Below are 48,116 nucleotides of genomic sequence, written 5' to 3' on the forward strand. Positions count from 1 at the left end.
CGCCAGCACGATCAAGGGCTCTGTTGTTGTCGAGCCAGCCGATCCGGCCTGACCTGCTCGTCGAACACATCCTTGGCGACCGCCATCACAAGGGCGTCATCGTCGGCATCCAGCCTTACGATTTCCATCTTCGTCGGCTATTTCTTCCCAAGTCGGCTTACAAACTTTGACGTTTACGTAAATCCCAAATGATCTAACCGATTGAAAATACTGACACCAAAATAATCGTTTGAATTTTTTGCGTGCCGGGGCTATTGGGTGCGGCGAAAATTCGCGGTTCCCCGCAGCATTCCGGCCTCTTCTTCGACGCCGCCATCAAATCACCAGAGATTTGAGACGTCGTCACCGACAAAGGGAAAACATCCTCACATGGCACGCAACAAGATAGCGCTTATCGGCTCTGGCATGATCGGCGGCACGCTCGCTCACATGATCGGCCTCAAGGACCTCGGCGACGTGGTGCTGTTCGATATTGCCGAAGGTATCCCGCAGGGCAAGGGGCTCGATATCGCGCAGTCGTCGCCTGTCGATGGCTTCGACTCCAGGCTCACCGGCATCAACGACTATGCCGGCATCGAAGGGGCCGACGTCTGCATCGTCACCGCCGGCGTGCCGCGCAAGCCCGGCATGAGCCGCGACGACCTTTTGGGCATCAACCTCAAGGTCATGGAACAGGTCGGCGCCGGGCTGAAGAAGTACGCGCCGAAGGCCTTCGTCATCTGCATCACAAACCCGCTCGACGCCATGGTCTGGGCGCTGCAGAAGTTCTCAGGCCTGCCCAACAGCCATGTCGTCGGCATGGCCGGCGTGCTTGACAGCGCGCGCTTCCGCTATTTCCTGGCAGAGGAATTCAAGGTCTCGGTCGAGGACGTCACCGCCTTCGTGCTCGGCGGCCACGGCGATTCCATGGTGCCGATGATCCGCTATTCGACGGTATCGGGCATTCCGCTGCCCGACCTCATCAAGATGGGCTGGACCTCGAAGGAGAAGCTCGACCAGATCGTGCAGCGCACCCGCGACGGCGGCGCCGAGATCGTCGGCCTGCTCAAGACCGGTTCGGCCTATTACGCGCCGGCCGCTTCGGCGATCTCGATGGCCGAAGCCTATCTCAAGGACAAGAAGCGCGTGCTGCCCTGCGCGGCGTATCTCTCCGGCCAGTATGGCGTCAAGAACACCTATGTCGGCGTTCCCGTGGTGATCGGCGCCGGCGGCGTCGAGCGCATCATCGAGATCGAACTCAACAAGAGCGAGCAGAAGATGTTCGACTCCTCTGTGGCGACGGTGCAGGGCCTGACCGAGGCCTGCGTCAAGATCGCGCCGCAACTCGCCTCCAAATGAATCTCCAGTAAGTGAACCCCCAGTCGATCCGGAGACCACCCAGATGAACATCCATGAGTATCAGGGCAAGGCGCTGCTGAAGAGCTTTGGCGCGCCGGTGGCCGAAGGTGTGCCGGTGTTCAAGGCGAGCGAAGCGGAAGCCGCCGCCAAGGCGCTGCCGGGCCCGCTCTATGTGGTGAAGAGCCAGATCCATGCCGGCGGCCGCGGCAAGGGCAAATTCACCGAGCTCGGCCCGGACGCCAAGGGCGGCGTGCGGCTGGCGAAATCGGTGGCCGACGTCGTCGCCAACGCCAACGAGATGCTGGGCAACACGCTGGTGACCAAGCAGACCGGTCCGGCCGGCAAGCAGGTCAACCGCCTCTACATCGAGGACGGTGCCGACATCGAACGCGAGCTCTATCTGTCGATCCTGGTCGACCGTTCGGTCGGCCGCATCGCCTTCGTCGTCTCGACCGAAGGCGGCATGGACATCGAAGCGGTCGCCCATGACACGCCCGAAAAGATCATCACCGTCGCCATCGATCCGGAAAAAGGCGTCACAGCAGCCGACCTGAAGGCGCTCAACGGCGCGCTCAAGCTCGACGGCGATGCGGCCAAGGACGGCGATACGCTGTTCCCGATCCTCTACAAGGCCTTCGTCGAGAAGGACATGAGCCTGCTCGAGGTCAACCCGCTGATCGTCATGAAGAACGGCCGGCTGCGCGTGCTCGACGCGAAAGTGTCGTTCGACAACAACGCGCTGTTCCGCCACCCCGACGTGCTCGAACTGCGCGACACCACGGAAGAGGACGAGAAGGAAATCGAGGCGTCGAAATACGACCTCGCCTATGTCGCGCTCGACGGCAATATCGGCTGCATGGTCAATGGCGCCGGCCTTGCCATGGCGACGATGGACATCATCAAGCTCTATGGCGCCGAGCCGGCCAACTTCCTCGATGTCGGTGGCGGCGCATCCAAGGAAAAAGTCACGGCGGCGTTCAAGATCATCACCAGGGATCCGGCAGTCAAGGGTATCCTGATCAACATCTTCGGCGGCATCATGAAGTGCGACATCATTGCCGAGGGCGTCATTGCCGCGGTCAAGGAAGTCGGGCTGGAAGTGCCGCTGGTGGTGCGCCTGGAAGGCACCAATGCCGAGCTTGGCAAGAAGATCATCAACGACAGCGGCCTCAACGTGGTGTCGGCCGATGATCTCGACGACGCAGCCAAGAAGATCGTGGCGGCGGTGAAGGGCTGAGCGGATGCCTCCGCGCAAGATAAACCTCGTCGAGGCGGCGGATCGGACCATCACCAAGGTTTTCGATCCGCATATCGCCGGCGATGTCAACGACAGCCAGGCGAAGGTCGCCAAGTTCGGCGAGATGTTCGACTGGCATGCGCATGACAATGAGGACGAAGCCTTCCTCGTGCTGCGCGGGCGTATCGCCATCGATTTCCGTGACGGTCCCGTCGAGCTCGGCGAGGGCGATTTCATCGTCGTGCCGCGCGGCGTCGAACACCGGCCGCGCTCGCTGACTGCGGAACCCGTCGTGCTGATGTTCGAGCCGGCAACGACGCTCAACACCGGCAATGCCAAAAGCGACCTCACCGTCGCCGACCTGAAGCGGCTGTAACGAACTTGCGACTGCCACACAGTTACACATATACTGTGTGAAGTAGGCGCAGGAGAAAAGAGAAATGAAGAACATCACTCTGGCAGTCGAAGACGAGGTCTTGGAGCAGGTCAAGCTGACGGCCGCCGAACAGCGAACGACCGTCAACGCCATGGTGCGGGAGTTTTTCTCGGCAGTGGCCGCCAAGCGGTACGCCAAGGACGAGGCACGGCAGGCCCTTCTGCGGCTCGCCCGCGAGGCGGCAGGCGACATGGGTGGCAAGAAATGGAACCGGGAAGCTCTCTATGATCGCTGACTGCTTCCTCGACACGAACATCCTCGTCTATGCCGCCATCGGACACAAGGCCGAGCGCGCGAAGTATGAGCGCGCCGTGGAGTTGATCGCCAAGGAAGACTATTCGACCTCCGCACAGGTGCTGCAGGAGTTCTATGTCAACGTGACCAAGCGGGCTGAGGTCACACTGGCGCCGGCGAAGGCGGCCGAATGGGTCGCCGCGATCTCCATGAAGCCCTGCCAGGATCTGGATAGCGCCGTTGTAATGCAGGGCATCGCGAACGCGCAACGCTACCAGATTTCATATTGGGATGGCGCCATCATCGCCGCCGCCGAGCGCCTTGGCGTCAAGATACTCTACACCGAAGACCTCAACCACGGGCAGTCTTATGGCTCCGTGGTCGCCATGAACCCCTTCCGCAATCACTGATCAGGTCGCAAAAAATGTCCATTCTCGTCGACAAGAACACCAAGGTGCTGGTGCAGGGCCTGACCGGCAAGACCGGCACGTTCCACACCGAACAGGCGCTGGCTTATCACGGCACGAAAATGGTCGGCGGCATCCACCCGAAGAAGGGTGGCGAGACGTGGACCGGCGCGAAGGGCGAGAGCCTGCCGATCTTCGCCACCGTCGCCGAGGGCAAGGAAAAGACCGGCGCCAACGCCTCGGTCGTCTATGTGCCGCCGGCGGGTGCCGCCGAGGCCATCCTGGAAGCGATTGAGGCCGAGATCCCGCTGATCATCTGCATCACCGAAGGTATCCCGGTGATGGACATGATCAAGGTCAAGGCGCGGCTCGACCGCTCGACGTCGCGGCTGATCGGGCCGAACTGCCCGGGCGTGCTGACGCCCAACGAATGCAAGATCGGCATCATGCCCGGAAACATCTTCCGCAAGGGCTCGGTCGGCGTTGTTTCGCGGTCGGGAACGCTTACCTATGAGGCAGTGTTCCAGACCACCAATGTCGGCCTCGGCCAGACCACCGCCGTTGGCATTGGCGGCGACCCCGTCAAGGGCACCGAATTCATCGACGTGCTCGAAATGTTCCTCGCCGATGACGAGACCAAGTCGATCATCATGATCGGCGAGATCGGCGGTTCCGCCGAGGAAGACGCCGCGCAGTTCCTCAAGGACGAAGCCAAGCGTGGCCGAAGCAAGCCGATGGCCGGTTTCATCGCCGGGCGCACGGCGCCGGCCGGCCGCACCATGGGCCATGCGGGCGCGGTCATCTCCGGCGGCAAGGGCGGCGCGGAAGACAAGATCGCGGCGATGGAATCGGCTGGGATAAAAGTATCGCCCTCGCCGGCGCGGCTAGGCACGACGCTGGTCGAGGCGATCAAGGGTTAAGGCAGTAAGGGAGTAGGGCAGTATGGCAGTAGGGGAATAGGAAGAACGGGACGAGCGGCGGCAACCGCCTGCTTTCCCTACTGCCTTACTCCCCTACTGCCCTACTCCCCTCCAAAAACAGGAGACGGAGCCAGGCTCCGCGGACAAAAATGGCAAGACAAGATCAGGCCAACGACCAATTTTCGCTCACCTCATTCCTCTATGGCGGCAACGCCGATTACATCGACGCGCTCTACGCCGCCTATGAGGACGATCCCGCCTCGGTCAATCCCGAATGGCAGGAGTTCTTCGCCGGGCTGAAAGACGATGCCGGCGATGTGCGCAGGAATGCCAAGGGCGCCTCCTGGGCCAAGCCCTCCTGGCCGCTGCAGGCGAATGGCGAACTGGTCTCGGCGCTCGACGGCAACTGGGGCATCGTCGAGAAGACGATCGAAAAGAAGGTCAAGGACAAGGCGGTCACCAACGGCGTCGTCCTGTCCGATGCCGACGTGCACCAGGCGACGCGCGATTCGGTGCGCGCCATCATGATGATCCGCGCCTACCGCATGCGCGGCCATCTGCACGCCAATCTCGATCCGCTCGGCATCGCCAAGCCGCTCGAGGATTACAACGAGCTGTCGCCGGAGAACTATGGCTTCACCGAAGCCGACTATGACCGGCCGATCTTCCTCGACAATGTGCTCGGCCTTGAATTCGGCACCATCCGGCAGATGCTGGAAATCCTGACCCGAACCTATTGCTCGACGCTCGGCGTCGAGTTCATGCATATTTCGGACCCCGAGGAAAAGGCCTGGATCCAGGCCCGCATCGAGGGCGCCGACAAGGAGATCACCTTCACCGCCACCGGCAAGAAGGCGATCCTGCAGAAGCTGGTCGAGGCCGAAGGCTTCGAGCAGTTCATCGACGTCAAGTACAAGGGCACCAAGCGCTTCGGCCTCGATGGCAGTGAAGCGCTGATCCCGGCGCTGGAGCAGATCGTCAAGCGCGGCGGCCAGCTCGGCATGAAGGAGATCGTGCTCGGCATGGCGCATCGCGGCCGGCTGAACGTGCTCTCCCAGGTGATGGCCAAGCCGCACCGCGCCATCTTCCACGAGTTCAAGGGCGGCTCGGCCGCACCCGACGAGGTCGAGGGCTCGGGCGACGTCAAGTACCATCTCGGCGCCTCGTCGGACCGCGAGTTCGACGGCAACAAGGTGCATCTGTCCCTGACTGCCAACCCCTCGCATCTGGAAATCGTCGATCCGGTGGTGATGGGCAAGGCGCGCGCCAAGCAGGATTACCTGTTCGGCCGCAGCCGCGAGGAGATCGTACCGCTGGAAGAGCGCGCCAAAGTGCTGCCGCTCTTGCTGCATGGCGATGCCGCCTTCGCCGGTCAGGGCGTGATCGCCGAGATCCTCGGCCTGTCCGGCCTGCGCGGCCACCGCGTCGCCGGCACGCTGCACTTCATCATCAACAACCAGATCGGTTTCACCACCAACCCGCGCTTCTCGCGCTCGTCGCCCTATCCATCAGACGTGGCCAAGATGATCGAGGCGCCGATCTTCCACGTCAATGGCGACGACCCGGAAGCCGTGGTGCACGCCACCAAGGTGGCGATCGAATTCCGCATGAAGTTCTTCAAGCCTGTTGTGGTCGATATGTTCTGCTATCGCCGCTTCGGCCACAATGAGGGCGACGAGCCGGCCTTCACCCAGCCGATCATGTATCGCAACATCCGCACCCACAAGACGACGGTCCAGATCTATGGCGACCGGCTGATCGCCGAGGGTCACATCAGCCAGGCTGAACTCGACCAGCTCAAGGCCGACTGGCGGGCGCATCTGGAATCGGAATGGGAAGTCGGCCAGCACTACAAGCCCAACAAGGCCGATTGGCTGGACGGCGCCTGGTCGGGCCTGCGCACCGCCGACAACCAGGATGAACAGCGGCGCGGCAAGACCGCCGTGCCGGTCAAGACGCTGAAGGAAATCGGCAAGAAGCTGACCGAGGTGCCGAAGGATTTCGAAGCGCACAAGACGATCATCCGCTTCCTCGAGAACCGCCGCCAGGCGATCGAGTCGGGCGAAGGCATCGACTGGTCAACGGCCGAGGCGCTGGCCTTCGGCGCCATCCTGCTCGACGGCAATCCGATCCGCCTGTCGGGCCAGGATTCCGAACGCGGCACCTTCTCGCAGCGCCATTCGGTCCTTTACGACCAGCGCGACGAGACCCGTTACATCCCGCTCAACAATCTGTCGGCGGCTCAAGCTGGCTACGAAGTCATCAACTCGATGCTGTCGGAAGAGGCGGTGCTGGGCTTCGAATATGGCTACAGCCTGGCCGAGCCGAAGGCGCTGACCTTGTGGGAAGCGCAGTTCGGCGACTTCGCCAACGGTGCCCAGGTGGTGTTCGACCAGTTCATCTCCAGCGGAGAGCGCAAGTGGCTCAGAATGTCGGGCCTCGTCTGCCTGTTGCCGCATGGCTATGAAGGCCAGGGTCCGGAACACTCTTCGGCCCGGCTCGAACGCTTCCTGCAGCTTTGCGCCGAAGACAACATGCAAGTGGCCAACTGCACGACGCCGGCCAACTACTTCCACATATTGCGCCGGCAGCTGAAGCGCGACTTCCGCAAGCCGCTGATCCTGATGACGCCGAAATCGCTGCTGCGCCACAAGCGGGCGGTGTCGACGCTGCCGGAAATTTCGGGCGAAAGCTCGTTCCACCGGCTGCTTTGGGACGACGCGCAACTGCTTTCCGGGCAGGCGATCAAGCTCACCAAGGATTCGAAGATCCGCCGCGTCGTGCTGTGCTCGGGCAAGGTCTATTACGACCTCTATGAGGAGCGCGAGAAGCGCGGCATCAACGACATCTATCTGCTGCGCGTCGAACAGCTCTATCCGTTCCCGGCCAAGGCGCTGATTACGGAACTGTCGCGTTTCCGCAATGCCGAGATGGTCTGGTGCCAGGAGGAGCCCAAGAACATGGGCGCCTGGTCGTTCATCGACCCGTATCTGGAATGGGTGCTGGCGCATATCGACGCCAAGCATCAGCGGGTGCGCTACACCGGCCGTCCTGCCGCCGCCTCGCCGGCGACCGGACTGATGTCAAAGCATCTCGCCCAGCTCGCCGCCTTGCTCGAAGACGCGCTTGGTGAATAGAGAATATCTGGGCGAACAACAGAACCGAAAGAAAACGGACAGGCACAATGGCTACCGAAATCCGCGTTCCCACTCTCGGCGAATCCGTCACTGAAGCGACCGTCGGCAAATGGTTCAAGAAGGTTGGCGATACAATCGCCGCCGATGAACCGCTGGTCGAGCTCGAGACCGACAAGGTGACGGTGGAGGTGCCTGCCGCCGCCGCCGGCACTCTGGGTGAGATCACCGTCAAGGAAGGTGAGACGGTCGGTGTCGGCGCGCTGCTGGGTTCGATTTCGGCAGGCGGCGCGGCCGCCGCGCCGGCAACCAAGCCGCAGGCGGTGTCGCAGGCCTCGTCGCCGGATGCGGCATCGACCGGCAAGCAGGCCGCGGCCGAGACCGCCAAGATCGCCGGCGACGCCGGCCCGGTCGAGCCGCGCACCATGCCACCGGCACCGGCCGCGGCGAAACTGATCGCCGAAAGCAATCTCTCGGTCGACCAGATCTCCGGTTCGGGAAAGCGTGGCCAGGTGCTGAAAGGCGACGTGCTCGACGCCATCTCCAAAGGCGCGCCGTCACAGCCGGCAGAGACGCCGAAGGCGGCACCTGCACCGGTTGCCGTGCGCGCGCCATCCTCCGGCGACGACGCCTCGCGCGAGGAGCGCGTGCGCATGACCAAGCTGCGCCAGACCATCGCGCGCCGCCTCAAGGAAGCGCAGTCGACCGCCGCCATGCTGACCACCTTCAACGAGGTCGACATGTCAGCGGTGATGGCGCTGCGCACCAAATACAAGGACGTGTTCGAGAAGAAGCATGGCGTGAAGCTCGGCTTCATGGGCTTCTTCACCAAGGCCGTCACCCACGCGCTGAAGGAAATCCCTTCGGTCAATGCCGAGATCGACGGCACCGACATCATCTTCAAGAACTATGCCCATATCGGCGTCGCCGTCGGCACCGAAAAGGGCCTCGTCGTCCCGGTCGTGCGCAATGCCGACCAGATGTCGATCGCCGAGATCGAGAAGGACATCGGCCGGCTGGGCATCGCCGCCCGCGACGGCAAGCTGTCGGTCGCCGACATGCAAGGCGGCACGTTTACGATTTCCAACGGTGGCGTTTACGGGTCGCTGATGTCGACGCCTATCCTCAACGCGCCGCAGTCGGGCATTCTTGGCATGCACAAGATCCAGGAGCGGCCTGTCGTGGTCGGCGGCCAGATCGTGATCCGGCCGATGATGTATCTGGCGCTCAGCTACGATCACCGCATCGTCGACGGTAAGGAAGCAGTGACCTTCCTGGTCCGCGTCAAGGAAAGCCTGGAGGATCCGGAACGGCTGGTGCTTGATCTCTGAGGTCTGGTGCTGATCCGGCTGTTGGAATGCGTGCCGGAGGAAGGGATCTGCGCGGCAGAATGACGACCCGTTCCCTTAGCCTTTCCAAGGTGCTTTCGATCGCATCGATCGCGGCCGGCATGGTGCTGGCCACCGCCGGCGCCCATGCAGCCTGTCCGATCGAGCTCGCCGTCTATGGCGACGCCCAGAGCGGCAGCGAAATCGATCACGCCGACCGGCACCTCGGCGACCGTCACCAACAGCTTCCGCATGATCCTCGACAACAATGTGGTGCTCAACGGTATCGTTATGTGGAACGAAGGCGTGTCGCGGCCGAACGGCGCGCTGATGTACAAATGCCCCGAAGGCGACGTCACCGGCGAGGAGCTTGCTGCCTGCACGCCCTGGCATGGCGTCATCTACACGTCGGATGACAAGGGCAACATCGGACTGCTGCCGGCCGAAGGGGTCGAAGCGCCGAAGACGCTGATCCTGCCGGACCTCGGGCCGGCGTTGCGCCAATCCTCGGCCTATGGCGGCAGCGGGTTTTCGAAAGTGCCGTGGGATGTGTTTGTCTTGAAGGGATGCCAGGAATGAGCGAGGCGAAAAAGGTGCTGCTGGTCACCGGCGGTAGCCGCGGCATTGGCGCCGCGGTCTGCCGGCTAGGATCGAAGGCCGGCTACCGCGTGGCGGTCAACTATGCCTCGAACCAGGCTGCCGCTGACGCAGTGGTCGCCGAGATCAAGGCCGGCGGCGGCGAGGCCTTAGCCGTCAAGGGCGATGTCGGCAGCGAGGCCGATATCGTGGCCATGTTCGAGGCCGTCGACCGCGCTTATGGCCGGCTCGACGCCTTCGTCAACAATGCCGGCATCGTCGACGTCAAGGCGCGTGTCGACGAGATGGACGTCGCGCGGCTGGAGCGCATGATGCGCATCAATGTCGTCGGCTCGTTCCTGTGTGCCCGCGAAGCGGTGAAGCGCATGTCGACCCGTCATGGCGGGGCGGGCGGATCGATCGTCAACATCTCGTCGGCGGCAGCGACGTTGGGCTCGCCGGGCGAATTTGTCGACTATGCCGCCTCCAAGGGTGCCATCGACACGTTCACCGTCGGGCTCGCCCGTGAGGTCGCACTGGAAGGCATTCGCGTCAATGCGGTGCGGCCCGGCCTCATCGATACCGAGATCCATGCCTCCGCCGGGCAGCCGGACAGGATAGAGCGGTTCCGCGACCTGCTGCCGATGAAAAGAGCCGGCACGGCTGATGAAGTCGCGGGCGCGGTTCTCTATCTTCTATCCGACGCCGCGTCCTATACGACGGGCGCGATCCTGAATGTAAGCGGCGGCCGCTGAGCGCCAAGCAAAGGGAAACAAACATGGCTTATGACGTCGTTATCATCGGATCGGGACCGGGCGGCTATGTCTGCGCCATCAAGGCGGCGCAGCTCGGGCTCAAGGTTGCGGTGGTCGAGAAGAATGCCACCTTCGGCGGCACCTGCCTGAACATCGGCTGCATCCCGTCCAAGGCCCTGCTCCATGCCTCCGAGATGTTCGCCGAGGCCGGCCACTCCTTCGACACGCTCGGCGTCGAGATATCAGCGCCGAAATTGAACCTGAAGAAGATGATGGCGCACAAGGATGCGACGGTGACGTCGAACGTCAACGGCGTCGCCTTCCTGTTCAAGAAGAACAAGATCGACAGCTTTCGCGGCACCGGCAAGGTGGTCGCGGCCGGCAAGGTCTCGGTGACCGGCGAGGACGGCAAGGTCGAGGAGATCGAGACCAAGAACATCGTCATCGCCACCGGATCGGATGTCGCCGGCATTCCCGGCGTCAAGGTCGACATCGACGAGAAGGTGATCGTGTCGTCGACCGGCGCGCTGTCGCTGGAGAAGGTGCCCGGCCATCTGGTGGTGGTCGGCGGCGGTGTCATCGGGCTCGAGCTCGGCTCGGTGTGGGCGCGGCTCGGCGCCAAGGTCACCGTGGTCGAATTCCTCGACACCATCCTGGGCGGCATGGACGGCGAGGTCTCCAAGCAGTTCCAGCGGCTGCTATCCAAACAGGGTTTCGAGTTCAAGCTCGGCGCCAAGGTCACAGGCGTCGCCAAGGCCAAGAAGGGTGCCGCGGTCACCTTCGAGCCGGTCAAGGGCGGCGCCGCCGAGACGATCGAGGCTGATGCCGTGCTGATCGCCACCGGGCGCCGGGCCTATGCCGACAGTCTCGGGCTCGGGGAAGCCGGCGTCGAGGTCGACGAGCGCGGCCGCGTCAAGACCGATGGCCATCTCAAGACCAATGTCCCGGGCATCTATGCCATCGGCGATGTCATCGCCGGGCCGATGCTGGCGCACAAGGCCGAGGACGAGGGCGTGGCGGTAGCGGAAACCATTGCCGGCCAGGTCGGCCACGTGAACTATGACGTCATTCCGAGCGTCGTCTACACCAGCCCGGAAATCGCCTCGGTCGGCAAGACCGAGGAAGAGTTGAAGAAGGCCGGCATCGACTACAAGGTCGGAAAGTTCCCGTTCAGCGCCAATGGCCGGGCGCGCGCCATGCTGCACACCGACGGTTTTGTGAAGATCCTCGCCGACAAGCAAAGCGACCGCGTGCTCGGCGTGCATATCGTCGGCTTCGGCGCCGGCGAGATGATCCACGAGGCGGCGGTGCTGATGGAGTTCGGCGGCTCGTCAGAGGATCTCGCCCGCACCTGCCATGCGCATCCGACGATGTCGGAGGCGATCAAGGAGGCGGCGCTGGCCACGTTCTTCAAGCCCATCCACATCTAAAAGGCCAATGCTTCGTCATCCTCGGGTTAAGCCCGAGGATGACGAAGGCACGGTGACACCACTAACCAAAACGGCCCGCTTTCAGCGGGCCGTTCGTATTTGATATCGAACCGATCAGTTGGCCGGTGCGGCAGGAGCCGGCGCTGGAGCCGGTGCGGGCGCTGGGGCCGGGGCCGGTTCTGCAGGGGCCGGTGCAGGTGCAGGTGCAGGTGCAGGTTCGGCTGGCTTCATCGGTTCTGCCGGTGCGGGCGCGGGGGCCGGTGTGCTGGCCGCCGGCGGCTCGGCTGGTGCCGGGTGCTCACCACTTCTTCCGAAAACATAATACGCGACAACCGCCAGAATAACGACGACCAGCGCAATCAGCCAGCCACTACCGCCGCCACCGCTCTGTTTGATGGTGGTGTTGGTGGTGTTGGGATTGAACGGATCGTTTGGATTCGGTGCGTTCGCCATAAAAGTGTCCTCCGTGGATGAAAAATATCAATCAACACCATTCAACGCGCAATCATTGAACTGGTTTCACGCTAGGGTTGGAAAACGCCAAAAACAAGGACAATCCTGCCTTTCCGCAGCCTGAACGGCGTCGTTTCGCCCCGCAGCGCGCCAAGTTTGCGTCTGTTAAGCTCGAATCAGAGGATTTTGCCGTGACAAATCCGTTAGGGCAGGTTGTCCCGAATCACTGCGATGCTCTCGCCGGAGCCCAGTTCGCCGACCGCTATGTGCTGGTCACTGAAGGTCTTTCTTTAACCGCACTCGGCGCGGCGGAACGCGCCTTGGGGCGAACACCGCCCTGGATCGGCAGGCTCATGGCGCTGCGCAACCTGGCCGTCAGGCCGTTCCGGCTGAAGACGGGCCTGGAAGCTGCGGTGTTGCCGTCGGGCCGGATCGGGATATTTCCGCTCATCAGCCAGTTTCCCGGCAAGGTTGTGCTTGGCCTCGACGACCGACATCTCGATTTCCGGGTCCTGGTCGAAGTCAGGGATCTCGGCATGGGCCGGCAGGAAGTGGCCGCGACGACGATCGTCAAGACGCACAATTGGCTCGGTCGCGCCTATCTCGCGATCATCATGCCGTTTCACCGGATCGTCGTTCCGGCGATGCTGGCCCAGATCAGATAAGGTTACAGGCCTACAGGCGTGACGGTGTAACCGGCCTTGCGGAAATCCTCGACGAGGCCTTCGGGACCGGGAAGGTGGAGGGCGCCGACCGCCATGAAGACGTTGCCCCTGGCAAGGATCGGTTCGGCATGCTCGACCATCACCTTGTTGCGGCTGGTGATCATGGTTTCCTCGAACGCCGCATAGCCCGCGGGGTCGTCCGTGCCATCGGGCATGGCCACGCGAAACAGCGGCCAGAACATGCCGGTGTCGCCGCGCTGGTAGAGCACGATCATGGTTTCGTTGATGTCGTTGATCTTATCGCCGAGCTTCAGCGTGTCGACGAGACCCTTCATGTGAAACGCCAGCGGCAGCGAGGCCATGGCCCGCAGCTGGCTTTCAGCCGTCTCCAATCCTTCCACCGGCTTGCCGGAAGCCTTCGCACCTTGGGCCAGCCTGACATCGAGCACCGGGGCGCCGCCTGACTGGCGGGCCAGCTCGCAGGCCGGCAGTGCCATCATGGCCGAGAGCATCCACGGCTTCATCTTGGCAACCGTTGCCGGAGGAATGCCGCGTGCGTCGAGCGCGGCGTTCATGGCCGCCGCATCGTCGGGCGACAGCAGCGACGCCAGCGTCGTCGAATCAGTGAACATCATCAGGTCCGGCTCCTGGAGCATCGCGACCATCATCTTCTGCTTGTCGAGCACGTCGGTGGTTTCGATGACGATGGTGCCGGCGGCGTCATAGGCTTTCTGCGCGTCGGGAGGCAGCGTGGTGACACGCGGGTCGGTCATATGCATGGTGCCGAACAGGAAGGACGGCTTCTCGCCGGGCTTTTCCAGCTTCCACAACAGGCCCTTGCCGTTCGGTGTCGCTGCGGCTTCCGCTTCGATCTTGCGGTAGGTCGCCGGATCGTTCTTCTGCAAGGCCGACAGCATGTCGGCGCCGGTGCAGGTCGGGATTCCGGCATGCGCCTTGCCGGCCGCGAACAGCAGCACGGCGAGGAACGACAGGAAGAACAGAACATTGAGTGCGACGAGCAGCTTCAGCGACACGGAAGCTGCACGGTCGGCGATGGCGATGACGCGTTTCATGGTTCTGTCTTCATGTTTGACCATGATCTTTTCCGAAAACCGGGTCCCACTTTTCGGGATCATGGTCAGTTCTAGAACCGAAAAGCGGCAAAACGGTTAATTGGTACTGCGAAATTGAAGGGTTCATGCCCGTGGATGGGCTGATTCGTAGATTTCGAGCAGCCTCGCGGTGTCGACGCCGGTGTAGATCTGCGTCGTCGACAGGCTGGCGTGGCCGAGCAGTTCCTGGATAGTGCGCAAGTCACCGCCGCGGCCGAGCAGATGCGTGGCGAAGGAATGGCGCAGCGCATGCGGCGTCGCGGTATCGGGCAGGTTGAGCGCCGAGCGCAGTTTGGCCATGTCGCGCTGGACGATGGCCGGGTTGAGCGGGCCGCCACGGGCGCCGCGAAACAGCAGGCCCTTGGGGTCGAGATGGTAGGGGCAGAGCCGGCGATATTCGGCGATCGCCCTGAGCGCCACCGGCAGCACCGGCACCAGGCGCGTCTTGCCGCCCTTGCCGGTGACGCGCAGCACCGTGTCGTCCGCCGACGCCAGATCGGCGCCCGCCAGACCGAGCGCCTCGGAAATGCGCAGGCCGGAGCCGTAGAGCAGTGTCAGCACAGCGGCGTTGCGGGCCGCGATCCAGGGTTCTTCCGCCAATTGGCCTTCGATGGAAACGATATGCTTGGCGTCGCTCGCCGTCAGCGGCTTGGGCAGCGATTTGGGCTGGCGCGGTGCGCGCAGGGCTGCCGCACCCGCCGCATTGGCAAGGCCGCGCCGCTCGAGGAAACGCAGCAGCGAGCGGATGCCGGCGAGACCCCGGCCCAGGGTGCGGGCACCGGCGCCGGCATTGCGCCGCGCAGCGAGGAAGCCGCGCAGGTCGGCCGGGCGCAGATCGGCGATGTCCGAAATGCCGGGCGAGCCGCCGCAATGGCCGGTGAGGAAATGCAGGAACTGGCGCGTGTCGCGCTCATAGGCTTCCACCGTCTTAGGCGACAGCCGACGTTCTCGCGCCAGCATCTTCAGCCAGCTTTCACGCGCCGCCTGGAGATCGGGTTTAGCCGGGATGAGGAATTCCTGCATGGCGTCTGATCCAGTTCGCCGCCATTTTCTCGCAGGCAGGTTAGAAAGCGGTGAAGAGTCCGTCATTGAAAAGATGGCCGGCTGGGGCTAGGAGATCGTCGATTGGCGGCAAGTCACAAACCTTGGTGATTGGCTGAAATCTGCGCAGTCGCTTCGCGCCTGCTCCGCCCGTGGATGACGAAGGTAAAAGCGCCATGAGCAAGCCCCAGAACCCTGTCCAGATGGCCATGATCGGCGCCGCCCATGGCATCAAGGGCGAATTGCGGGTGAAGACCTTCACCGGTGAACCGCTGGCGCTGGCCGACTACGGCCCGCTCTACGCCCGTGACGGCCGCGCCTTCCAGATCATCGACATCAGGCCCGCCAACACCGTCGTCGTGGTCCGCTTCAAGGGCGTTGCCGACCGCAACGCGGCCGAGGCGCTGGCCGGCACGGAGCTGTTCGTCGACCGTTCGATGCTGCCGGACGACGGCGAGGAAGACGAGTTCTACCATGCCGACCTCGTCGGCCTCGAAGTCCGCGACGACACGGGTGCCGTGCTTGGCAAGGTGGTCGCGGTGCACAATTTCGGCGGCGGCGACATTCTCGACGTGACGCTGGGCGGGCGCAAGGGCGTGCTGATCCCGTTCACACAGGCTGCCGTGCCACAAGTGTCGATCGCGGAGGGTTTCGTCCGCGTCGACCCGGCGGCGGCCGGACTTGTCGAGGACGAGGATGGCGACGGCCCGCGAGAGGAAGACTTCGATCCGAAGGGCAGGCCGCGCGGACCGAGCGATGCCGGGGGCAACCGGTGAGTTTTTCCGCTTCGGTGCTGACGCTTTACCCCGAGATGTTTCCCGGCGCGCTCGGCCTGTCGTTGGCCGGCCGGGCGCTCGAGGCCGGCACGTGGTCGCTGGAGGCGATCCAGATCCGTGACTTCGCCACCGACCGTCATCGCACCGTCGACGACACGCCAGCCGGCGGCGGCGCCGGCATGGTGATGCGCGCCGACGTGCTGGCGAAAGCCATCGACCACACTTCGCCGGAAGGCGACCTGCGGCCTCGGCTGCTGATGAGCCCGCGCGGCAAGCCGCTGACCCAGGTCCGCGTGCGCGAACTGGCCGCAGGACCGGGCGCGGTCATCGTCTGCGGCCGTTTCGAGGGCGTCGACCAGCGGGTGATCGACGTGCGGGGATTGGAGGAAGTCTCGATCGGCGACTACATCCTCTCGGGCGGCGAGCCGGCAGCGCTCGTTCTGCTCGATGCGGTGGTGCGGTTGTTGCCGGGCGTGATGGGTAACGCGGTGTCGGGCGAGGAAGAAAGCTTTGAGAACGACCTGCTCGAACATCCGCACTATACGCGGCCGCAGGAGTTTGAAGGGCGCGAGATTCCCGAGGTGCTGATCTCGGGCAATCACAAGAAGATCGCCGCATGGCGGCGGGCGCAGTCGGAAGCGCTGACGAAAGAGCGGCGTCCTGATTTGTTGGGCGCCGCCGCTCAGCCTTTCCAAAAGTAATAGAAAGCCAGAAACAGGCCGACGGCGACGACGAAGCCGCGCACCGCGTTTTGCGGCACGCGCTTGGCGATCCAGACGCCGGCATAGCCGCCGAGCGCGCCGCCCGGGATCATGATGATCGCCTGCGGCCAGGCGACGACGCCGCCCGAGACGAAGACGACGATCGCGACAGCGGCGATGACCATGGCCAGCATGTTCTTCAACGCGTTCAGCCGGTGGTAGTCGCCGGCTTGTGTCAGGCCGAGCGTCGCCAGCATCATCACGCCCATGCCGGCGCCGAAGAAGCCGCCATAGATGGCGGTGAGAAACTGCGCCAGGGAGCCGGCGAGCGAGCCCACCGCCGCTTCATGGCCGGGCTTCGGCACCGGTTTCAGCCAGGGGCCGGCGGCGAACAGGGCCGTCGCGGCTAGCAGCAGCCACGGCACCAGAGCGCGAAACGAGGGATTGTCGAGCGCCAGTAGGATCAGCGCGCCGGCCAGCGCCCCGATCGCCGAGATCAGACAGAGCAGCAGCGCGCCGCGCCAGAAATGCCTGATGTCGGCCGAATAGGCGAGCGTCGAGGTGATGTAGCCCGGAAATTGCGTCACCGAGGAGGTGGCGTTGGCGACGATCGGCGGCAGGCCGACCAACGTCATGGCGCCGAAGGTGATGAAGGTGCCGCCACCGGCGACCGCATTGGCGGCGCCTGACAGAAAGCCCGCCAGAAAGAGCAGGATGGCATCGAAGACAGACATGAATTGCGGCCGCTCAAAACTGTGTTATTTCAGGCTTAGAAAGCCTGAACGACCGGCGCAACCCGGCACGGCAGGATTACGATGGTGCCATGCGAGCAGAAAATGCGCTGCCAAGGCGTGACAAAGCGGCGAAATAGCTGTATGTGCCCGCCCGTACCGGCCAGAAAGAATCTGCCGGACCCGTCAACAATGACGGTGTAGTCGCCCCTGCCTGATGTTTCAAAGACAAATGTCTTGGAGACAAAGGGCATAGCCAAGCGGTCAATGGAACTGCAAGGCGAGTGTCGGACGCTCTGACTGTCGGAAGAACAAGAAGTGGACTTTTGAGATGGATATTCTCCGTCAGCTCGAGGCCGAACAGGCCGCCAAGATCGAAGCCAAGCGCAAGCTTCCCGAATTCCAGCCCGGCGACACCGTGCGCGTCCAGGTCCGCGTGACCGAAGGCACCCGCACCCGCGTCCAGGCCTATGAGGGCGTCGTCATCGCCCGCGCAGGCGCCGGCTTCCAGGAGAACTTCACGGTTCGCAAGATTTCCTACGGTGAAGGCGTCGAGCGCGTGTTCCCGGTCTACTCGCCGATGGTTGAAGGCGTTGAAATCGTTCGCCGCGGCAAGGTGCGTCGCGCCAAGCTCTACTACCTGCGCGATCGTCGCGGCAAATCGGCCCGTATTTCGGAAAACACCGGCGTGCGCGCCCGCAAGCTGAACGACGAGGAGCGCGATGCTCTGAACGCCGAGAAGGCCCGCATCGAGGCCGAGAAGGTGGCAGCCGCCGAGGCTCTGGCCGTCGAGAAGGCCGCTCAGGACGCCGCCGAGAAGAAGGCCGCCGCCGAGGCAGCTGAAGCCGCAAAGGCAGCCGAAGCAGCCACCGCCGAATAAGTTTTTCGGCGAGCAAGTTTGAAAAGGCGGCTTCGGCCGCCTTTTTTCGTTTCCGGGGGCTGGCTGGCGGAAAAGTCGGCGGTTGACTCGATTTACATCGTGTACTAAACAATCGTGCACGATTTAAATGGAGAAATGAAATGCCTGCATTGTATTCTACCCAAGCCCGCGCCGTCGGCGGCCGCGCCGGCCATGTCCAGAGCGATGATGGCTTGCTCAGCCTCGATCTTGCCATGCCCAAGGAGCTTGGCGGCAAAGGTGGCGCCACCAATCCCGAACAGCTTTTCGCCGCCGGCTATGCCGCCTGCTTCGAAAGCGCCATGCGCTTCATCGCCGGCAAGCAGAAACTGCCGCTGCAGGATGCCTCGGTGACGGCAAATGTCAGCCTGCACAGCAATGCGCAGGGCGGATTTGTGCTCGGCGTTTCGCTGGCAGCGGAAACAAAAGGTCTTGATCAGGCGGCGGCGGAAGCGCTTGTATCGGCGGCGCACCAGGTTTGCCCCTATTCCAACGCCATCAAGGGCAACATCGAGGTGGCGCTTTCGGCTAAGGCGCTTCCGGCAAAGGCAGCATGAACACAAAACAGACGGACGATACCACGCAGGCCTCGGCGGATTTCGCCGGGGTGCCGAAACTCGACGACCAAATCTGCTTCGCCCTCTATTCGGCTAGCGGGCTGATGACACGGCTCTACCGGCCGTTGCTCGAACCGCTCGGCCTCACCTATCCGCAATATCTGGCGATGATGGCGCTGTGGGAGCGAGCGCCACGCACGGTGGGTGGGCTCGGCGAGGTGCTGGGTCTCGATTCGGCGACGCTGACACCCCTGCTCAAACGGCTGGAGGCGGGCGGCTTCATCACCCGCCGGCGCGACGCTGCCGACGAGCGCCGGGTGCTTCTGGAGCTGACAGCCAAGGGACAGTCGCTACGCGGGCCCGCCAAAGACGTTGCTGTCCAGATACTCTGCCAATTTCCCCGCCTCAGCGCGGTCGAACTGGATGGCCTGCACCGCATCCTGGCCAAGCTCATTGCTGGGCTGCGCGAGACGGACGCCAAGGCACCGGCGGCTGACTGACCGCCGGCCAAGGCACGGATCTCCCGGAATCTTCCGATCGAGAGCATTGGAATCCGATTTCGCCCCAGGCGACACGGCAGAGCGTCTTGCATGACGCTTGCGGAAAGCTAAAGTCGGCGCCGGATTTTCCTGCAAGCCCGGCCATGCCCGGGTCATCAATTCCCGGGGAGTGTGTCATGACCAAATCGAAACTGCTGCTGGCGGGCCTGCTTGCCCTCGTCCTGGCACCCGTTGCCGCCTTCGCGCAGGCGCTGCCCGACCTCGGCGGCAAGAAGGTGGTGGTTGTGACCGAAAACGCCTATCCGCCGCTGCAGTTCATCGATGCCAAGACCGGCAAACAGATCGGCTGGGAATATGACGCGATGAACGAGATCGCCAAGCGGCTCAATTTCACGGTCGAGTACCAGAACACTTCCTGGGACGCGATGATCCAGGCGGTTTCCGACAACCAGTACAACATTGGCATGACCGGCATCACCATCAAGGACGACCGCAAGGAGAAGGTCGATTTCTCCGACCCCTATATGCGCTCGGAACAGTTCATGCTGGTGCGCGGCGATGAGAGCCGCTTCACCGACGCCAAGACCTTCGGCGCCTTCAAGGACGGGCTGGTCGGCGCGCAGGCCGGCACCACGCCCTTCTACACCGCCGTCTACAGCGTGCTCGACGGCAATGAGCAGAACCCGCGCATCAAACTGTTCGAGACGTTCGGCGCGACCGTGCAGGCACTGAAATCAGGCGACGTCGATGTTGTTTTGACCGATGGCACCGCCGGCAAAGGCTATGTCGACGCCTCCGAGGGCAAATTGAAGCTGATCGGGGGGCCGCTCGGTACCGAGGATTTTGGGTTTATCTTTCCGAAGGGTTCGTACCTGGTGAAGCCGGTCAACGCGGCCATCGCGGCGCTGAAGGCCGACGGCACCCTCGATGCGCTCAACAAGAAATGGTTTCTTGATTACAAGATGGGGCAGTAGTTCGCTGAACCTCACGCAGACACGGCGCTTGAACACCCCCCTCTGCCCTGCCGGGCATCTCCCCCGCAAGGGGGGAGATCAGCTGTCCGCCCTGCCTTCGCGTACCTCCAGCATTGAAGAAAAGGCGCGGGCATTGAAGCTGCCAATCTCCCTCCTTGCGGGGGAGATGGCCGGCAGGCCAGAGGGGGGTGCCTTGGCGCAATCCTTCTGATGCAGGTCCCTTGCTCTTCCTCCAAAGCCGACTTCCCCTGGTGGCTCGTCGTTGCCGTAACCCTCGCGATCGCGGTGGCCGTCTTCGTCGCCACCAGCAACCTCTACACCCAGGTGTTCGCCACGGTCGCCAAGGGCATCGGCGTCACCATCTTCGTCACCGTGATTGCCTTCGTGCTGGCTTCGGCCATGGGTCTCGGCATCGCGCTGATGGGAATGTCCGGCTCGCGCTGGCTGCGCCAGATCGCGCGCTTTTATGTCGAGATCATCCGCGGCGTGCCGATCCTGGTGCTGTTGTTCTGGATCGCCTTTGCCGGTGCACCGGCCTTCGTCGCGGCTTGGAACGCGCTGACCGCGCCGCTGCAAAGTGCGGGCCTGTTCGGCGAGCTTTTGGTGCGCGACGTGTCGCTGCTCTGGCGCGCCATCATGGCGCTGACCATCGGCTATTCGGCTTTCATCTCGGAGGTTTTCCGGGCCGGCATCCAGTCGGTGGAGAAGGGCCAGATCGAGGCGGCGAAGGCGCTTGGGCTGACCCGCGCTCAGCGCTTCCGGCTGATCGTGTTCCCACAGGCAATCCGCACCATCCTGCCGCCGCTCGGCAATGATTTCGTCGCGCTGGTCAAGGATTCCTCGCTGGTCTCGGTGCTCGGCGTTGCCGACATCACGCAGATGGGCAAGGTCTACGCCGCCGGCTCCTTTCGCTTCTTCGAGACCTATTCGATAACGGCCTACATCTATCTCATCCTGACCGTCGGCCTGTCGCTGGCGCTCAGGGCGCTGGAGCGGCGGCTGCGCCGCCAGCACGAGGAATAGTTTTTCGGCCAAGGCAGCGCTACGATCCCCGAGCATTCCCGTTAAGGAGGTCCCCATGATCGTCGACAAAGCCAATGCAGCGCTGGATTCCGTCTACACGGCCGACACGCCGGAAGCGCTTGAGGAGGCCTATGCCGCGTGGGCTGCGACCTATGACAGCGAGACCGCCTCGCTCGGCTACCTCCTGCCTTTCCTGATCACCGCCTGGGTGGCGCGTCATGTGCCGGCGGGCGATGGCCCCTTGCTCGATGCCGGCTGCGGCACTGGCCTGTCGGGACCGTCGCTGAAGGCGCTCGGTTACCGCGACATTGCGGGGCTCGACCTCTCGCACGATATGCTGAAGATCGCCGGCAGCCGCAATGCCTACAGCGACCTGAAGCAGGCAATGCTGGGCGGTCCGCTACCGTGGCCGGACGGGTATTTCCGCGCCTTCTTCTCGACCGGCGTGTTCACCATCAGCCATGCGCCGGCATCCGGCCTGCACGAGTTGGTGCGCATCACCCGCAAGGGTGGCCATGCCATCTTCACCGTGCGTGACCAGGTGTTCGAAAGTGGCGGCTTTCAAGCCGTGTTCGATGAACTGGAGCAAGCTGGGAAATGGCGACCGGTCGAGGAAAGCCCGTGGTTCCGCTGCTATGCGATCGCCGAGCCCGAAGCGCTGGTGAAGACGTTTGTGTTTGAAGTGGTTTGAGCGGAGAGGTTTGGGTTCTGCGAAGACACGCCGCAATTGCCGAAAACCCAAAACATTGGTATGAGCCACGCCATGGAAGAGCTTTTTGGCGATCCGGCCTACAAGGGGTTCGTGCTGCAGGACAGGAAACGCCTGCCGTCGCGCTTTTTCGCGCGCGTGTCCGGGGCGCTGACCAGCCGACTATCCTAGGCCGACCTGTCCAGGTCGTTTTCACCGGGCCGGAGGTCCGGCACCTGCTCTTTCCCATTCTCATATCGACGGATTTACGCACATGAGCGCACCGCGCACCCTCTACGACAAGATTTTCGACGACCATGTCGTCGACCGCCAGGACGACGGCACCTGCCTGCTCTACATCGACCGCCACCTGGTCCATGAAGTGACCAGCCCGCAGGCCTTCGAAGGCCTGCGCATGACCGGTCGTAAAGTCCGGCATCCGGAAAAGACGCTGGCCGTGGTCGATCACAATGTCTCGACCTCACCCGAGCGCAAGTTCGGCATCAAGAACGAGGAAAGCCGTATCCAGGTCGAGGCGCTGGCCAAGAACGCCAGGGATTTCGGCGTCGAATATTATTCCGAGAACGATATTCGCCAGGGCATCGTCCACATCATCGGTCCGGAGCAGGGCTTTACTCTGCCCGGCATGACCATCGTCTGCGGCGACAGCCACACCTCGACGCATGGCGCTTTCGGCGCGCTGGCGCATGGCATCGGCACGTCCGAGGTCGAGCATGTTCTGGCGACACAGACGCTGATCCAGCGCAAGGCCAAGAACATGCTGGTGCGCGTTGACGGCCAGCTGCCGCAGGGCGTCACCGCCAAGGACATCATCCTGGCCATCATCGGCGAGATCGGCACCGCCGGCGGCACCGGCTATGTCATCGAATATGCCGGCGAGGCGATCCGTGCGCTGTCGATGGAAGGCCGCATGACGATCTGCAACATGTCGATCGAAGGCGGTGCGCGCGCCGGCCTTATCGCCGCCGACGAGACGACCTTCGCCTATGTCAAGGACAAGCCGCGCGCGCCGAAGGGCGCGTCCTGGGATGCGGCGCTCGAATACTGGAAGACGCTGCAGTCCGACGAAGGCGCGCATTTCGACAAGGTGATCGTGCTCGACGCGGCCAAGCTGCCGCCGATCGTCTCCTGGGGCTCCTCGCCCGAGGATGTGGTGTCGGTGCAAGGCATCGTGCCGAACCCGGACGACATCGCCGATGAAAACAAGCGCACCTCCAAGCAGCGCGCGCTCGACTATATGGGGCTGACGCCGGGCACCAAGATCACCGACATCACGCTCGATCGCGTCTTCATCGGTTCCTGCACCAATGGCCGCATCGAGGATCTGCGCGCCGTCGCCAAGGTGGTCGAAGGCAAGACGGTCAGCCCGCATGTCGATGCGATGATCGTGCCGGGTTCCGGCCTGGTCAAGGAACAGGCGGAAGCCGAAGGTCTCGACAAGATCTTCCTCGCCGCCGGTTTCGACTGGCGCGAGCCGGGCTGTTCGATGTGCCTGGCGATGAACGACGACCGGCTGAAGCCGCATGAACGCTGCGCCTCCACCTCGAACCGCAATTTCGAGGGCCGGCAGGGTTTCAAGGGCCGCACCCATCTGGTTTCGCCGGCCATGGCGGCGGCGGCGGCGATCGCCGGCCACTTCGTCGACATACGCGAGTGGAAGTAACCCGGATTTGAACAGAACCCGAGCCGCGTGGGCTCGGGTTCAAAGCTTCCCGTCACGGCGGACGAGTTCGTGGAACTCCTCGCGGCGTCCCGGCTGTTCGGCGGCGACCACAAGCGCAAGCCGTTGTTCCTCGAAGAGCTTGAACCATTCGTCCCATTCGACGAGTTCATAGCCTCCCGCATTGAGCGGCCGTTCAGGCTGGTCCTGATCCTGATAGGCGTGCTGGCCGAAGACCAGCCTCAACATGGGCTGCGTCCCCGCCTCCGGCGATATGTCGACGATTGCGGGAAAGCCGGCGCGCCCGGCAGCCCATGAGCGGATCGCATCGTGGTCGGTCAGTGTGATCGTGTCGGCCATGGGTCGCTCCAGATTGTGAACGGAGGAACGCTGACTGGGGACTGCGGTTCCCTGACATTATTTTGAGGCGGCGGTCCTGCTTGCCGCATGGCTTAACCGCTTGTTTGGGCTTGCCCTCTAAGCTCTTCCCTGACGTAAGCCAGGGGAAGTCACAGTCGGTTGGACACGGGTCTGCTCATTGCGCTGCTCAACCCGACGATCGCGCTGGCGCTCGGCGCGGCGTTCCTTGTGCTATGGTCCTATCAGCGCCACCGCCCCTATCTGGCCGTTCTGGCGATCAGCTACAGTCTCTCGGCGGCTGGCTTCCTGCTCCAGTATTTCACCTTGCCCATCGGGATGCCGCTGACCAAGCTTACGTCGAACATCTGCTTCACCATCGCTGCCTGCTGCCTGTCCGGCGCCGTCATCCACCGTTATGGCCGCAAGGTGCCCTCTGTGGGAATCGCCGTGTTGGCGGGCGGCGGCCTGGCGTCGTTATGCTGGTTCCTGTTCGTCGCGCCGGATCTCACCTGGCGCATCCTGGCGATGAATTTCGCATTCGGCGGCATCAGCCTTCTGGTTGCCGCCGAACTGCGCCCGGTACGCAACAACGGCCCGACCGAAAAAATCCTGTTCGTGCTGTCGCTGCTGTCGGGCGTCAATTTCTTCGTGCGCACCCTTGCCGTCGTCATCGCGCATGGGCCCTTCGCCAGCTATGACGGGTTCTATGGCTCGTCCTACTGGACGACGGCGCTGCTGTCGCACGCGCTGCTCTCGCTGCTCATCGCGCTGTGCCTGTTTTCCGCCGCGGCACTCGACGTGTTGAAGGCATTGAAGACCGAGACCTATACCGACCCCCTGTCGGGCCTGCTCAACCGGCGTGGCTTCGAGGAGCGAGGCATGCTGCTCTTGCAGCACTGCGCCTCGGCCCGGTTCCCGGTCGCGCTAGTGCTGGCCGACCTCGATCATTTCAAGGCGCTCAACGATGTGCATGGGCATGGGGCGGGCGATCGGGTGATCGCCGACTTCGCCGCCAAGCTTCGGTCGGCGGCCGGCGCGCGCGGTGTTGCCGGGCGTATCGGCGGCGAGGAATTCGCGGTGCTGCTGCCCCTCAGCGATCTTGCGGCGGCGCGGCTGTTCGCCGAAGCGGTGCGCACCGTCTATTCGGCCGGCCATGTCGACGGGCTTCCCCAGGGAACGAAGGTGACGGCAAGCTTCGGCGTGGCGGCCCGCAGCGGTGGCGAGGCGCTGGAGCCGCTGATGCGCCGTGCCGACGATGCGCTCTACAAAGCCAAGAAGAACGGCCGCGACAGTGTACGCCTGTCCTATGAGCGGCCGGAAACGGCGTTCCTGCCGGAGCCGCTCAAGACCGGCTGAATCTGTCCGGCCGGGACGGCGTTAACGTCTTCTTCGCCCGTCGATGATTAGCTGTCGGCGCGGGTGCGGGAGAACATGAGCGGCGCCAACTTCATCCTGTTGATCAATCTGTCGGTTGCCGGCCTGCTGGCGGCATCCTTCATGGCGGTCGCCTTCCACGATGTCGGCCGGGCGCCGGCGCGCTGGCTGGCATTTGGCTATCTGCTGGGCATGGCCTATTCGGCCATCGAATTCTCCATTCCCGCTTTTGCCGACGCGCGGCTCCCGGTCGTTGCCGCCTTCGCGGTCTTCCTTGGCGCCACGCTTGCGTTCAATGGCGGGCTTGCCCGCAAATACGGCGTGGCGCCGCCCTGGAAGCCGATGCTGTTTTTCCTGTTGGCAACCACCATAGCCGTGTATTTCGTGCAGGACCTGCCTCGCCAGTCGCTCATCCGCATCATGGCTTACCAGCTTCCCTATGCGGTCATGCAGTTCGTCGGGCTGGCCATCGTCTGGTCATCGAGGCAAAAGCTTGCCCGTCTCGATCGCATATTGATGGCCGTGCTGGCGGCGAGCGGCCTCCAGTTTGCCTCCAAGCCGTTCATCGCGCATGCGCTCGGCGGCTGGGGCGCCAATCCGCAGGCCTATCTGCAAAGCAACTACGCGCTGGTGTCGCAATCGCTCGGCACTGTCTTTGCGCTGGCGCTGGCGCTGCTGATGCTGGCCATCCTGGTTCGCGACGTGCTTGCCGAAGTGACGTCGAAGTCGGAGACGGACACGCTTTCGCGCCTGCTCAACCGCGGCGGCTTCACCCGCCATGCCGAGCTGGCGGTGCTTGGCGCGATGCGGCAAGGCGTGCCGGTCGCGCTGGTCATCGCCGACCTCGATCATTTCAAGAGCGTCAACGACAGTTTCGGCCATGCGTCAGGCGACCGGGTGATCGAGATTTTTGCAGGCTTCCTGCGCGAAGCCGCCGCCGCGCATCACGTTGCCGGCCGCATCGGCGGCGAGGAGTTCGCCATCATCCTGCCGGGAACCAACCTTGCCGCGGCGCGGCTGTTCGCCGAGGGCACGCGCAGCGCCTTTGGCGGGCTGCCCATCGACGGGCTGCCGGCTGACAACCGCTGCACCGCGAGCTTCGGCGTCGCCGAACTTCATCCGAACGAAGACTTTGCCGATCTGATGCGGCGCGCCGACCAGGCGCTCTATCAGGCGAAGAATGCCGGGCGCGATTGCGTGCGCGTCTCCGCCGGGCCTGCCGGCAATTGGTCGTCAGCCGGAATGGAAGCCAGAGCAATTTCAGGAAAAGTGTGAAACGGTTTTCCCGGGAAAAGCGCATGGCGCTTTCCCTTGGGAATTGCGTCCAGACAAAGAGTCTAGCGGCAGGGGCTGAGCTCGGGCATCTCGCCGTCGGAGAGACCGTACATATAGGAGCGGCCCTTCACCAGCACCGGCGGCCGGTAGCAATCGCTGTATCCGCTGATTTCGTCGGCTTCGTTCTCGTAGATCACCTTGGGCTGGCCGGCGCTGGTGTAGTCGGAAAGCTGCTTGGCCAGCCTGCCTTCGCCGACGATGATGCGCTTGTAGCCAGCGGCGCTGTCGACGACGAGGTTGCCGAAGGAATCGGCGTAGACGCGATCCTGATGCCGCGCGCCTGCAAGCGCTGGCGCTGCAAGGCCGACGGCCGACGCCGTCACGATGAGCGCCGCAAGGCGCGATCTGCCCGAATTCGAACGCATGGCGTCCTCCGTGTCTTGAGGGAAAGCCTCCTCGAATCAGAAATTAACGTTTTCTTAACCTTTGTTAAGAGGCCGGTGCGTTTGGCGGCAATGTCTCGGTAAACATGGTTAATATCCGTTAATATCCGACTGGATGGAAAACCCGTTGGCCATCATTCGGCCATGCTCGGCCGCACCATCGCGGCTGGTGTCCGTCTCGGCGTCGGGATGACCTTGATCTTGGCAAAGCATCGCGGCTGGTTTGCCGCGCGGGAGGACAGCATATGGCGCTACGCCGGCCGAATTGGGTGTCCGTTTTCCCGTTGCTCGGGATCGCCGCTGGCTGTGTGCCGCAGGACAGCGCGCCGAAGGCGGCCAATACCGTGGTCGTCTCACCTGCACCGGCTCAGCAGTCCGTCGCAGCCGCGGCGCCTCCGGCAGCTGCAACCAAGATCATCACCGACCTTACCGCGCCTCGGTCCGGCATAGGCGCGGCCACCTACAGATGCGGCAACAACGGTATGATTTCTATCCAAAATCTCGGTACATCGTTGCGTGTGGTCGGGTCCGACGGCGCGACCGAGGAGTTTGCGGCGTCGCCCGCCAACCAGAGCAGCCGCTACCAGGCGGTCACGCATGACGCAATCGTGATCGACGGACGCGAGGCGTTGGTGATGAAGAAGGGGTCGACGCCGCAGACCTGCAAACGCTGACGCCAATCTCAACACCGCTGGGCCCTTGGGTCAGACATGTTGCACTGCAGCGATATCGAGCCGGCTTCGGGCCTCCCGGCCTAATCGATTGAAGCCCAAGCCGGCCTTTTAGTCAGACTAAATTACGTTTTCGAAACGGTTTTCTGGCTTTGACGCGGTGCAAAAAGAGCATTAGAAACCGGCTGTCCGAAGTCGCAACCGGAAGCGGCAATGCCGCATTTCCACCTGAGGCTCCAGAGAGACGCCGAACTGGGGGAGCCATGAGCAAATCACCAGCCACCCGCGAATTTGTCAGACGTGAACGGCCGATTTCGCCGCACCTCACCGTGTACCGGCCGCCGATCACCATGACGATGTCGATCATTCACCGCATCACCGGTGGCGCGCTGTATTTCGGCACGCTGCTGGTCGCCCTGTGGCTGATGGCGGCGGCAAGCTCGCAGGCGACTTTCGATTGGGCCAATTGGGCCTTCGGCACCTGGCTCGGCCGGCTCATCCTGTTCGGCTACACCTGGGCGCTGATGCACCATATGCTGGGTGGCGTGCGCCATCTGGTCTGGGACACCGGCGCGGGTCTGGAGAAGCATACCGCCTCGAAGATCGCCTGGGCGACGCTGGCCGGCTCGATCCTGCTCACGCTGCTGATCTGGATCGCCGGCACCATAGCGCGGGGAGCCTGATCATGAGCGGCAAAAACACCGACATGCGCACGCCGCTGGCGAAGGTCCGCGGCCTCGGCTCCGCCCGCGAGGGCACCGGACATTTCTGGCGCCAGCGCCTGACCGCGATCGCCAACATCCCGCTGATCCTGTTCTTCGTCGGCTTCCTGATCGCGCTCAACGGCGCCGACTACGCACATGTGCGGGCAGCTCTTGCCAACCCGTTCGTGGCGCTAGTGATGGCCCTGGTGCTCATTTCCGGGCTTACCCATATGCGGCTCGGCATGCAGGCGATCATCGAGGATTACGTGCATGGCGAAGGCATGAAGCTGGCGCTGATCGCGCTCAATACATTTTTCACCATAGCGGTCGGCGTCGCCTCGATCTTCGCCCTGCTCAAGCTGGCATTCGGAGGCTGAGTTGGCCAAGGACGCGAAACAAGCCAACACGGCAGGCTATACCTTTGTCGACCACAAGTTCGACGTGGTGGTCGTTGGCGCCGGCGGCGCCGGCCTGCGCGCCACGCTCGGCATGGCCGAACAGGGCCTGCGCACCGCCTGCATCAGCAAGGTGTTCCCGACCCGCTCGCACACGGTGGCGGCGCAAGGCGGCATTGCCGCCTCGCTGTCCAACATGGGTCCCGATTCCTGGCAGTGGCACATGTACGACACCGTCAAGGGCTCGGACTGGCTGGGCGATGTCGACGCCATGGAATATCTGGTGCGCGAAGCGCCGGCCGCGGTCTACGAGCTCGAACATTACGGCGTGCCGTTTTCGCGCACCGAAGAGGGCAAGATCTACCAGCGGCCGTTCGGCGGCCACATGATGAACTATGGCGAAGGCCCGCCGGTGCAGCGCACCTGTGCCGCCGCCGACCGCACCGGCCATGCCATCCTGCACACGCTTTACGGCCAGTCGCTGAAGAACAACGCGCAGTTCTTCATCGAGTATTTCGCGCTCGACCTGATCATGGAGCCGGACGGCACCTGCACCGGCGTTCTTGCCTGGAACCTGGATGACGGCACCATCCACCGTTTCTCCGCCAAGATGGTGGTGCTGGCGACCGGCGGCTATGGCCGCACCTATTTCTCGGCCACCTCGGCACACACCTGCACCGGCGACGGCGGCGGCATGGCAGCGCGTGCCGGCTTTCCGCTGCAGGACATGGAGTTCGTGCAATTCCACCCGACCGGCATCTATGGCGCCGGCTGCCTGATCACCGAGGGTGCGCGCGGCGAGGGCGGCTATCTCGTCAATTCCGAAGGCGAGCGCTTCATGGAGCGCTATGCGCCGTCAGCCAAGGACCTTGCCTCGCGCGACGTCGTCTCGCGCTGCATGACGCTGGAGATCCGCGAGGGTCGCGGCGTCGGCAAGAACAAGGACCACATCTTCCTGCATCTCGACCATCTCGATCCCGCCGTCCTGCATGAGCGGCTGCCGGGCATTTCGGAATCGGCCAAGATCTTTGCCGGTGTCGACCTGACCAAGGAGCCGATCCCGGTGCTGCCCACGGTCCACTACAATATGGGCGGCGTGCCGACCAATTACTGGGGCGAGGTGCTCAATCCGACGGCGCTCAATCCAGATCAGGTGTCGCCCGGATTGATGGCTGTCGGCGAAGCCGGCTGCGCCTCCGTGCATGGCGCCAACCGGCTCGGCTCGAACTCGCTGATCGATCTTGTGGTGTTCGGCCGCGCGGCCGCGATCCGCGCCGGCCAGGTCATCGACCGCAAGTCGGCGATCCCTTCGCCCAACGAAGCCTCGGTCGAAAAGATCATGGACCGCTTCGACCGGCTCCGCCACGCCAACGGCTCGACGCCGACAGCGGTGCTGCGCGAGAAGATGCAGAAGGCGATGCAGGAAGACGCGGCGGTGTTCCGCACACAGGAATCGCTGGAGAGCGGCTGCAAGCGCATTTCGCAGCTCTGGGGCGAGTTGAAGGACATCAAAGTGTCCGACCGCTCGATGATCTGGAACTCCGATCTGGTCGAGACGCTGGAGCTGGAAAATCTGATGGCCAATGCCATCACCACGGTCTACAGCGCCGAGGCGCGCAAGGAGAGCCGTGGCGCGCACGCACGCGAGGACTTTTCGGCGCGCGACGACGCGGTCTGGCGCAAGCATACGCTGGCCAGGCTGAGCGAAGACGGCAAGGTGGCCCTCTCCTACCGGCCGGTGCACACCGAGCCGCAGCTGGCTGAAAAGGACGGCGGCATCAGCCTCGCCAAGATCGCGCCCAAGGCCAGAGTGTATTGAGGATCGAACATGGTTGAACTCACGCTCCCGAAGAATTCGCAGATCAAGTCGGGCAAGACCTGGCCCAAGCCCGAGGGCGCCACCAATCTGCGGGAGTACCGCATTTACCGCTGGTCGCCGGACGATGACGAGAACCCGCGCATCGACACCTATTTCGTCGACATGGACGATTGCGGGCCGATGGTGCTCGACGCGCTGCTGTGGATCAAGAACAAGATCGACCCGACACTGACCTTGCGGCGTTCCTGCCGCGAAGGCATTTGCGGCTCCTGCGCCATGAACATCGACGGTTCCAACACGCTGGCCTGCACCAAGGGCTGCGACGACATTTCCGGCGCGGTAAAAGTCTACCCGCTGCCGCATATGCAGGTGGTCAAGGACCTTGTGCCGGACCTCACCAATTTCTACGCCCAGCACGCGTCGATCCAGCCCTGGCTGAAGACGGTATCGCCGGAGCCGGCCAAGGAGTGGCTGCAGAGCCATGAGGACCGCGAGAAGCTCGACGGGCTCTACGAATGCATATTGTGCGCCTGCTGCTCGACCTCGTGCCCGAGCTATTGGTGGAACGGCGACCGCTATCTCGGTCCGGCAACGCTCTTGCAGGCCTATCGCTGGCTGATCGATAGCCGCGACGAGGCCACCGGCGAGCGGCTCGACAACCTCGAAGACCCGTTCCGGCTCTATCGCTGCCATACCATCATGAACTGCGCGCAGACCTGCCCCAAAGGCCTCAACCCGGCCAAGGCGATCGCCGAGATCAAGAAGATGATGGTGGAGAGAAGGGTTTAGGCTGGCGGTCGGTTGCTGGCGAAAGCAAATCCAATGAGCGATGACCTTCCCATCCTTTCCCCGGTAGAAGCCCGTGTGCTCGGCTGCCTGATCGAGAAGAAGGAGCTGACGCCGGATGTCTATCCGCTGACGCTGAATTCAGCACTGGCCGCCGCCAACCAGAAGACGGCGCGCGAGCCGGTGATGGCGCTGGAGCAGACCGAGGTGCATCGGGGGCTGAAGCTGCTCGAACAAAAGGGGCTGGTGCGGCAGATGTTCGGCTCGCGCGTCGAGCGCTACGAGCACCAGATGGCGCAGCGCTTCTCGCTGACCACGCCGCAGACCGCTTTGATCGGCCTGCTGTTGCTGCGCGGGCCGCAGACGGCCCATGAATTGTCAGCGCGCACCGAGCGCATGGCGCGGTTCCCATCGATCGAAGATCTGCGAGCCGAACTCGACATGCTGATCGGTCGTCGGCCGCCACTCATCCAGGAAATCCCGCGAGGACCGGGCCAGCGCGAGGACCGCTACGTGCATCTGCTGAGCGGCCCGGTGGACGTTGCAGCACTTTCAGCGCAGCGGAGTGCATCGGCCCTGCCTGCTTCCGACCTGGAGGCCCGGCTAAACGCACTGGAGCAGGAAGTCGCCGCACTTCGCGCCCGGCTGGACGCGCTGGGAGCATAGGTCCCGGCGCGCGCCTGGGCGTTCGCGCCGGGTCTTCACACTGGATGCAGCGTTTTCAGCCGAGCCTGGCATCAAGCGATACGTTTATGGCGCCGAGCGCCTTCGAGACCGGGCATCCGGCCTTGGCCTTCTCGGCCAGCTCCGTGAATTTCGCCGCATCGATGCCGGGCACCTTGCCGACCACGGTGAGTGCGCTCCCGGTGATCCCCGTGCCGGGAACCAGCGTCACCACGGCCTTGGTGTCGAGTTCGGCGGCGGGGGTGCCGTTCTCGGCCAGGAAATGCGAAAACTGCATGGCAAAGCAGCCGGCGTGCGCGGCGGCGATCAGTTCTTCCGGGTTGGTGCCGGATTTGCCGCTTTCGTCCTCGAAGCGTGCCTTGAACGAATAGGGCGTGCCTTTCAGGGTCCCGCTCTGGGTGTCGAGCGTGCCTGTGCCCCCTTTCAGATCGCCTTTCCAGATGGCGTTTGCGGTGCGGTCCATGAATTCCTCCTTGTTACAGCGGTGGCGCCGGCCAGGCGGCGTTCCTCCCAACTATAGCGCGGGCGCGAGGGAAGGCCACCGCGCTGTTTGTGCGCGCATGCAGCGCCGGCGGACCGCGCCGAATCTTTTTTGAAAGAATGTGCGTGGAAAAATGTCGACTTGCATCGGTCCCGACCGTCCTGCGGGCGACCACGGATTCTCGTGGCGGATGGAGGTTCGGATGAACAATCTGTTTTCTGCTCATTGGACAAGCACCGGCCGAAGGGCTGATCTAGGGGAACGCGACCCGCTGCATGTGCCGCCCTCCGGCTTCGGCCGGCTGCTTGCGGCAGTTGCCATTATCGGCATTGCGATCAGCCTTCTCGATCATGTTGCTGCCGGCAAGGACTCAACCGATATCGTGATCGCCTATGGTTCGTCACAGCAAGGGAGCTGGAAATGAGATATGTCTGTCTGGTCTATGGCGAGGAAAAAGACCTCCATGCCATGACGCCGGAGCGTCTGGCCAAGCTCGATGCCGATTCCATGACTCACGACCGGTCATTGGATCGGCGTGGGATGCTGATCGTCGCACAGGCGCTCCAATCGGTGAAGACGTCGAAGACGGTGCGGCGACGCCAGGGCAAGCCGCTGATCACCGACGGCCCGTTCGCCGAAACCAAGGAGCAGTTGCTCGGCTTCGTCTTGATCGAGGCCGACAATCTCGACCAGGCGCTGGAGATCGCCGGCGAGATCCCGCTGGCCGAAATAGGCACCATCGAGGTGCGGGCGATCTACGATGTGCCGGGGTCATAGCCCCCGCCATGTGCTACAGCCACGTGGAAACCAAGGCGTTCGACTGAACGATCGTCCTGGTTCATTTCGTGCGCAACTTTTGCGTGTTGAAGCAAGGCGAGAGTTCTCCTATCGTCGCCGGGGTTCTTGGGGATTTCGACATGCCTTTCCTGATTGCTATCCTTGGCGTGATGGGCGCGGCAGCGTTTTGGTGGTACCGGATGAAGGCCATGAACGACGCGGCTCGTGACGTTGCGGACGTTGTCGGGCGCGTACAGGGCAACATCCGCCGCAAGAAGCTGCGCAAGCAGGCGGCGCTGTCGCCGCTGACGGCGATCGATGATCCGGTCGTAGCGGCGGCTACGCTGATCACGTCAATCGTCTCCGAGGATGGGCCAATCCTGCCGCAGCGCGAGGCCGTCATCCGCGCGGTGATTTCCGAGATCGCCGACAAGAAGAAAACGGACGAAGCGGTGGTCTACGCCAAATGGGCGGCGTCACAGATCGACGACACCACAATCGTCATCGACAAGCTGGCGCCGTTCCTGCGCGAGCGTCTGGATGTCGCCGAGCGAAACGATCTGCTGCAGATGGTCAACCGCGCCGCCCAGGGCGGCGAGAAACGCCTCGAAATATCCGACCAGAGGATATTGCGGCTGCGGCAAAAGCTGGGTTTTGAGGTCAATTGATCGCATACCTTGGCGATTGGCGGAAACGCCCATCGCTTTCGTCATCCTGGGGCGGAGCAAGGAGCGAAGCGACGCGGCGCAGACCCCGGGATCCATGCCGCGACTCAAACGCGTCACCACGGTGCAGAATTCTGCTCCGCTGCATTCTTCAGCCAAGGTCGCGGCATGGATCCTTGGGTCTTCGCTCCGCTTCGCGTCGCTACGCCCAAGGATGACGACGTTGGGGATGCTGGCGGCGGCTCAAATCGCCTCGCCCTTCAACAGTCTTGGCGTGCCGGCGGACAGTCCCGACGCCTGGCGGATGAAGAATTCCTTCAGGCGCGGCATGCGTTCGACGAGGCCGAGGCCGATGTCGCGGACGGTGCGCAGCGGGCCGATATCGTTGGAAAACAGCCGGTTCAGCGCGTCGGTGGTGACACCCATCTGCACCGTGTCGAAGCGGCGCCACTGCTGGTAGCGCTCGAGCACGTCGAGCGCGCCGATATCCTGGCCGAGCCGGTCGGCCTCGACAATCACCTCGGCAAGGGCTGCGACATCCTTGAAGCCGAGATTGAGGCCCTGGCCGGCGATCGGGTGGATGCCGTGGGCGGCATCGCCGGCGAGCGCGATGCGGGGTGCGACGAAGGCACGCGCAATGGTCAAGCCGAGCGGCCAGGCGCGCGGCTTATCGGCAACGCGGATCTCGCCAAGCTTCAGGCCAAAACGCTGCTCGAGCTCGTGTTCGAAGAGGAGATCGTCACCGGCCACCAGCTTCTCGGCATCGGGCGTACGTTCGACCCAGACGATCGACGAACGGTTGGTGCCGTCCTCACCGGGCTTGAGCGGCAATGTGGCGAAGGGGCCAGCCGGCAGGAAATGCTCTTCAGCGCGACCATTGTGCGGGCGTTCATGCGCCACGGTGCAGACGATGCCGGACTGGCCATATTCCCACTTCACCGTCTTGATGCCGGCCATGTCGCGCAGCTTCGAGTTGACGCCGTCGGCGGCGACCAGCAGCCGGGCCTTCAGCGTCGCGCCGTCGGCAAGATGCACGGTGATACCACTGCCGTTGGGTTCGAAACCCTGCACGGCGACGCCTTCGATGATGTCGATGCCGAGCTTTTCGGCGCTGGCCCGCAAGGCGCCGTTCAGCACCTTGTTGGCGACCATATGCGCAAAAGGCTCGCCCGGCGCCACTTCGCCGTCGAAGGTCAGGAAGACCGGACGCACCGGATCGGCGGTGCGCGAATCGGTGATGATCATCTCGGTGATGGCTTGTGCCTGCGGCGCGATCTCGGCCCACACACCGAGCTGGTCAAGCATGCGGCAGGCGGCGGCGGCAATGGCCGAGGCGCGGCCATCCCTTTGCCAGGCGCCGGCAGGTGCGGCATCGACGAGAGCGATGGCGAGACCCGGTCGCGCCTGCTTCAGCGACACGGCGGCGGCCAGGCCGACATAGCCGGCGCCGGCGACCAGGACATCGAGCCCAGATATTGTTTTCACGTTTGCCCCGGTTTTCGTGTCCGCCTTGCGTTCCATCATCTTCGCTCCTGCGCGCCGCCGGGTCCTGCACCCTTGACTGCCTGTTCGTCCTGTCGGAAACCGCCATAACACTTCTGCGGTGAGGGCGCGAAATATGACGGCAGCCATGGACGAGCTTCTCGGCATTCTCGACCTCGAGAAGCTGGAACACAATCTGTATCGTGGTCGCAGCCCCTTGCTCGACTGGCAGCGCGTGTTCGGCGGCCAGACCATCGCCCAGGCGCTGGTGGCGGCGCAGCGGACAGTGGATCCCGATCGGTACGTGCATTCGCTGCACGGCTATTTCATGCGGCCCGGCGACACCAAGGTGCCGATCGTCTACGAGGTCGACCGTATTCGCGACGGCGGCTCCTTCACCACGCGGCGCGTGGTGGCGGTCCAGCACGGCCAGGCGATCTTTTCGCTCGAAGCCTCGTTCCAGCAGGACGAGGTCGGTCTCGAGCACCAGGTGCCGATGCCGCAGGACGTTCCGGGGCCGGACACATTGCTGTCGCAACGCGAATTGCTGGGCAAATTCGGCGAGGCGGTGCCCGATGGCATCAAACGCTACTGGGAGCGCGACCGGCCGATCGAGATGAAGCCGGTGATGCTGAAGCATTACACCAGCCGCGAAAAGCTGGAGCCGAAGCAGAATATCTGGATCCGCACCACCGGTCCGGTGCCGGCGGACCGCGCCATCCAGGCGGCGGTGCTCGCCTATCTTTCCGACATGACGCTGCTCGACACATCGACCTTCGCGCATGGCCGCGCCATTTTCGATCGCGATATCCAGGCGGCGAGCCTCGACCACGCCATGTGGTTCCATCGCAGCCATGCGCTCGACGACTGGATGCTCTATACGCAGGACAGCCCGTCGACACAGGGGTCGCGCGGCTTTACGCGCGGGTCGCTGTTTGCCCGCGACGGCACGCTGATTGCCTCGGTTGCGCAGGAAGGGCTGATCCGGCTCAAGCGATCGCCTGCAGAGTAGGCATTTTTCAAAATTTGCCCAATTTTTAAGCAGATGCATCGCCGCAGCTATCAACAGGTTGCGTCGGAACGCTCCTCAATCTCTTTGTTTACAATGGGTTAACACACTGCTTCCGCACTTGGCACGGAGCTTGAATCCTCGTGGGCACTCTCCGGCTTTTTAGGATCGGTGAAGGTGTGCAAACGCGGGGGACCGCAACAGCGAAGGGTGAAACCTTATGAAAATCGTGATGGCAATCATCAAGCCGTTCAAGCTCGACGAGGTACGCGAAGCGCTTACCGCCGTCGGCATCCAGGGCCTGACCGTCACCGAAGTCAAAGGCTACGGGCGTCAGAAAGGGCATACGGAGATCTATCGCGGGGCGGAATACGCGGTCAGCTTCCTGCCGAAGATCAAGATCGAAGTCGCGGTCAGTGCCGACATGGTCGACAAGGCCGTCGAAGCCATCACCGCAGCCGCCAAGACCGGCCAGATCGGCGACGGCAAGATCTTCGTTTTCGGCATCGATCAGGCGGTGCGCATCCGCACCGGCGAAACAGACACCGACGCGCTCTGAGCGGCGATCACGTATTCCAATGGAGAGTTCAATGAATATTCCTTCCACCTTGAAGTCAGCGGCGCGCTCCGCGCTGCTCGGCTCGTTCGCGCTCGGAGCATTGGGCACGGTCGCCGCATTCGCGCAGGAAGCGGCTCCCGCCGCGGCCGCAGCAGCGCCAGCTTTCACCGTCGACAAGGGCGACACCACGTGGATGATGGTTTCCACCGTTCTGGTGCTGTTGATGACGGTTCCCGGTCTTGCGCTTTTCTACGGCGGCCTGGTTCGCAGCAAGAACATGCTGTCGGTGCTGATGCAGGTCTTCACCATCACCAGCGTGGTCATGATCATCTGGGTTTTCTACGGCTACAGCCTCGCCTTCACCCCGGGCAACGCCTTCGTCGGCGGCCTTTCCAAGATGTTTCTCTCCGGCGTCGATGTGACGACCCTGTCGGAGACCTTCACCAAGGGTGTCGCCATTCCTGAACTGGTGTTCGTCGTCTTCCAGATGACCTTCGCCTGCATCACGCCGGCCCTGATCGTCGGCGCCTTCGCCGAACGCGTCAAATTCTCCGCTTTGATCCTTTTCGTCATCCTGTGGGTCACTTTCATCTACTTCCCGATCGCTCATATGGTCTGGTTCTGGGGCGGCCCGAGCGCTTATAGCGATCCGACGGGCCTCATCTTCAGCTTCGGCGCCATCGACTTCGCCGGCGGCACGGTCGTTCACATCAATGCGGGCATTGCCGGCCTCGTCGGCGCGCTCATGATCGGCAAGCGCAGCGGCTACAAGAAGGATCTCATGGCGCCGCACTCGATGACGCTGACCATGGTCGGTGCTTCGCTGCTGTGGGTCGGCTGGTTTGGCTTCAACGCCGGTTCGAACCTTGAAGCGAACGCCTATGCGGTGCTGGCCATGATCAATACCTTCGTCGCCACGGCGGCGGCGGCGGTCACCTGGATCGTGCTTGAATCGCTGCTGCGCGGCAAAGCCTCCATGCTTGGGGCTGTTTCGGGTGCGGTGACCGGCCTCGTCGCCGTCACGCCTGCTGCCGGCTTTGCCGGCCCGATGGGCGCCATCGTGCTCGGCATCGTCGCGACCTTCGTCTGCTACTTCTTCGTCTCGGTGGTGAAGAACGCGTTCGACTACGACGACAGCCTTGATGTCTTCGGCGTCCACTGCATCGGCGGCATCATCGGCGCGCTCGGCACAGGCATCCTGGTCAATCCTGCCCTCGGTGGCGCCGGCATTGTCGACTATTCGACGGCCGACTTTGCTGCCGGCTATGCCGGCACGGCCACACAACTCCTGGCGCAGGCCAAGGGTGTCCTGGTGACCCTGTTGTGGTCGGGTATCGGCAGCGCCATCCTCTACAAGATCGTCGACCTGATCATCGGCCTGCGTCCGACAGCCGACGCAGAGCGCGAAGGCCTCGACCTCACCTCGCATGGCGAAGCGGCCTATCACTCGTAAGCCCTGTGCGAGGCGGCCTCGGCCGCCCCGCATTCTCCCATCCCGTCGTGACGCTCCCGAAAGGAGTTCACGCATTGAGGCCCGGATCATGTCCGGGCCTCTTTTTTTGGCAAGCCGTTCCGGCAATGCCCGGCTTCACGCAATCACGTTCGGGTGATCAGGTTTTTTGAGGAAACAACGACCGCTCTGGTTCCGAACAGTGGAGGCGATCGTCGTTCTGACGCTCGTGCCAACAACAGGGAAGGAAACCATCTCATGAACCTCAAGAACATCTGCCTCGGAGCGCTTGCTCTTTCCATGATCGGCGGCGTGGCATTTGCCGGTGCTCTGGATGAGCCCGACAACATGGCGCCGTTCTTCACGGATTCCGGCATGAAAACCATGAAGCCGATGGCGGATTTCAAGACAGCTTTCATGGCCATGCCGATGGAAAAGCAGGAAGCGATGAAGAAGGAATGCCAGGATGCGGCGATGAGCAAGCCGTATGCGGAATTCTGCGCCAATGTGCAGGCGCTCGGCGGCGCCAACTGATTTGCCGCGATCGGGCCGAGGCCCGATCCTTGTTCCAGACGACAATGGCGGGGCGGCAGCCCGCCATTGTGTCGTTCGATGGAAGCTCCCTCGTCCGTCATTGCTTCATACGGCTCAACCGGCGGTAATGAGGTTTGAGCGTCTCAACCTCTTATAGTTAATGCGCCCTTAACCTTCCCACCGATAGTCTGAGACCCGAATCTGCCGGAGTGCGCCACGCACCCGGCGAGACCATGACAGACGGGGAAGAGCATGCGTTCAGGGGCTTCAGCACCGCTCGCGCTGACCGATACGGGGCACGGCATCCAGGCGTTCGCGCGGCGTCAGGTCGGGCGGCTGGTCGGCGTCGGCCTGTTCGCGCTGGCCGCCTTTGGCGTTGCCAGCCTTGCCACCTGGAATGTCGCCGATCCGAGTTTCTCCCACGCGACGAACAACACCGTCACCAACGCCATGGGCTATGCGGGTGCCGTGTTCTCCGACCTCGCCATGCAGTTCTTCGGCCTCGCCGCCGTCGCCGCCCTGGTTCCGACGGTCATCTGGGGCTTCCTGCTGTTTTCCGCGCGCGGTGTCGACAGGCTGCCCAAGCGCGGGCTGTCCTGGTTCGGCTTCGCGCTGCTGGCCGCAGCGATGGTCGGCTGCGTTGTGCCGCCCAAGACCTGGCCGCTGCCCACGGGCCTCGGCGGTGTGTTTGGCGACATGGTGCTGAAGATCCCCGGCGTCGTCATCGGCGGCTATCCGACCGGGTTGATCGCCAGCATCATCGCCATCCTGCTGTCCGCTCCCGCGCTGTGGCTCTTTGCCCATGGCTCGGCGCTGATCGGACGCAAGAACGGCTTCGCCGTCATGGAGGACGAGCCCGCCGCCGATCCGCGCGAGGACGACCTTTTGTTCGACAATGACGAGGACGAAGGCGACGAGGGTATCCTGGCGCTCGGCGCAATCACCCATTGGTGGCTGTCGCTGCGCGCGTGGATGCACCGCCGTGCCTTGCGCCGCAGGCAGGAGCGGGACGAGTACGAGCCGGAGATGGAGCAGCGCTCCACAGCCTGGCGGCGCGCCGCCGAACGGGTCGAATCGGCGGAGTTTGCCGAGCAGCGGATGAGCCAGGATGGCCGCGCCCGCGTCGAACCCGAATTCTTCGCCGCCATGGTCAATGACCGCAGCGCCTCGCTCGACCCCGACGATGCCGATATCTTCGACGACCGCTTCGACAATGCGGGCGAGGATGCCGATTTCGACGATGAACCTGTCGTGCAACGCCGCGGCGCGTCGACCGCCAAGGTACAGCCGTTCCGCTCCGACGCAGCCACCCGCGTCGAGGCACCGGCGGCGCGCCCCGTGCCCGGCGCCCGTGTGCAGCGCGAGGCGCAGACATCGCTGATCGGCTCGGAAAAGTTCGAAATGCCGTCGCTGCACTTCCTCTCCGAACCGAAGAACGTGGTGCGCGACGCCAGCCTGTCCAAGGACGCGCTGGAACAGAACGCCCGCCTGCTCGAAGGCGTGCTGGAGGATTTCGGCGTCAAGGGCGAGATCATCGCCGTCCGTCCGGGCCCGGTGGTCACCCTCTATGAGCTCGAACCGGCGCCCGGCATCAAATCGTCACGCGTCATCGGCCTGTCCGACGACATCGCCCGCTCGATGAGCGCCATTGCCTGCCGCGTCGCCGTGGTGCCAGGCCGCAACGCCATCGGCATCGAACTGCCGAACGCCAAGCGCGAAACCGTCTATCTCAGAGAGATTCTGGCCAGCCGCGATTTCGAGACGACGAAGGCCAAGCTGGCGCTGGCGCTGGGCAAGACCATCAATGGCGAGGCGGTCATCGTCGACATCGCCAAGATGCCGCACGTGCTTGTCGCCGGCACCACCGGCTCGGGCAAGTCGGTCGCCATCAACACCATGATCCTGTCGCTGCTCTACCGGCTGACGCCGCAGGATTGCCGGCTGATCATGATCGATCCGAAAATGCTGGAACTCTCTGTCTATGACGGCATCCCGCATCTGCTCACGCCCGTCGTCACCGATCCGAAGAAGGCGGTGGTGGCGCTGAAATGGACCGTGCGAGAGATGGAGGACCGCTACCGCAAGATGTCCAAGGTCGGCGTGCGCAACATCGACGGCTTCAACGCCCGCGTCAGCCAGGCTGACAAGAAGGGCGAGAAGATCTCGCGCACCGTGCAGACCGGCTTCGACCGCCAGACCGGCGAGGCGATCTACGAGACCGAGAACCTCGATCTCGAGCCGATGCCGTATATCGTCGTCATCATCGATGAGATGGCCGACCTGATGATGGTCGCCGGCAAGGACATCGAAGGTGCCGTGCAGCGCCTGGCGCAGATGGCGCGCGCCGCCGGCATCCATGTCATCATGGCGACGCAGCGGCCGTCGGTCGACGTCATCACCGGCACCATCAAGGCCAATTTCCCGACCCGCATCTCCTTCCAGGTGACGTCCAAGATCGACAGCCGCACCATTCTGGGTGAGCAGGGCGCCGAGCAGCTGCTCGGCATGGGCGACATGCTCTACATGGCCGGCGGCGGTCGTATCCAGCGCGTGCACGGCCCGTTCGTCGCCGATGAAGAGGTCGAGAAGATCGTCGCGCACCTGAAGCTGCAGGGCGTGCCGGAATATCTCGACGCCATCACCGAGGATGACGGCGAGGACGACGACGAGCCGTCGGGCAAGGGTGGGTCCGGTGGCGGCAACAGCAATTTCGAGGATTCCGACGATCCTTACGATCAGGCGGTCTCCGTGGTGCTGCGCGACGGCAAGGCCTCGACCAGCTATATCCAGCGCCGGCTGGGCATCGGCTACAACCGCGCCGCCTCGATCATCGAGAAGATGGAGAAGGAAGGTATCGTCGGCCCGGCCAACCATGCCGGCAAGCGAGAGATCCTGGTGCCGACCGAAGACGACAAGTTCTGACTGGAAAGCCTGACCCTTGTGACATCCCGGTCCGGCAACCTTGAACCTTTCAAGGCGTTGAAGCGACCAAGGGACGCCCGACCCGCCAAATTTCAGCCTAACTGGGGGTCCAAGCACAGAACAACTCAGGAATCAGATGAGAGTGACCGACATGAAAAACGATCTTTCAGCGCTCAGCACATTTGCTCCCTCCCGGCGTCAGTTGCTGGGCCTCGGCCTGGCGTTTGCGGGGGCGGCAGCCTTCAACGCGGTGCCCGGCTTCCAGGTGCTGGCTTCGGCGCAGGCGGCTGTGCCGGCCGCTGCGCAGAAGATCGCCGACCACTTTTCCTCGGTCAAATCGATGAGCGGCGAATTCGTACAGTTCGGCCCCAAGGGCGAGCAGACCGGCGGCAAGTTCTTCCTTGAACGGCCAGGCAAGATCCGCTTCAACTATGACGGCTCTTCGAATTTCCGGGTGATTTCAGACGGCCAGTCGGTGGTCATCCTGAACAAGAGGCTCAACACGTCCGATCTCTATCCGTTGTCGAAGACGCCTCTGAAGCTGCTGCTCGACACCAGGATCGACCTCTCCGGCGACCGCGTCAAAAGCGTCAAGCAGGAGGATGACCTCACCACCATCCAGCTCGCCGACAAATCCGTATTCGGCAATTCGAAGATCACCATGATGTTCGATCCGAAAACCTTCGATTTGCGGCAGTGGACGATCACCGACGCGCAGGGCAAGGATACGACGGTGATGATCTTCAACACCAAGGAAGGCGTCAGCTTCGCGCCGGATACTTTCGCCATCGACTACACGGCGAACCGCGAGCTCAACACCAACAAGGCGCGCTAACCCAGTTGTTATAGCTGTGGAAAGCACCGGGGCCGCGCCTCGTCGGGCGTGGCCCGGCTTGTCTTTGCGGCCCGCGGCTGGCAATTTCCCGGGCTGACTCCGTCAAAAGGCGTCTTCCCCGCCGGAACCCATCGGTTCTGGTCGGCCGCACGCTGTCCTGGATTGCCAATGCCCTTCTCCATCGCCACCTGGAACATCAACTCCGTTCGCCTGCGCATGCCGATCGTCGAGCGCCTGCTCGTGGAGCAGGCCCCCGACGTGCTGTGCCTGCAGGAAACCAAGGTTCCCGACGACCTGTTTCCCGAAAAGGCTTTCCGCAAGCTCGGCTACGAACACATCGCCTTCCATGGCCAGAAGGGCTACCACGGCGTAGCAACCGTGGCGCGGCGGCCGATCGAATTGGTCGAAAAGCGACGCTTTTGCGAAATCGAGGATAGCCGGCACCTCTCGGTGAGGGTGCGGGCCGGCGGCAAGGCGATCCTGCTGCACAATTTCTACGTCCCGGCGGGCGGCGACGAACCGGATCCCGTCATCAACAGGAAGTTCAAGCACAAGCTCGATTTCGTTGCCGAGATGAATGCCATCCGGGCAGAACATGACGAGGTGTCCGGCTCGGTGCTGGTCGGCGACCTCAACATCGCCCCGCTCGAGCATGACGTCTGGTCGCACAAGCAATTGCTCAACGTGGTCAGCCACACGCCGATCGAGACGGAAAATTTCGAGGCGATGCGCCGCGCCGGCGACTGGGTCGACCTGATGCGGCTCAACGTGCCGCATGAGCAGAAGCTCTACACCTGGTGGAGCTATCGCGCGCAGGATTGGGAGCTGTCCAACCGCGGCCGCCGTCTCGACCACGTCTGGTCGTCGCCGAACCTGGTGCCCAGCTTTTCCGGCTACGAAATCCTGCGTCCGGCGCGCGGCTGGGAGCGCCCGTCGGACCATGTGCCTGTGATCGCGCGGTTCGATCTGGACTAGCCTGCTTGAAGATGCGGGGCCTGCGGCAGTCAGTCGGTAGAGGTGGAGTCGGCTGGATCCACCCACGGACGGCCCAATCGTGTCACCATCGCCGCGTACCCAACGGCACCTGCCGCCCAAAGGAAGATGCCAAGCTCTTTGACGACGTCTTCGGCGATGGCGGCCGCAGAACCCGGGGTAGGAAACAGCTCTCCGAGCTGGTCGATGGATGCTGACATCGCGAGCAGGAAGCCTGCGGCCACAAAGACGATCGTGCCGTCGAATGTCTTTCGTCGCAGCCGAAAGAACCAGAACAACCCGGCGGCGGCGTAGACAATCATCGGAACGATCTCCGGTATCCCTACAATGGGCAGCACGTCCTCATGGATCAACAACAGGTCGTCGAGGCCCAAGAACAGGGTAAGGCCGCCGAGAAACGTGCAATCCCATCGATGCGTGAGCAGGCCAGCAAACAGGGTCGCAGCGCCGGTGCCGATCCATAGCGAAGCACCCAGGGACGAAATCCACCCCGTATAGAAGCCGACTTCGGCGGCTGCAGATGGATCTCGATAAAAGATCCAAGCGTCCAGGCCACGAATTTGCGCGATGAACAGCACGGCTAAGAGCATCGCAACATTAATCGCCGTCGCCGCCAGTACGACCAAGCGCCAGGCTATTATCCATTCGCCGCCATGCTTTGTGTTCAGCGCGTTGTTCTCTGGCATTGCTATTCTCATTGAGGACTGAGAGGAACTCCACTGGAACCAAAGTACGACAGCCGCCAGATCTGCCGCCGAGAACTCCGCCTGCATTGTGCCGGTGGCTTCGCCCCACCGAAACCATTGTACCATGGCGTCGATGTTCAGGTGAGGCTGGCCTGCAAATGGCCGACCTGAATCTCAACGCGCTTCGAAGCGCGACCAAATGAATTCAAGTTCAAACGGCGCGCTCAAGTCTTCATGCATGTCGTTGTCGCGAATTGCTGGGCTGACAGGCCAGCGAGATCCGGCAGATGGGGATGGTCGCGGCGGCGCGTCGCCAGCATCCGTTGCGCCGCTTCGATGATTGTCGACGCAGGCACATTGGCGACCAGGCCGGTCGGGCTTGCAAGACGGGATTCGATCACGTCCACGCAGTTCGAAAGCGGCCTCCAACGGGCCATGTTGGCGCCGCCACTGAGGATAACCATCGGCGTCATCACGGTTGCCATGAGATGTGCGGTACCGCCTTCGGCGCCGATGTAAAGATCGGCAAACTCGCCGAGCGCCAGCAAGATGTCGCCGATATCGACACCCTCGATCGCGGCGGAATCAACAAGCCGCAGCTTCGGTACGCGCTGAGCCAGTTCAGCCATATCGGGACCATCGCCGGGGGTTTTCACATAGAGAAGGTCCGCCCCGTCGGCGATCAGGCCGTCGGCGATCGCGGCAACCTGATCCGCCGACATGCGCTTGCTGGCGCTGCCGTGCGCCGCGATAATGATCAACGGAGCATGCTTGCCATGCGCAAGGCCCCTGGCCGCCGCTCGTGCGGCCGGGCCAGGCTCCAGCCGATGATCGAAAGGCAGCCGCTTGCCGGCAAGGCGTTCGATGAGACGGTGGTAGCGCCAGGCATTGTGCCCGGGTCGTGCTTCAGGCCTTTGGCCCAGGCGCCAGGAAAGGGCGAAAGCCGGAAAGTTTGCCTCATAGGCGATGCCGCGGCCGAGCAGTGATGCCGAGGCTTGAAGCAGCCAACGCGCCGAGATGCGGAAATCGACCACGGCCAACCGCCCCTTGCCGTTGCAGTGACCGGCGATCAGGCACGCCAGGGACGTCCGCACATTGATCGCATCGACCAAATGGCCGGCATGGCGATTGAGGCTATGTTCAAGGGACGACGATCGGGTGGTTCCGTAGACGATGAAACTATCAGGGAATGCCGTTCTGGCGGCGCGCAAAGCCGGAATCCGGATTAATCCGTCGCCGAACGCGTCATTGCGGGAATACAAGATAATCGTCTCGTACCGCCCTGACGGCATGGCTCGCTCCCCCCAGGAGCCTGGTGGTGGTGGCGCCTGCTGTGCCGGCCGCCTTCGAGGTGCTTTAGGATTTCACCTCATGCCTGTCAACGGACCCTTGCCTCTGGATCCGGGCGTCCGGATGAACGAGCCATTGGCGATTCCCGCTCCGGCCGCAGTGCGCCACGATCAGTTCATCGCGGCCAATGTCGTTGAAAACGCTGCCGCGCTTCCGCCTTTGGCCGCGAAACAACAGCTTCGCAGGCGGGCAGCCTTTAGCCGGAGAAGCGCGGCGCCAGTTCCTCGATGCGGCGGATCATCGCCTGAAATTCCTCCGAGATGCGCTGGTGGAGCTTGACCGCGATCTCGGGATATTCCTCCAGGATGCGGCGGAACATCTTGCGGCTGAGCCGCATCACTTCCGAATCGATCTCGGCCGAGGCGCTGGTCAACCGATTGGTGTCGGCGATCAATGCCAGTTCGCTCAGGATCGTGCCGGGGCCTGCCGTGCCAATCGGGATGCGTTCACCACCCTGCTCCCGGTAGAGCACGATGCGCCCGCTGACGACGATATAGGCGGAATCGGCCTCGTCGTCCTCGCGATAAAGCTTGTGGTTGGCAATCAGCCTGGTGTTCTCGGCGCCAAAGGCGAGCAGGCGCAATTGTTCCTGCGTGAAGCCCTCGAAGAGCCTCACGGCGGACAGGACGCGGATGTCGTCATCCAGCGCCATCTAGCTATGTCCCCGAACCGACAGTCCGACTCCTCCTCTGCGAGTTCGATCCAAACCACCCTCCAACTGGATCGTACCCGAAAGCGGCCCCGCCCGACCGCTCATTGGATAATGAAATGTTTAAGGAACCAGCTTGTAGCCGCCGCTTTCTGTCACAAGAATTTCCGCATTGGAAGGATCGCGCTCGATCTTCTGGCGCAGCCGGTAGACATGGGTTTCCAGCGTGTGCGTGGTGACACCGGAATTGTAGCCCCATACTTCCTCGAGCAGCACGTCGCGCGTCACCACCTTCTGGTCGGCGCGATAAAGATATTTGATGATCGAGGCTTCCTTCTCCGTCAGCCGCACCTTGCCGCCGCGCGGGTCAAGCAGCAGTTTCTGGCTGGGCTTGAAAGTATAGGGCCCGACCGAGAAGGTGGCGTCCTCGCTCTGCTCATGCTGGCGCAGCTGCGCCCGAATGCGTGCCAGCAGCACGGCAAAGCGGAACGGCTTCGTCACATAGTCGTTGGCGCCGGCCTCGAGCCCAAGAATCGTATCCGAATCGGTGTCGTGGCCGGTCAGCATGATGATGGGCGCCTTGTAGCCGCCCTTGCGCAGGATCTTCACCGCTTCGCGGCCATCCATGTCGGGCAGCCCGACGTCCATGATGAGCAGATCAATGAGGCCGCCGCGCGCTGCGGCGACACCTTTTGCCGCAGTCGATTCCTGCAGCACGTCGAATTCCTCATAAAGGGATAATTGCTCGACCAGTGTGCCGCGCAGGTCATCATCATCGTCGACGATCAGTATGGTGCGTGAAGTCATGGATCAATCCGTTGTTTTGAAAAGAAAATTCAGTTGACCGCTGCCTGTTTATGCGGAAGCTGACCGGCGCAACAGCCGTTCACAGTGATTTGTTCCGTGGCACGATCATACAAGAAAAAACACGATCGCAATGCAGCCGGCGCAATTTTGCGAAAAGGGCTGCGTGTGCTGACCGTGCGGGCCAGGCCTGGGCATTCAAGCCAGGGCCTGCTGCAGGCCGGGAAAACGGTGTTTGCCTGTGCGTTGGGGCGCGGTGGCATCTCGGCCGGCAAGCGCGAAGGCGATGGCGCCACGCCGCTGGCCGCGATGCGGATACTGTCGGGGTATTTCCGGGGAGATCAGTTCTCCAGCGGCCGCAGGACCCGTCTGGCGATGACGCCGATCGGGCCCGATCTGGGCTGGTGCGAAGTGCCTGACGACCGCAACTACAACAGGCCCGTCAAGATACCCTATGGCGCCAGCCACGAACGCATGCGGCGCGACGACCGGCTCTACGACGCCTGTCTTGTGCTCGACTGGAACCTGTCGCCGCGCCGGCGCGGGCGCGGCAGCGCCATCTTCTTCCATCTGGCGCGCCCCGGCTTCACGCCGACGCAAGGCTGTGTGGCTGTCACGGCTCGTACGATGGCGCGACTGCTGCCACTGCTGTCGGATCGGACGGTGGTGAGGGTGGTAAGATAGTAGGGGAGTAGGGGAGTAGGGGAGTAGGGGAGTAGGGGAGTAGGGGAGTAGGGGAGTAGGGGAGTAGGGGAGTAGGTCAGTTAGGGAGATTTGGAGTTGGTGAGAAATTACATTAGACAGGTAGGCGTAT

50 protein-coding genes and 1 pseudogene are annotated in these 48,116 nt (G+C 63.2%); 40 read left to right on the top strand and 11 right to left on the bottom strand.

Annotated elements, in window-relative coordinates:
* Window positions 1-369 precede the first annotated feature (369 nt).
* The 12 genes and pseudogenes from mdh to NKJ04_RS23520 all read left to right on the top strand — a co-directional run bounded on the left by mdh (window position 370) and on the right by NKJ04_RS23520 (window position 12,913).
* On the top strand, window positions 370-1,338 hold the full coding sequence (gene mdh / locus NKJ04_RS23465; protein WP_013528846.1) for a malate dehydrogenase: 969 nt from the start codon (window positions 370-372) through the stop codon (window positions 1,336-1,338).
* Window positions 1,339-1,381: 43 nt separating this feature from the next.
* A complete protein-coding gene (gene sucC / locus NKJ04_RS23470; protein ID WP_023811286.1) occupies window positions 1,382-2,575 on the top strand; it encodes an ADP-forming succinate--CoA ligase subunit beta in 1,194 nt (397 codons plus the stop codon).
* Window positions 2,576-2,579: 4 nt separating this feature from the next.
* Window positions 2,580-2,951 (top strand): cupin domain-containing protein, encoded by a 372-nt coding sequence (locus NKJ04_RS23475; protein WP_023811285.1) that lies wholly within the window; start codon window positions 2,580-2,582, stop codon window positions 2,949-2,951.
* Window positions 2,952-3,015: 64 nt separating this feature from the next.
* Window positions 3,016-3,246, top strand: coding sequence for a hypothetical protein (locus tag NKJ04_RS23480; protein WP_023811284.1), 231 nt, complete (start codon window positions 3,016-3,018; stop codon window positions 3,244-3,246).
* The gene (locus NKJ04_RS23485; protein ID WP_023811283.1) at window positions 3,236-3,655 is read left to right on the top strand and encodes a PIN domain-containing protein; all 420 of its coding nucleotides are present in this window, start codon (window positions 3,236-3,238) and stop codon (window positions 3,653-3,655) included. Before NKJ04_RS23480 ends, NKJ04_RS23485 begins: the two co-directional genes overlap by 11 nt.
* Window positions 3,656-3,669: 14 nt before the next feature.
* A complete protein-coding gene (gene sucD, locus NKJ04_RS23490) occupies window positions 3,670-4,572 on the top strand; it encodes a succinate--CoA ligase subunit alpha (protein ID WP_023811282.1) in 903 nt (300 codons plus the stop codon).
* 149 nt (window positions 4,573-4,721) lie between these two features.
* The gene (locus NKJ04_RS23495; protein WP_023811281.1) at window positions 4,722-7,709 is read left to right on the top strand and encodes a 2-oxoglutarate dehydrogenase E1 component; all 2,988 of its coding nucleotides are present in this window, start codon (window positions 4,722-4,724) and stop codon (window positions 7,707-7,709) included.
* 47 nt (window positions 7,710-7,756) lie between these two features.
* Window positions 7,757-9,037, top strand: a complete 1,281-nt coding sequence (odhB, locus tag NKJ04_RS23500) for a 2-oxoglutarate dehydrogenase complex dihydrolipoyllysine-residue succinyltransferase (RefSeq protein WP_023811280.1) — start codon at window positions 7,757-7,759, stop codon at window positions 9,035-9,037.
* A 119-nt stretch (window positions 9,038-9,156) separates the two neighbouring features.
* Window positions 9,157-9,613, top strand: a pseudogene (locus NKJ04_RS23505) (hypothetical protein).
* Window positions 9,610-10,365 carry an SDR family oxidoreductase gene (locus NKJ04_RS23510; protein WP_023811278.1) on the top strand — a complete coding sequence of 252 codons (756 nt, stop codon included), beginning with the start codon at window positions 9,610-9,612 and terminating at the stop codon, window positions 10,363-10,365. Before NKJ04_RS23505 ends, NKJ04_RS23510 begins: the two are co-directional and overlap by 4 nt.
* Before the next feature lie 23 nt (window positions 10,366-10,388).
* Window positions 10,389-11,795 (top strand): dihydrolipoyl dehydrogenase, encoded by a 1,407-nt coding sequence (gene lpdA, locus NKJ04_RS23515; RefSeq protein WP_023811277.1) that lies wholly within the window; start codon window positions 10,389-10,391, stop codon window positions 11,793-11,795.
* Window positions 11,796-12,439: 644 nt separating this feature from the next.
* Complete coding sequence (locus NKJ04_RS23520) at window positions 12,440-12,913, top strand: DUF2867 domain-containing protein (RefSeq protein WP_050592690.1); 474 nt, start codon at window positions 12,440-12,442, stop codon at window positions 12,911-12,913.
* Between the two features lie 2 nt (window positions 12,914-12,915).
* Here the strand turns inward: NKJ04_RS23520 and NKJ04_RS23525 are convergent, their stop codons facing one another.
* Together NKJ04_RS23525 and NKJ04_RS23530 are read right to left on the bottom strand one after the other, a co-directional pair.
* The gene (locus tag NKJ04_RS23525; protein ID WP_023811275.1) at window positions 12,916-13,986 is read right to left on the bottom strand and encodes a TraB/GumN family protein; all 1,071 of its coding nucleotides are present in this window, start codon (window positions 13,984-13,986) and stop codon (window positions 12,916-12,918) included.
* Window positions 13,987-14,109: 123 nt separating this feature from the next.
* The gene (locus tag NKJ04_RS23530; RefSeq protein WP_352677512.1) at window positions 14,110-15,048 is read right to left on the bottom strand and encodes a tyrosine recombinase XerC; all 939 of its coding nucleotides are present in this window, start codon (window positions 15,046-15,048) and stop codon (window positions 14,110-14,112) included.
* 194 nt (window positions 15,049-15,242) lie between these two features.
* On the opposite strand from NKJ04_RS23530, the gene rimM reads away from it, so the two are divergent.
* Window positions 15,243-15,842, top strand: a complete 600-nt coding sequence (gene rimM / locus NKJ04_RS23535) for a ribosome maturation factor RimM (protein ID WP_352677513.1) — start codon at window positions 15,243-15,245, stop codon at window positions 15,840-15,842.
* Complete coding sequence (gene trmD / locus NKJ04_RS23540; RefSeq protein ID WP_352677514.1) at window positions 15,839-16,543, top strand: tRNA (guanosine(37)-N1)-methyltransferase TrmD; 705 nt, start codon at window positions 15,839-15,841, stop codon at window positions 16,541-16,543. The genes rimM and trmD overlap by 4 nt, the downstream gene beginning before the upstream one ends.
* Here trmD and NKJ04_RS23545 read toward each other — a convergent pair.
* Complete coding sequence (locus NKJ04_RS23545; protein WP_352555119.1) at window positions 16,525-17,277, bottom strand: sulfite exporter TauE/SafE family protein; 753 nt, start codon at window positions 17,275-17,277, stop codon at window positions 16,525-16,527. The two genes, trmD and NKJ04_RS23545, sit on opposite strands and share 19 nt — an antisense overlap.
* Before the next feature lie 328 nt (window positions 17,278-17,605).
* Here NKJ04_RS23545 and rplS point away from each other — a divergent pair, with 328 nt between their 5' ends.
* The 7 genes from rplS (at window position 17,606) to leuC (ending at window position 23,598) form a co-directional block, all read left to right on the top strand.
* Complete coding sequence (rplS, locus tag NKJ04_RS23550; protein ID WP_023811269.1) at window positions 17,606-18,154, top strand: 50S ribosomal protein L19; 549 nt, start codon at window positions 17,606-17,608, stop codon at window positions 18,152-18,154.
* 140 nt (window positions 18,155-18,294) lie between these two features.
* Entirely contained in the window at window positions 18,295-18,729 is a 435-nt protein-coding gene (locus tag NKJ04_RS23555; protein WP_023811268.1) for an organic hydroperoxide resistance protein, read from the top strand.
* The gene (locus tag NKJ04_RS23560) at window positions 18,726-19,229 is read left to right on the top strand and encodes a MarR family winged helix-turn-helix transcriptional regulator (RefSeq protein ID WP_023811267.1); all 504 of its coding nucleotides are present in this window, start codon (window positions 18,726-18,728) and stop codon (window positions 19,227-19,229) included. Before NKJ04_RS23555 ends, NKJ04_RS23560 begins: the two co-directional genes overlap by 4 nt.
* Window positions 19,230-19,405: 176 nt before the next feature.
* Complete coding sequence (locus NKJ04_RS23565; RefSeq protein ID WP_023811266.1) at window positions 19,406-20,203, top strand: transporter substrate-binding domain-containing protein; 798 nt, start codon at window positions 19,406-19,408, stop codon at window positions 20,201-20,203.
* 210 nt (window positions 20,204-20,413) lie between these two features.
* Entirely contained in the window at window positions 20,414-21,226 is an 813-nt protein-coding gene (locus NKJ04_RS23570; RefSeq protein ID WP_023811265.1) for an amino acid ABC transporter permease, read from the top strand.
* 55 nt (window positions 21,227-21,281) lie between these two features.
* The gene (locus NKJ04_RS23575; protein ID WP_023811264.1) at window positions 21,282-21,917 is read left to right on the top strand and encodes a class I SAM-dependent DNA methyltransferase; all 636 of its coding nucleotides are present in this window, start codon (window positions 21,282-21,284) and stop codon (window positions 21,915-21,917) included.
* A gap of 271 nt (window positions 21,918-22,188) precedes the next feature.
* Window positions 22,189-23,598, top strand: coding sequence for a 3-isopropylmalate dehydratase large subunit (gene leuC, locus NKJ04_RS23580; RefSeq protein ID WP_023811262.1), 1,410 nt, complete (start codon window positions 22,189-22,191; stop codon window positions 23,596-23,598).
* A 39-nt stretch (window positions 23,599-23,637) separates the two neighbouring features.
* Here the strand turns inward: leuC and NKJ04_RS23585 are convergent, their stop codons facing one another.
* Complete coding sequence (locus tag NKJ04_RS23585; RefSeq protein WP_352677515.1) at window positions 23,638-23,955, bottom strand: hypothetical protein; 318 nt, start codon at window positions 23,953-23,955, stop codon at window positions 23,638-23,640.
* 159 nt (window positions 23,956-24,114) lie between these two features.
* Here NKJ04_RS23585 and NKJ04_RS23590 point away from each other — a divergent pair, with 159 nt between their 5' ends.
* Together NKJ04_RS23590 and NKJ04_RS23595 are read left to right on the top strand one after the other, a co-directional pair.
* A complete protein-coding gene (locus tag NKJ04_RS23590) occupies window positions 24,115-25,311 on the top strand; it encodes a GGDEF domain-containing protein (RefSeq protein ID WP_352677516.1) in 1,197 nt (398 codons plus the stop codon).
* Window positions 25,312-25,386: 75 nt separating this feature from the next.
* Window positions 25,387-26,604, top strand: coding sequence for a GGDEF domain-containing protein (locus NKJ04_RS23595; protein ID WP_352677517.1), 1,218 nt, complete (start codon window positions 25,387-25,389; stop codon window positions 26,602-26,604).
* Between the two features lie 62 nt (window positions 26,605-26,666).
* Here NKJ04_RS23595 and NKJ04_RS23600 read toward each other — a convergent pair whose 3' ends face one another.
* Entirely contained in the window at window positions 26,667-27,029 is a 363-nt protein-coding gene (locus NKJ04_RS23600) for a hypothetical protein (protein WP_023811258.1), read from the bottom strand.
* 263 nt (window positions 27,030-27,292) lie between these two features.
* Here NKJ04_RS23600 and NKJ04_RS23605 point away from each other — a divergent pair, with 263 nt between their 5' ends.
* The 6 genes from NKJ04_RS23605 (at window position 27,293) to NKJ04_RS23630 (ending at window position 32,088) form a co-directional block, all read left to right on the top strand.
* Window positions 27,293-27,721 carry a hypothetical protein gene (locus NKJ04_RS23605; protein ID WP_023811256.1) on the top strand — a complete coding sequence of 143 codons (429 nt, stop codon included), beginning with the start codon at window positions 27,293-27,295 and terminating at the stop codon, window positions 27,719-27,721.
* A 260-nt stretch (window positions 27,722-27,981) separates the two neighbouring features.
* Window positions 27,982-28,401 carry a succinate dehydrogenase, cytochrome b556 subunit gene (sdhC, locus tag NKJ04_RS23610; protein ID WP_023811255.1) on the top strand — a complete coding sequence of 140 codons (420 nt, stop codon included), beginning with the start codon at window positions 27,982-27,984 and terminating at the stop codon, window positions 28,399-28,401.
* Window positions 28,402-28,403: 2 nt separating this feature from the next.
* Window positions 28,404-28,799, top strand: coding sequence for a succinate dehydrogenase, hydrophobic membrane anchor protein (sdhD, locus tag NKJ04_RS23615; RefSeq protein ID WP_023811254.1), 396 nt, complete (start codon window positions 28,404-28,406; stop codon window positions 28,797-28,799).
* 1 nt (window position 28,800) lies between these two features.
* Window positions 28,801-30,636 (top strand): succinate dehydrogenase flavoprotein subunit, encoded by a 1,836-nt coding sequence (gene sdhA / locus NKJ04_RS23620; protein ID WP_352677518.1) that lies wholly within the window; start codon window positions 28,801-28,803, stop codon window positions 30,634-30,636.
* Between the two features lie 9 nt (window positions 30,637-30,645).
* Window positions 30,646-31,425: a succinate dehydrogenase iron-sulfur subunit gene (locus NKJ04_RS23625; protein WP_352677519.1), complete on the top strand. Its 780-nt coding sequence runs from the start codon at window positions 30,646-30,648 to the stop codon at window positions 31,423-31,425.
* 33 nt (window positions 31,426-31,458) lie between these two features.
* A complete protein-coding gene (locus NKJ04_RS23630) occupies window positions 31,459-32,088 on the top strand; it encodes a YceH family protein (protein WP_352677520.1) in 630 nt (209 codons plus the stop codon).
* 55 nt (window positions 32,089-32,143) lie between these two features.
* Here NKJ04_RS23630 and NKJ04_RS23635 read toward each other — a convergent pair whose 3' ends face one another.
* The gene (locus NKJ04_RS23635; protein WP_352442079.1) at window positions 32,144-32,569 is read right to left on the bottom strand and encodes an OsmC family protein; all 426 of its coding nucleotides are present in this window, start codon (window positions 32,567-32,569) and stop codon (window positions 32,144-32,146) included.
* A gap of 220 nt (window positions 32,570-32,789) precedes the next feature.
* On the opposite strand from NKJ04_RS23635, the gene NKJ04_RS23640 reads away from it, so the two are divergent.
* From NKJ04_RS23640 to NKJ04_RS23650, 3 genes are all read left to right on the top strand, one after another.
* Complete coding sequence (locus NKJ04_RS23640) at window positions 32,790-33,011, top strand: hypothetical protein (protein WP_352677521.1); 222 nt, start codon at window positions 32,790-32,792, stop codon at window positions 33,009-33,011.
* Window positions 33,008-33,364 (top strand): YciI family protein, encoded by a 357-nt coding sequence (locus tag NKJ04_RS23645; RefSeq protein ID WP_352677522.1) that lies wholly within the window; start codon window positions 33,008-33,010, stop codon window positions 33,362-33,364. Before NKJ04_RS23640 ends, NKJ04_RS23645 begins: the two co-directional genes overlap by 4 nt.
* A 140-nt stretch (window positions 33,365-33,504) precedes the next feature.
* Window positions 33,505-34,032, top strand: coding sequence for a hypothetical protein (locus NKJ04_RS23650; RefSeq protein ID WP_352677523.1), 528 nt, complete (start codon window positions 33,505-33,507; stop codon window positions 34,030-34,032).
* 240 nt (window positions 34,033-34,272) lie between these two features.
* On the opposite strand, the gene NKJ04_RS23655 is transcribed toward NKJ04_RS23650, so the two are convergent.
* On the bottom strand, window positions 34,273-35,550 hold the full coding sequence (locus NKJ04_RS23655) for a ubiquinone biosynthesis hydroxylase (RefSeq protein ID WP_023811247.1): 1,278 nt from the start codon (window positions 35,548-35,550) through the stop codon (window positions 34,273-34,275).
* Window positions 35,551-35,647: 97 nt separating this feature from the next.
* Between NKJ04_RS23655 and tesB the strand changes: the two genes are divergently transcribed.
* From tesB to NKJ04_RS23690, 7 genes are all read left to right on the top strand, one after another.
* On the top strand, window positions 35,648-36,523 hold the full coding sequence (tesB, locus tag NKJ04_RS23660; protein ID WP_013528888.1) for an acyl-CoA thioesterase II: 876 nt from the start codon (window positions 35,648-35,650) through the stop codon (window positions 36,521-36,523).
* 217 nt (window positions 36,524-36,740) lie between these two features.
* Window positions 36,741-37,079, top strand: coding sequence for a P-II family nitrogen regulator (locus NKJ04_RS23665; protein WP_013528889.1), 339 nt, complete (start codon window positions 36,741-36,743; stop codon window positions 37,077-37,079).
* Between the two features lie 31 nt (window positions 37,080-37,110).
* Window positions 37,111-38,532: an ammonium transporter gene (locus tag NKJ04_RS23670; protein WP_023811246.1), complete on the top strand. Its 1,422-nt coding sequence runs from the start codon at window positions 37,111-37,113 to the stop codon at window positions 38,530-38,532.
* A 255-nt stretch (window positions 38,533-38,787) separates the two neighbouring features.
* Window positions 38,788-39,063 carry a hypothetical protein gene (locus NKJ04_RS23675; protein WP_023811245.1) on the top strand — a complete coding sequence of 92 codons (276 nt, stop codon included), beginning with the start codon at window positions 38,788-38,790 and terminating at the stop codon, window positions 39,061-39,063.
* 252 nt (window positions 39,064-39,315) lie between these two features.
* On the top strand, window positions 39,316-41,985 hold the full coding sequence (locus tag NKJ04_RS23680) for a DNA translocase FtsK (RefSeq protein WP_023811244.1): 2,670 nt from the start codon (window positions 39,316-39,318) through the stop codon (window positions 41,983-41,985).
* 151 nt (window positions 41,986-42,136) lie between these two features.
* Window positions 42,137-42,820 carry an outer-membrane lipoprotein carrier protein LolA gene (locus NKJ04_RS23685; RefSeq protein ID WP_023811243.1) on the top strand — a complete coding sequence of 228 codons (684 nt, stop codon included), beginning with the start codon at window positions 42,137-42,139 and terminating at the stop codon, window positions 42,818-42,820.
* Between the two features lie 168 nt (window positions 42,821-42,988).
* Complete coding sequence (locus NKJ04_RS23690; RefSeq protein ID WP_023811242.1) at window positions 42,989-43,795, top strand: exodeoxyribonuclease III; 807 nt, start codon at window positions 42,989-42,991, stop codon at window positions 43,793-43,795.
* Between the two features lie 29 nt (window positions 43,796-43,824).
* On the opposite strand, the gene NKJ04_RS23695 is transcribed toward NKJ04_RS23690, so the two are convergent.
* From NKJ04_RS23695 to NKJ04_RS23710, 4 genes are all read right to left on the bottom strand, one after another.
* Window positions 43,825-44,499, bottom strand: coding sequence for a DUF8692 domain-containing protein (locus NKJ04_RS23695; protein WP_352677524.1), 675 nt, complete (start codon window positions 44,497-44,499; stop codon window positions 43,825-43,827).
* A 224-nt stretch (window positions 44,500-44,723) separates the two neighbouring features.
* Window positions 44,724-45,791: a glycosyltransferase family 9 protein gene (locus tag NKJ04_RS23700; RefSeq protein ID WP_196815326.1), complete on the bottom strand. Its 1,068-nt coding sequence runs from the start codon at window positions 45,789-45,791 to the stop codon at window positions 44,724-44,726.
* 254 nt (window positions 45,792-46,045) lie between these two features.
* Window positions 46,046-46,501, bottom strand: coding sequence for a cyclic nucleotide-binding domain-containing protein (locus NKJ04_RS23705; protein WP_023811239.1), 456 nt, complete (start codon window positions 46,499-46,501; stop codon window positions 46,046-46,048).
* Window positions 46,502-46,621: 120 nt separating this feature from the next.
* A complete protein-coding gene (locus NKJ04_RS23710; RefSeq protein ID WP_013528898.1) occupies window positions 46,622-47,305 on the bottom strand; it encodes a response regulator transcription factor in 684 nt (227 codons plus the stop codon).
* 144 nt (window positions 47,306-47,449) lie between these two features.
* On the opposite strand from NKJ04_RS23710, the gene NKJ04_RS23715 reads away from it, so the two are divergent.
* Window positions 47,450-47,986, top strand: a complete 537-nt coding sequence (locus NKJ04_RS23715) for a L,D-transpeptidase family protein (protein WP_206638052.1) — start codon at window positions 47,450-47,452, stop codon at window positions 47,984-47,986.
* Window positions 47,987-48,116: the final 130 nt, after the last annotated feature.

The organism is Mesorhizobium sp. M0618, from assembly GCF_040320765.1.
In the GTDB taxonomy this organism is placed as follows: domain Bacteria; phylum Pseudomonadota; class Alphaproteobacteria; order Rhizobiales; family Rhizobiaceae; genus Mesorhizobium.

Coding starts and splice junctions, on each gene's coding strand:
- NKJ04_RS23640 (WP_352677521.1), top strand. CDS start 32,790: ATGAACAATCTGTTTTCTGCTCATTGGACAAGCACCGGCCGAAGGGCT.
- NKJ04_RS23495 (WP_023811281.1), top strand. CDS start 4,722: ATGGCAAGACAAGATCAGGCCAACGACCAATTTTCGCTCACCTCATTC.
- sucC (WP_023811286.1), top strand. CDS start 1,382: ATGAACATCCATGAGTATCAGGGCAAGGCGCTGCTGAAGAGCTTTGGC.
- NKJ04_RS23665 (WP_013528889.1), top strand. CDS start 36,741: ATGAAAATCGTGATGGCAATCATCAAGCCGTTCAAGCTCGACGAGGTA.
- NKJ04_RS23655 (WP_023811247.1), bottom strand. CDS start 35,550: ATGGAACGCAAGGCGGACACGAAAACCGGGGCAAACGTGAAAACAATA.
- NKJ04_RS23635 (WP_352442079.1), bottom strand. CDS start 32,569: ATGGACCGCACCGCAAACGCCATCTGGAAAGGCGATCTGAAAGGGGGC.
- mdh (WP_013528846.1), top strand. CDS start 370: ATGGCACGCAACAAGATAGCGCTTATCGGCTCTGGCATGATCGGCGGC.
- NKJ04_RS23475 (WP_023811285.1), top strand. CDS start 2,580: ATGCCTCCGCGCAAGATAAACCTCGTCGAGGCGGCGGATCGGACCATC.
- rplS (WP_023811269.1), top strand. CDS start 17,606: ATGGATATTCTCCGTCAGCTCGAGGCCGAACAGGCCGCCAAGATCGAA.
- NKJ04_RS23485 (WP_023811283.1), top strand. CDS start 3,236: ATGATCGCTGACTGCTTCCTCGACACGAACATCCTCGTCTATGCCGCC.
- NKJ04_RS23570 (WP_023811265.1), top strand. CDS start 20,414: ATGCAGGTCCCTTGCTCTTCCTCCAAAGCCGACTTCCCCTGGTGGCTC.
- NKJ04_RS23630 (WP_352677520.1), top strand. CDS start 31,459: ATGAGCGATGACCTTCCCATCCTTTCCCCGGTAGAAGCCCGTGTGCTC.
- NKJ04_RS23710 (WP_013528898.1), bottom strand. CDS start 47,305: ATGACTTCACGCACCATACTGATCGTCGACGATGATGATGACCTGCGC.
- NKJ04_RS23705 (WP_023811239.1), bottom strand. CDS start 46,501: ATGGCGCTGGATGACGACATCCGCGTCCTGTCCGCCGTGAGGCTCTTC.
- NKJ04_RS23670 (WP_023811246.1), top strand. CDS start 37,111: ATGAATATTCCTTCCACCTTGAAGTCAGCGGCGCGCTCCGCGCTGCTC.
- leuC (WP_023811262.1), top strand. CDS start 22,189: ATGAGCGCACCGCGCACCCTCTACGACAAGATTTTCGACGACCATGTC.
- NKJ04_RS23690 (WP_023811242.1), top strand. CDS start 42,989: ATGCCCTTCTCCATCGCCACCTGGAACATCAACTCCGTTCGCCTGCGC.
- sdhD (WP_023811254.1), top strand. CDS start 28,404: ATGAGCGGCAAAAACACCGACATGCGCACGCCGCTGGCGAAGGTCCGC.
- rimM (WP_352677513.1), top strand. CDS start 15,243: ATGAGCAAGCCCCAGAACCCTGTCCAGATGGCCATGATCGGCGCCGCC.
- sucD (WP_023811282.1), top strand. CDS start 3,670: ATGTCCATTCTCGTCGACAAGAACACCAAGGTGCTGGTGCAGGGCCTG.
- NKJ04_RS23585 (WP_352677515.1), bottom strand. CDS start 23,955: ATGGCCGACACGATCACACTGACCGACCACGATGCGATCCGCTCATGG.
- NKJ04_RS23605 (WP_023811256.1), top strand. CDS start 27,293: ATGGCGCTACGCCGGCCGAATTGGGTGTCCGTTTTCCCGTTGCTCGGG.
- NKJ04_RS23575 (WP_023811264.1), top strand. CDS start 21,282: ATGATCGTCGACAAAGCCAATGCAGCGCTGGATTCCGTCTACACGGCC.
- NKJ04_RS23510 (WP_023811278.1), top strand. CDS start 9,610: ATGAGCGAGGCGAAAAAGGTGCTGCTGGTCACCGGCGGTAGCCGCGGC.
- NKJ04_RS23600 (WP_023811258.1), bottom strand. CDS start 27,029: ATGCGTTCGAATTCGGGCAGATCGCGCCTTGCGGCGCTCATCGTGACG.
- NKJ04_RS23645 (WP_352677522.1), top strand. CDS start 33,008: ATGAGATATGTCTGTCTGGTCTATGGCGAGGAAAAAGACCTCCATGCC.
- odhB (WP_023811280.1), top strand. CDS start 7,757: ATGGCTACCGAAATCCGCGTTCCCACTCTCGGCGAATCCGTCACTGAA.
- NKJ04_RS23525 (WP_023811275.1), bottom strand. CDS start 13,986: ATGAAACGCGTCATCGCCATCGCCGACCGTGCAGCTTCCGTGTCGCTG.
- NKJ04_RS23675 (WP_023811245.1), top strand. CDS start 38,788: ATGAACCTCAAGAACATCTGCCTCGGAGCGCTTGCTCTTTCCATGATC.
- lpdA (WP_023811277.1), top strand. CDS start 10,389: ATGGCTTATGACGTCGTTATCATCGGATCGGGACCGGGCGGCTATGTC.
- NKJ04_RS23695 (WP_352677524.1), bottom strand. CDS start 44,499: ATGCCAGAGAACAACGCGCTGAACACAAAGCATGGCGGCGAATGGATA.
- tesB (WP_013528888.1), top strand. CDS start 35,648: ATGACGGCAGCCATGGACGAGCTTCTCGGCATTCTCGACCTCGAGAAG.
- NKJ04_RS23650 (WP_352677523.1), top strand. CDS start 33,505: ATGCCTTTCCTGATTGCTATCCTTGGCGTGATGGGCGCGGCAGCGTTT.
- NKJ04_RS23480 (WP_023811284.1), top strand. CDS start 3,016: ATGAAGAACATCACTCTGGCAGTCGAAGACGAGGTCTTGGAGCAGGTC.
- NKJ04_RS23625 (WP_352677519.1), top strand. CDS start 30,646: ATGGTTGAACTCACGCTCCCGAAGAATTCGCAGATCAAGTCGGGCAAG.
- NKJ04_RS23565 (WP_023811266.1), top strand. CDS start 19,406: ATGACCAAATCGAAACTGCTGCTGGCGGGCCTGCTTGCCCTCGTCCTG.
- NKJ04_RS23680 (WP_023811244.1), top strand. CDS start 39,316: ATGCGTTCAGGGGCTTCAGCACCGCTCGCGCTGACCGATACGGGGCAC.
- NKJ04_RS23700 (WP_196815326.1), bottom strand. CDS start 45,791: ATGCCGTCAGGGCGGTACGAGACGATTATCTTGTATTCCCGCAATGAC.
- NKJ04_RS23595 (WP_352677517.1), top strand. CDS start 25,387: ATGAGCGGCGCCAACTTCATCCTGTTGATCAATCTGTCGGTTGCCGGC.
- NKJ04_RS23545 (WP_352555119.1), bottom strand. CDS start 17,277: ATGTCTGTCTTCGATGCCATCCTGCTCTTTCTGGCGGGCTTTCTGTCA.
- NKJ04_RS23530 (WP_352677512.1), bottom strand. CDS start 15,048: ATGCAGGAATTCCTCATCCCGGCTAAACCCGATCTCCAGGCGGCGCGT.
- sdhC (WP_023811255.1), top strand. CDS start 27,982: ATGAGCAAATCACCAGCCACCCGCGAATTTGTCAGACGTGAACGGCCG.
- NKJ04_RS23560 (WP_023811267.1), top strand. CDS start 18,726: ATGAACACAAAACAGACGGACGATACCACGCAGGCCTCGGCGGATTTC.
- NKJ04_RS23685 (WP_023811243.1), top strand. CDS start 42,137: ATGAAAAACGATCTTTCAGCGCTCAGCACATTTGCTCCCTCCCGGCGT.
- NKJ04_RS23555 (WP_023811268.1), top strand. CDS start 18,295: ATGCCTGCATTGTATTCTACCCAAGCCCGCGCCGTCGGCGGCCGCGCC.